We start from the raw sequence: 57,671 nt of genomic DNA, 5'->3' as shown, positions 1-57,671 counted from the left end.
GTCCATCACCGGAGAGAACGCTTCGCTGGCGCTCAATGGGGCGATCGTCCCGATCTCCGATTATTCCCAGTGGACGCCGAACTTCAACGCCCGGGTCAAGGAATTCGGACTTGAGGATACGGTGGCTAAGCTGGCCCTCTCCGATGGCAAGCGGTACAATCTGCCTTCGCTGTTTGATGTGCCGTTCTATGATGGAGGCATCATCATCCGTGAAGACCTGTTGAAGAAGTACGGCCTGCAGGCTCCGAAGACGTTTGATGAGTTCTACAACGTCCTGAAGGTGTTCAAGCAGAACAACCCGGATTCCTATCCGCTGACCATTCTGGCTGGTCCTCGTGTCCTGTACCGCTTCACCATGCCGTCGTACGGCATTTCGCTGGGCAAGAACTCCTCGTCTGGTTCCTACGTCCTTTCCTGGGACTACGGAAAGAAGCAGTATTTCGCCGGAGCCATTTCCGACCAGTACAAGCAGTACATCACCTACTTCCACAAGCTGTACGCCGAAGGGTTGCTGGATCCTGAGATGGCAGACCCGATCGACGGGACGAAGTGGTCGCAGAAGATGGCTACGGGAAAGGCGATGGCCACCTGGGCGTACTACGACCAGATCGGCGGCGTGACGGCGGCGAGCAAGATCGACGGCTTCAAACTGCAGATGTATCCGTCGCTTGCCGGTCCTGCCGGTGCCCATAACCAGCCGAAAGCCAAAACCGGCTCGGGAATCATCTTCCCGGCGCAGACGGCGAAGCGCGCTGATTTCGAGCAGATTGTCCGTGCGGTTGACCAGATGTTCTACTCAGAGGACAGCGCTAAGCTGTGGTGTCTGGGCGTGGAAGGGGTGACCTACACGATGGAGAACGGCAAGGTGAAGTTTGTTGACGCCTATGCCAATGATCCCCGTGGCATCTACAAGGCTCTGCAGCAGGATTTCGGCTGCGGCTCGGATGTCACCCAGATGGTGTGGGTAAACAAGCGTGAGATGACCAAATACGACGAGAACTACGCGGCCATCAACGCCGAAGTGGAAGCGATGGGAGACGTCATCCAGGAGCTTCCGCCCCGCCCGAAGTTCAACGACATCGATGCCGAGACGGCCGCTTCGTACCAGACTCCGCTCGCTGACGCGTGGGAGCGCTGGAACGACGCGTTCCTGACCGGCGCCAAGTCGATCGACAAGGATTGGGACTCCTATGTGGCGGAGATGAAGAAGTTGGGCATCGAGAAGATGCTTGACCTGTACAACAAGAACCTGTAGGAGAAGGGCGATATGCGGAAGAGCCAACAGTCCGGCTGGAAGCGGTACCTTGCGCGATACTGGCATCTGTATGCCATGATGGCGCTTCCGCTCGCCTATTTCATTATTTTCAAATACCTGCCCATGTTCGGCAACGTGCTGGCGTTCCGCCGGTACCGGCCGGGCATGGGGCCCTGGGGTACGGAATGGGTTGGAACCCGGTATTTCCAACGGTTCTTCCAGGATCCGGCGTTCTGGTCGGCGTTCCGGAACACCTTGTTGTTGTCCCTGCTCAATCTGGTGATCAATTTCCCCATTCCGGTGATCTTCGCCATTCTGCTCAATGAAGTTCGGAACGTCAGGTACAAAAAAGTGGTGCAGACCGTCTCCTACATGCCGCGGTTCGTCTCCACCGTAGTGGTCATCGCCATCATCAGCGATCTGCTTTCCCCCTCATCCGGCGTGTTGAACCATTTTCTTTCGTCGCTTTCCGGCAAAGAGCCGGTCTACTATATGAATGATCCCCGGTATTTCCGCAGGATCTACGTCCTGCTGGACACCTGGCAGTACACAGGGTGGACGGCCATCATCTACCTGGCTGCCATCACCTCCATCCCGCAGGAACTGTATGAAGCGGCGACGATTGACGGGGCGGGCCACTGGCAGCAGATCTGGTACGTGACCATCCCGTCCATCCTGCCGACCATCATGATCATGTTGATCATGAACGTCGGGCGTCTGCTTTCCCTGGGCTTTGAGAAAGTGTTGCTGATGTACACGCCGGCGAACAGCGGCGTGTCGGATATCCTGGATACCCTGGTGTACCGTACCGGGCTTGCCAACCAGAATTATTCCTACGCGACGGCCATCGGCCTGTTCACCGGGGTGATCGGTGTCATCCTCGTCGCCTCGTCCAACGCGCTGTCCCGCAGACTTACCGGCGACAGCATCTACTGAGGTGCCCATGAAGACGTACAAGACCCCGAAAACCATCGCCTATTACACCTGCATCGATATCGTGATGTTCCTGGTGCTGTTGATCTGCCTGGTGCCATTTTTGTACATCATTGCCGCCTCCCTTTCCTCATCGGAGGCGATCGTCAACGGAGAGGTGTTCATCATCCCACGGGGGGTGAATCTCCAGGCGTACCGCCAGATCTTCTCCTATCCCAACTTTTTCCGGGCCTATGGGAACACGATCTTCTACACGGTGTTCGGCACGTTGATCGCCCTGGCCATGACGATCCTGTTCGCCTATCCCCTGTCCAAAAGTTGGCTTCGGGGGAACAAGTTCGTCATGAAGCTGGTGATCTTCAGCATGTTCTTCTCCGGCGGCATGATCCCCAACTACCTGTTGATCAGCAACCTCCACCTGGCCAACACCCGGTGGGCAATTCTGATCCCGTTCTGCATCAACCAGTTCAATTTGATTTTGTTGATCAACTTCTTCAAATCAATTCCCCAGGACATCGAGGAAGCCGCGGTGATCGACGGCCTGAACTATGGAGGAATCCTGGTCAGGATCGTCCTTCCGCTCTCCGGGGCGGGGATCGCCACCATCGCCCTGTACACCGCCGTCTTTTTCTGGAACGACTGGTTCAATTCGTTGATCTACCTGAAGAGCTCCCAGTTCCCGGTGATGCTGTTCCTCCGGAACATCGTCAACGGGACGACGATGCTCGGCGGAGACGCCGGCTCGGCCGGCGGCGCCGACAAAGGGGCGTTGTCCCTGTCCATCAAGAGCGCCGTCATTCTGGTCTCCACGCTTCCCATCATCATGATCTACCCGTTCGTCCAACGGTTCTTTGTCAAAGGAGTGCTGGTCGGTTCCGTCAAAGGATGATGCGTTTTTTGCATCTGCATGCATTCCGTATTCCTTTTTCACTTGCTCCTGAGGAAAGAACGGCATACCATGACCATATGTATGTACTGGTAACGTATGTGCCCGAATCCCATCTGGAGGCGGTCAAGCAGGCGTTGTTTGACGCAGGATGCGGATGTATGGACGGCTATGACCACTGTTGCTGGACGGTCAAAGGGGAAGGGCAGTTCCGCCCGTTGTTTGGGAGTGATCCGTTTCTCGGCAAGGTCGGAAAGCTGGAAAAGGTCGTGGAGTACCGCATCGAGGTGGTGGTGGACGAACTGCACGCCGCCCAGGCGGTGGAAGCGCTGAAGCGCGCCCATCCGTACGAAGTACCTGCCTATCATTTGATCAACGTGATGACGATCGGAGGAACGGATGGCCAAGACCATTAGGGAAATCAACGAAAAGATCGCGAACGGTTCGGTGGTGGTGATGACCGCCGAGGAATTCACCCGTCTTGCCAAGGAAAAGGACTGCGCCACCTTGGCCAAGGAAGTGGATGTCGTCACAACGGCGACGTTCGGGCCGATGTGCTCATCCGGCGCGGTGATCAACTTCGGTCATTGGAAGCCGGGAATCCGGATGGAAGAGATCGAGATCAACGGGGTGGACTGCTACGAAGGGCTGGCCGCGGTGGACAGCTACATCGGAGCCACGGCGGAGAGCCGGTACGACAACGCCTACGGCGGCGCCAACGTCATCCAGGATCTGGTCGACGGCAAGCAGGTGCATCTCCATGCACGGGGAAAAGGGACGGACTGCTATCCGACCAAGGAGATCGACACCTGGATCACCAAGGATACGGTCAACGAGTTCTACCTGTTCAATCCCCGCAACGCCTACCAGAACTACGCGGCGGCGACCAATGGGTCGGATGCCATCATGTACACCTACATGGGGTGCCTGCTGCCCCATCGGAACAACGTGACCTATTCCACTTCCGGCGAGCTTTCCCCACTGCTCAACGATCCATACCTGCGGACCATTGGCATCGGGACACGGATCTTCCTTGGGGGGGCGACGGGATACGTCGTCTGGAACGGCACCCAGTTCAATACGATGCAGAAGCGGAACGACAAAGGCATTCCCCTTGGAGGAGCGGCCACCTTGGCCGTGGTGGGGAACGCCAAGGAGATGACCACCGAATATCTGCGCGCCGCGTACTTCTACAAGTACGGCGTGTCGATGTTCGTCGGACTGGGGATCCCCATCCCGGTGCTGGACGAGGAAATGGCGACGCGGCTTTCCATCAGCAACCGGGAGATCGAGACGGTGGTGTGTGACTATGCCCAGAGCGGGCATCCCGCCATCGCCCGGACCAACTATGAACAGCTGCGCAGCGGACGCATTCAGCTTGACGGCCGGACGGTCCATACCGCCCCGATGTCCTCCCTGGCAAAAGCCCGGGAGATCGCCGGTATTCTCTCCGGATGGATCAAGGATGGGAAATTCCTGCTTACCGAACCGGTGGCGTCATTTCCCACGGAAAGCTCTGTGCGGCCGTTGGAGCCGCGGCAAAAGGAGGAAGTATGAAACGCAGGTATACGCTTCGGTTCTCTCCACGGATGGTGGACAAGCCGGTGGTGGGAAAACTGGTCAAGTCGTATGATCTGGAGATCAACATCCTCAACGCCGATGTGGCAAGCGGCAAGGGCGGCATGCTGGTGGTGGAGTTTGAGGGAACGGCCTCCCATCTGAAAGATGCCGTGGCATGGCTGGAAAGCTATGGAGTCACCGTCTCTCCGATGGCCTCTGACATCCTGTTTGTGCAGGATAAATGCGTGCACTGCGGTTCCTGTACCGCTGTTTGCCAGAGCGGGGCGCTGTCGCTGGACAAGGATGCCCATCTGGTGTACGACCCATCCCGGTGCGTGGTCTGCGGGCTGTGCGTCCACGCCTGTCCGCTCCGGTTGTTCTCCGTGGCGTAATGTATCAGGAACGCACCTATCGGAACGGAATGTTGGATGGACGGTTTTCCACCGTCACGTTCAGTGTGCAGGAAACCGATCTTTTCATCGGATGGACGCCCTCTGTGGATTCCGGCCGGATCCGGGATGCGGCACGACACCTGGTGGTGTCACTTCGTAGCCAGATCCGTTCCGCCTCTGACCCTCGATTCCTGACAAGCCTGACGCCGCTTGCCGGCGATGGAGAAACACCTCTCTTGGCTGCAATGCTCCAGGCGGGAAGAGCCGCCGGGGTCGGCCCGATGGCCTCGGTGGCCGGAGCCATCGCCCAAGAGGTGGGATCGGCGCTGAAGCGGCGGTTCTCTCTGGATGAAGTGGTGGTGGAGAACGGCGGGGATCTGTTTGTGGATGTCCGGGAATCCATCGTGGTGAAGGTGGTCGCACCGGGAAACCCGCTGGATGGGAGAATCGGGATCCGTGTTCTTCCTTCATCCTGTCCGATCGGAATCGCCACCTCCAGCGGTACGACGGGACCTTCGTTGAGTTTCGGATCTGCCGATGCCGTGATGGTCGCCTGTCAGGACGCGGCCCTGGCCGATGCGTACGCCACGGCGTTCTGCAACCGGGTGCATGGGGAGAATGACCTCCCTTCGGTGGCGCGGCAGGCGAAAATATTGCATACTGTAAAGGGATTTCTGGCGCTGTGCGGTGACAAGCTTGCCGTGGCGGGAGATTTGGAGGTGGTTTCGCTATGAAGGATATCAGAGAGGCGGCAAGGGAACGCGTGCTGGTGCTGGATGGCGCCATGGGCACGATGATCCAGGCGCACCATCTGGATGCTTCGGCGTTCTGGAATGCGCGCACCCAGACCAACGAACCCAGTTGCAATGAACTGCTCAACTTGAACCGGCCGGAGGTGATCGAATCGATCCACCGCGCCTATCTGGACGCAGGAGCGGACATCATTGAGACCAATACGTTCTGCGCCACCCGCTTTTCCTTGGAGGAATACGGCTTGGCTGAAGAGGTGCGGGCCATCAACCTTGCCGCCTGCGAGATCGCCCGGCGGGCCAGGGGCGGGCGGGAGGCGTGGATCGCCGGAGACATTGGGCCGGGGAAAGAATCACTCTCCCTTGCCGGCAACGTGGAGGACCCCACCTATCGGCGGCATACCTTTTCTGAATTCGTCGCCATGTACCGAGAGCAGGCCGAAGCGCTGCTGGATGGTGGTGTCGATCTCTTCTTGATCGAAACGCAGTACGATACGTTGGTGACCAAAAGCGCCATCCATGGGTGCCGGGAAGCGATGCAGGCGAACGGCCGGACCATCCCCCTCATGGTCAGCATGACCTTCAGTGACCAGAGTGGCCGGACGCTTGCCGGCCAGAGCCTTGAGAGCGTCATCGTCTCCCTGAGCGGCTACCCCCTGTTCTCCCTGGGGTTGAACTGTTCCACCGGACCGAAGGAGATGACGGACAAGATCCGCCAATTGGCCGCCACATCCCCGTTTCTCGTCTCCGCCCATCCCAACGCCGGGTTCCCTGACCAGGAAGGGAACTACCAGGTCGGGGCGGATGAGTTCGCCGCTACGCTTGCTTCCGTGGTACCGGACCTGAATATCGTCGGGGGCTGTTGCGGCACCACTCCGGATCATATCCGGGCCATCAAACAGCTGGTAGCAGGGAAGAAGCCGCAGATACCCGAAAAGGATGACCATGCGTTGCGCCTTGCCTCGTTGGACGTCCGTTCCCCCGAGAAGGGGAAGTTGTTCGTCATCGGGGAGCGGACCAACGTGGCGGGCTCGGCGAAGTTCGCCAAGCTTGCCGCGAACGGCGCCTGGGACGAGGCGCTTGCCATCGCCCGGGACGAAGTGGATCGTGGCGCCGATGTGTTGGACATCTGCATGGATGCCCCGCTTCTGGACGCCAAAACCGCGATGGTCACCTTCCTCCGGATGATCCAGAGCGATCCTTCGGTGAACCGCATCCCGGTGATGATCGACTCTTCCGACTTTTCCGTCATCCAGGCGGCGATGGAAGAGATCCAGGGCCGGTGCATCATCAACTCCATCTCCCTGAAGGAAGGGGAGGCGGTGTTCCTGGATCATGCCCGAGAGATCCAGCGCTTCGGGCACGCCATGGTGGTGATGTTGTTTGACGAGCAGGGTCAGGCGGATACGTTGGAGCGGAAGATCGCCTGCGCCCGCAGAAGCTGTGATCTGCTCTTTGGCGCGGGCATCAGGCCGGAAGACATCATCATCGATCCCAACGTGTTGGCCATCGCAACCGGCGTGCCGGAACATGACGGCTACGCCCGGGATTTCATCCAAGCGGTCGCGTGGATCCACCAGCACATCCCCCAGGTCCATGTCAGTGGCGGCGTGAGCAACCTCTCCTTCGCGTTCCGTGGAAACAACGCCATCCGAGGCGCCATGCATTCCGTCTTCCTGGACCTTTCCGGTCTGGATATGGCCATCATCAATCCCGGGATGGACCGGGATGTCTCCCATATCGGAGCGGAGGAACGGGAGATCATCAGCAGGGCGCTTCGCATCGGGGACCACGCCAGTGGCGAGGCTCTCATCGCCCTTGCCGGCGTGATGGTCCCCAGTGGCTCCCCCGTCAAAACGAAAACAGAAGTGGAAGCGTGGAAAACGCTCCCTCCCAAAGAACGACTCACCCAGGCGGTGGTCCATGGGGACGATTCCCTGCTCTCCCAGGACTTGGCCGCATTGGATGGCGAGGATCCGCTTTCCCTGGTGGAAGGTCCGTTGATGGACGGCATGGGAACGGTAGGGACGTTGTTCGGAGAAGGAAAGTTGTTCCTGCCCCAGGTGGTTCGCTCGGCCCGGACGATGCGCAAGGCGGTGGACATCCTCCAACCGAAGATCCAGAAAACCCTTTTGGGGAAACAGGTGGAGGGAGCGGCGAAGAAGAAGGTCGTCCTTGCCACGGTGAAAGGGGATGTGCACGACATCGGCAAGAACATCGTCTCATTGGTCCTCTCCTGCAACAACTTCGAGGTGCATGACCTCGGGGTGATGGTGGACGCCCCACGGATCTGGGAGGAAGCCGCGTCCTGCCATGCCGACCTGGTGGCCCTCTCCGGGTTGATCACCCCATCCCTTGGCGAGATGGCCCGGACGATCCAGTACTTCCAGGAGCGTGGCTCCCAGATCCCGATCTTCGTCGGAGGCGCGACGACCAGTCCGCTGTACACCGCCCTGAAACTCGTTCCGCTGTACGATGCTCCGGTGATCCAGACGACAGACGCCTCGGCGATGGCTTTGGCCGCCATGAAGGCAGTCGGAAAAGACAGGGAATCCTATTTTCAGAGCATCAAGGAAGCGTATCAGACGATGCGGGTCCCCAAAGAGCCTTTGCAGCGTCATTCGCTCGAAGAGGCGCTGACGCTTCAGAGGCAGAATCCCCATGGCTCGCAAAGTCCGGTGCATGGGGTCTTCCAGGTCGACCATTTCCCGGTGGAGGAATTGACGGCAACGATCAACTGGAAGGAGTTCACCCTTGCCTGGAACGTACCGTGGGGAAGTGAGGAAGCGGAGCGTGTGGTGCGGGACGGCAAAGCGCTTCTCTCTGAGCCCGCGTTTCTGGACAGCCTTCGTGCCGGCTGCCGGGCCGTCTATGGGATCTTCCCCGCCTCCAGCGACCGGATGACGGTGCGTATCGGGGACCATGATTTCCATTTTCTCCGCAACGAAGCCACCGGGCTGTGCCTTGCCGATTTCATCGCCCGGGAGAATGATACGGCGGGACTGTTCGTCGTCTCCAGCGAGCTTGCCCGATGGGAGGAACAGGATCCGTACCGCCGCCTGCTTGGGCAGATGCTGTACGACCGGATGGCCGAAGTGCTTGCCGAAGAGACCCAACGGCGGATGATCGTAACGTGGGGCGCGCAGACGGCGGTGATCCGTCCGGCACCGGGGTATCCCACCTGTCCGGACCACAGTGAGAAGCGGACGTTGTTCGACGCGTTGGACGCCACCGCAAGGATCGGGGTACGTCTGACGGAAACCTATGCGATGGATCCTCCCTCGTCGATCTGCGCCGTGGTCATTGCCGCTCCGATGGTCCGGTATTTCTCCGTAGGAAAGATATCCCGTCGGCAATTGGAACACTATGCCCGATGCAAAAGGGTGCCGGCGGACCAGCTGGTCCCGTTCATCCAGGAGGTTGCGGAAGATGAAAGTCACTGAGATTCTTGCCAAGGCGACAAAACCACTGTTCACCTTTGAAGTCGTTCCCCCGTTGAAGGGAGCCAACATCCAGTCATTGCTGCAGACCATCCGGACGCTCAGCGCATACCAACCGGCGTACATCAACATCACCAACCATCAGAGCGAGGTGGTGTATGTCGACCGGCCGGACGGATTGGTGGAACGGAAGGTGGTCCACAAGCGGCCGGGGACGGTTGCCCTCTCCGCGTTGATCCAGTATACGTTCGGCATTCCGGTGGTCAGCCACATCATCTGCGGCGGCCAAAGCGCCGAGGAGATCGAGAACAGCCTGGTGGAGCTGAATTTTCTGGGGATCGACAACGTCCTGGCCCTGCGTGGCGATCCTCCGGCCGGCCAGAAGCGGTTCGTTCCGGTCCCCGGCGGGTGGAGCCACAGCGACCAACTGGTCGGGCAGATCGTCGATCTGAACCATGGGAAATATCTGGAAGAGACGGTGAAAGCGCCGGTCGCCACAGATTTCTGCATCGGGGTGGCGGGCTACCCGGAAAAGCACGCCGAGGCACCCAACGGGGAAGACGACATCGCCAACCTGAAACGGAAGGTGGAGAAGGGGGCGGGGTACGTCGTCACCCAACTGTTCTATGACAACGCCCGCTACTACGCGTTCGTCGACGCCTGCCGCACGGCGGGCATCACCTGTCCGATCATCCCCGGCCTGAAGCCGCTCTCCAGCAGGAAGGATCTGGAGACCATTCCCCAGACGTTCCACGTGGACATTCCCAAGGATCTTGCCGATGCGGTGCAGAAGGCACCCGACCTGAAGGCGATCAAGGCCGTCGGAGTGGAGTGGGCCATCATGCAGACCAAGGATCTGCTTTCCCATCAGGTACCGGGCGTCCACTACTATACGCTGGGCAAACCGGAGGCGGTGGCCGGCGTGGTGGAGGCCTCGTTCTGAGTCTCTAGCCAAGCGGGAATGTTTCGTGTACCATCCAGACAGAGTGTCGGGAACAGCTGTTCCTGTACGAAAACGTTCGGAAAGGAAGGAAGTGTATGGCAGCAAAGAGTGGCAGTCAAAGACCAACAGAGTGTGCTGAAGATCATCATCAGCCTGATGTTCGTCGCCATGGGCGTCGAAGGATTTGTCAAAGGAAAGAGTGGGCAGGCGATCGGTCATCTGTATACGTTTGTCGCTGATCTGTTCGGCAAAGCGGGTGACAGTTTTGTCATTATCGTCGGCGCGGTGATTTTCCTGGCGGGCTTGTGCGTGCTGGCCTCGATGTTCATCAAGCAGATTCCCGGCAAAGTGGTCACCGTCTCCATGATCATTTTGATGGTGATCTGGGCGCTCACCATCATCTTCGCCGATTTTGTCGACGGCTTCGGCGACATCAACGATTTCGTCAGCTTCATGGTGTGGCTTGAGACGTTCCTGGTCCATGTGATCGTTCTGTCCGCCACCGTCTCCGCCTATGGCGGGGCGCTTCGCGGCTGAGGAGCATACAACAATCGGGAAAGGGGCGCTCCGGCGCCCTTTTTCCATGTAGAGGGAGAGGATTGCCATGGTTGAGACGGTTTCCAAAAAGACGTTGTTGCAGGGATCGTTCTGGTCGTTCACCGAAGAAGGGGTTCGGCTTCCTGACGGGACGGTACGGGAATACCATCTGCTCAACCACCCCGGCGGGGTGGCGGTACTGGCCATCAACGGGGAAGGAAAGATCGCGTTGGAGAAGCAGTACCGGTACGCCATGGGAAAGGAGTGTATCGAGATTCCCGCGGGAAAACGGGACAAGGGTCCGGAGTCTCCGGAGGCGGGAGCCCGTCGGGAACTTCAGGAGGAGACGGGGTGCACGGCGAACACGATGCTGCCTCTGGGGGAAGTGTATCCGTCCCCCGGTATGGTGACGGAGAAACTGTTCCTGTTTCTCGCCACCGGTCTTACCCAGGGGGAACGGCATTTGGACGACGATGAGTTCATCCAGGTGATGTGGAAGACGCCCGCCGAGGTGCAGTCGATGATTCTGGACGGTACCGTCAAGGACGCCAAGACGATCTGCGCGTTCTTCCTGGCCAAAGCCAAGGGGTTCATCGCGCTTTCGTAACTCCGATCTTTGGGCAGTGGCCCGCTTCCGGGCAACGGGAGCATTTGGGACTGACCGGGGTGCAGACCAGTTGTCCGAAGGATACCAGCAGTTCGTTCATCGGGATCCAGTGTTTGGGTGGCATGACGCTCTGCAGCGCTTTTTCCGTCTCTTCCGGGCTTTTGGTCTTCACCCAGCCCATCCGGTTGGCGATCTGGTGCACATGGCAGTCGACGCAGAGCGCGTTGATGCCGAAACCCAGGTTCAGCGTCAGGTTGGCCGTCTTGATTCCCACGCCGGGAAGATCCATCAACGCCTTCTGGTCGGCCGGCACGGCTCCGCCGTACCGATCGATCAGCAGGTGGGAGATGGAGAGGATCTGCTGGGCTTTGCGCTGGTAGAAGCCTGCGGGGAAGATCGCCTGTTCGATTTCTTTCTGGCTGAGGCGCACCATCGCCTGAGGGGTGTCCGCCAGGGCGAACAGCCTTCGGGATGCTTCCAGCGTCACCTGGTCTTTGGTCCGGAGCGACAGCAATGTGCTGATCAGCACCCGGTAGGGATCCTGTTTTTCCCGGGCGATCTGGGAGACGGAGGGAAGATCCCCTCCCGCCTGGACGACTGCGTTCCGCATCCGGTCGAACATTGCGTCCCATGCTGCTTCTGTCATGGTTTCAGTATACCCGAACAGGGGATGCCGTTTCATCCCCCGCTTGTTTTTTTCCGCTGAACATTCTAGCATTTTCCGTATGATTGTCGTACTGAACAAAAACATCACCGACCAGCAGAAACATGATTTGAGGAGTTTCCTCTCTTCCAAAGGACTGCAGGTCCATGAGATTGTCGGAGCTGAGGAGACGGTGTTCGGCGCCGTTGGTGTCTGCAGGATCGATCCCCGGGAAGTGGAACTGCTCCCCGGCGTGGAGAAGGTCATCCCCATCTCCAAACCTTACAAGCTTGCCAGCCGGGAACTGAAGAAGGAAGACACCATCGTCTCGGTGGGGAAGGTGAAGATCGGCGGAGGGCGGATCGTCGCCATCGCCGGTCCGTGCGCCGTGGAGAGCCGCGACCAGATCATGCGGATCGCATCCCTGGTCCGGGACGCCGGCGCGGTGATGCTCCGTGGCGGAGCGTTCAAACCGCGGACCAGCCCGTACTCGTTCCAGGGATTGGGCGAGGAAGGGTTGAAATACCTGAAGGAAGCCGGTGAGAAGTACGATATGCCGGTGACCACCGAGATCGTCAGTCCATCCAACGTCGACATGATGAAGGACTACGTGGACATGTTCCAGATCGGCGCGCGGAACATGCAAAACTTCGAGCTTCTCAAAGCGGTGGGGAAGACCGGGATGCCCGTCCTATTGAAACGGGGCATCGCCGCCACCATCGAGGAGTGGTTGATGGCCGCCGAGTATCTGATGAGCAGCGGCACCGACCAGGTGGTGCTGTGCGAGCGGGGTATCCGCACCTATGAGCGCGCCACCCGCAACACGTTGGACTGCTCCGCCATCCCGGTGGTGCAGAAACTGACCCACCTGCCGGTCATCGGGGATCCGTCCCACGCCACCGGCCTGAGGGATCTGGTCAACCCGATGAGCCTTGCCATCATCTCCAGCGGCGCGTCAGGCATCATCGTCGAGGTGCATGACCATCCGGATGTCGCGTTGAGCGACGGCCCCCAGTCACTGTATCCCCAGCAGTTCGAGAAACTGATGCGTGATGTGGAGGCGTTGGCTCCGGTGGTCGGCAAGAGCCTGGAGCGGATCCCCCGCACCTCGTTGATCACCACCACCGAGGTGGATGTCACCCCGCAGATGCAGGATGCCGTGGCGTTCCAGGGAGAGCGTGGCGCCTACAGCGAATTGGCCGTCACCCGCCTGTTCGGCGAAAAAACAGCGGTACGCCCCTGCCCGACGTTCAAGGATGTGTTCGATGCGGTGGACAAAGGGGAAGTGAAGTACGGTGTCGTTCCGGTGGAAAACACCCTGGGCGGCACGATCTATGACACGCTGGATCTTCTGGCGCTCCATCCGGGCATCAAAGTGGTGGGAGAGCAGCAGGTCAGGATCATCCACAGCCTGGTGGTCATCCCCGGTACCAAGATGGAAGATATCCGCGAGGTGTATTCCCATCCCCAGGGGCTGGCCCAGTGCGCCCGGTTCCTGGAGAAGGAACTGCCCCAGGCCAAGCCTGTCTCCTACTACGATACGGCGGGAGCCGTGGCGTTCATCAAGGCGACGGGAGACCGGAGCAAGGCCGCCATCGCCGGAGCTCCGGCGGCGGCGTACCACAAGATGGAGGTGCTGCGTGAAGGCATCGAGACCAACCCCAGCAACTACACCCGTTTCTATGTGATCTGCCGTGAGGAGAACGAGGCGACGTTCATCTCCTCCAACATCCCCAACCGGGCCGTCATGTCGTTCAGCGTGAACGACAAGCCGGGCGCGTTGTTTGACGCGCTGCACGTCTTGTCCGTCCACAAACTCAACATGAAGAAACTGGAAAGCCGGCCGATTCTGGGCAAGCCGTGGGAGTATTCGTTCTTCATCGAAACGGAGATTCCCAATGAAGCGGCCTATCGTGATGTGGTGGAGGAGCTGAAGGGAGCCACCCAGACGCTTCGGCAGCACGGCGTATTCTTCGCCGGGTGAGATCATGGGAGCCATTGTTCCGTTCACGCCGGAGCGGTTGGTCATCGGGGTGCTTTCCACCAACGAGGAACAACACCCCCGGTTGCTTGCAGCGCTTCAGGCCTCATATGGTCCGGTGTTGACGGAAAGCCCCCATACCCCGTTCTCCTACACCGATTACTACGATGGGGAGATGGGGGGGCGGCCCGAGCGGTACTTCCTGGTCTTCCGCGATCTGGTCGACCCGGGACGGCTGGCCGCCATCAAACGGGAGACCAACGATCTTGAGGAACAGTTCATCAAGGATGGAGGGAGGACGATCAACCTGGATCCGGGAATCCTCAGCGCAGGCTCTTTCATCCTTGCCACGACAAAGAACCGCGCCCACCGCATTCCACTGTCCGACGGCATCTACGCCGAGGTGACGTTGATCTACTACGGCCATCGGTTCAACGCCCTTCCCTGGACGTACGCCGATTACCGCAGTGACGCGTTCTGTGATCTCTTCGCCCGGTACCGGGCCGCGTACCTCTCCGATCTCAAAGACCGGAAAGGCACTTCTTGACGATCACCTTGTAGAAATCCACTCCGCCGGGAAGCGTCTCCGCGCTGATGTTCTCATCCACGCCGTGGATGGAGGTGATCTGCTGTTTGGTCACTTCCAACGGAGCGAACCGGTAGATGTTGTCGCAGATCGGGGTGAAGAACCGGGAGTCCGTCCCGCCGGTCATGGCGTACGGGCAGGGAATGACGGATGGGAACACTTCCTTGACCGTCGCTTCCAGCAGGCGGAACTCCGCCGTGGTGACGGCCACCACCGGACACGGTTCGGTGCTGTTGATCACCTGCATCTCCAGGTCATGCTTCTTGGCTTTCTCCGCAAGAATTTTGGTGGTTTCCGCCACTCCCTGGTGGGGGATGAACCGGACGTTCGCCGTCACATACGCTTCCTGGGGCATGACGTTCAGACCGTCAGAACCCTTGGCGGTGGTAAACGCGATGGTGGTGGCCACCATGGCCGCCCCAGAGGGGTTGGTCTTGTACAGCAGCTTGGTCAGAAGCGGAGAGAACCCTTTGGCGTGACGGAACAGGAAGCCCTGCAGGCCCCCCGTCTTCGTTCCCAGTCTTCGGAGCATCTCCATCGTGACGGAGTTCATCTTCGGGGTGAACGGCGGGTGCTTCTCGATGTCATCCATCAACGCGCCCAAGCGGGGAAGCGGCGTGTTCTTGCCCGGTGCGGAGGCGTGGCCGCCTCTGCCGTGGGCGATGAACTTGTAGTTGCCGGTTCCTTTTTCCAGACAGCCGATCATGGCGAACGTACCCTTGGCTCCGGACAGCGGCTCGTGGGTGATCATCCCGCCTTCGTCCATGACGAGCTGCAGACGCACCCCTTGGGATGCGAGCAGGTCGTTGGACTGTTTCGCCCCCGGTCCAAGGACCTCTTCCCCGGCGGAGCTGGAGATGTACAGGTCCCCGTGGTTTTCCCATCCATCGGCGATCAACTCATCCACCGCCTGGAAGATGCAGAACAGCGAACCCTTGGTGTCCACCGTTCCACGGCCCCAGATGTTCCCCGCCTCATCGATGTCTCCGGAGAACGGCGCATGGGTCCAGTCGTTGGCGTTTGCGGCGACGACATCCTGGTGGCTCATCAGCATCATCGGAGCGTCGGTCGGTTGTTTCGCCGCCCATTTGAACAGGAGGGAACCATCCTCGAACTGATGGATCTCACAGGTTTCGAACACATGGGGGAAGTTCTCCTTCAAAACCGTGTGGAACTTCTCGAATTTCTCCAGCTGGACGACATCCTTGATGGACACCGTCTCACACTGGATCATCTTCTGCAGCTTTTCGGCATACGTTTGGGCTCGTTCGTTCATGTTATTTGATCTCCTTGATCATCTGGGGTGTGAAGCGATACATCAGGTAGCAAAGACCGATGGAAATGGCGCCGTTCGGGATGAGCAGCGTCGTGGAGGACGCGATCAGGCTGGGGACCAGACTGCACAGGATCACGATGAACAGCATCGGGAAGATGGAGAGGATCGGATTCTTCTTGAAGTACTGCATGGCCAGTGCGCCGAACAGGCAGGGCAGCAGGTTGTCGAATGCCGGGCGGAGCGTCGGGTTCTGCAGGATCGGGGTAAGCGGGATGAGCAGCAGCACCCCCAGGAAGATCACCAGCATGGTGACCAGCGAGGAAGTGGCGACGGACAGCGTCGTGATGATCTCGTCTTCCGGCGTCCCCACTTCCGTTTTGGCGATGTCCCGGGCGGTGAACGCGCAGGGCAGTTTCATGTTGGAGATGTTGCCGGTGATGAAACTCAGGTAGGATGCCCCCGGTCCGAGCAGCGGGACGTACACCAGGTATTCCACAATGCTTGACGGGACGTAGATCACCAGGACCTGCACGAGAGCCGGCCAGAACCCCTTCATGTTGAAGTGGGCGTGCAGGAAAAACGCGAACAGGAACGGGGCGACGAACAGCAACAGGATGCCGATGGACAGCCCGATGCGGCCCGTCCGGTGAACCTCATTCTCGTATTGGTCAAAATCAAACGCCATCTCTTTCATACGATGCCTCCCAGGGAAAACAGGACGGCGGACGTCATGCCGATCAACATGCTGCCGGCAAGCGAGAAACTGTCCAGCGCCGTCACGTTCTTCCGCTTGGAGAAGTATTCGAACACCCCCATGGCCAAGGCGGAGATCAGGGCGGTGAACAGCGGGATGAACTGACGGAACGCGATGGCGGTGGCCACGTAACTGCCGCAGAATGTGGCGCACATGCCGATGAACATCGCCACCATGGCGTAAGAGCTGAACGATTTCTTGGTTGAGCCGGTCGCCACCGGTTTGCTCTTGATCTTGTTTGCGTACTGCTTCAGCGTGGCGATGGAAAGGATGCAGCCCCAGCAGATGCCGATGGTCATGACAAGGAGGATCGTCACCAGGTCATCCGTGGTAAGGATGGCTGCATCCAGTTGCTTCCCCATGCCGGTTGCCGCGATGGAGGCCACCGTTGTTTCGTACTGCAGGTTGCCGACGACGGACAGACGGAGCCAGGAGGCGGGGAGCCCCAGGCTTCCCGACAAGGCGATGACGCCGAGCAGAATGGAGATGGAAGGAAGGATGGTGAACGTCACCGACGAGGTGATGGCCCTGTTGAGCACTTCCTTGGACATCCCAAGCTTCCGTCCGGCACGATAACTTTTTCGGATGAACACAACGCACAGTCCGACGACAAACAGAAGGATCACTCCTACGATGACGTACAGGACCGGCAGATTTGCTTGTTGCAGATATGCTTCCATGGATGGGGAACCTCTTGCGGCGCAGTATAGCATATTTTGATATATATGCAGAGATGATTGTATAAAAATGTAATTGGGGATACAAAATGTTGGTATTTGGTCAACCAATTCCCCAACTTGCACGGTATTTCTGGCATGAAGACGACCGTTTTCCTGTTGTTTCTCCTGTTTTCTTCCTGCTCGTACCATCCGCTTGCCGTCCGGCCGGTGACGGTACGTATCCCCGCTCATCGCTGGGAAGCATCGGAAAACCTGATGTGGATGAGCCTCGTTACCTCGACGGGTCAGGAAACACGGTTGGATGAAGGAAAGCGGAACGCCACCGTATACGTTCCGTACGGAAGGACGGTGTTCGTCACCGTCACGCCGCTCGGTGAATGCCAACCGTTCGGGGGGTGGTTGGACGCATCCCAAAAAGAAGTGGTGTTGACGCAGGAGCGGGGAAGGCTGGCCGGGTATCTGCTCGATCTCTCCGGTACGTATGGATCCACCCTTTCCCTGCTGGATACGGACCAATTGCAGACCCGTCTTCAGGCGCGGGATGTCTCCCTGTGGGATCTGGATATGGCCAGGCTTGCCGCCGATCTTCTGAACAACCACGTAAAGGAATCCTCCATCCAGGCGCTTTCCCGTGTTCCCGTGGCTGTGCAGGACATCCCCGTCGGGCGTTGGATCGCCGAACGTGAGGATGATGACGACTTCTGGTACGATGGGGTCAGCCCCGTTCAGATGACCTTCTCCGACGGGTATCATCGTTTCCTGTGCAGGGAACGGGGATTGGTGGCCGTCATCTATGTGGACGGGAAAAGCGTCACCTCGTTCACCAGTGTGCGGGAGCGTCCCCGTCTGGTAGTTCCGTCTTGGCTTTTCCCTCGTTTCGGAGTACAGTGCAGGGGCAATGCAGTCACTCCATGAACTCTATCGGATCGGCGTCGGGCCATCCAGCAGCCACACCATGGGACCGCGGTTCGCGGCCCAGCATTTTCTCTCCAAACACCCGGATGCGGCGTCCTACCAAGCCAGTCTGTTCGGATCGCTGGCCGCGACCGGAAAAGGCCATTTGACGGACAAGGCGATCCGCGAGGTGTTCGCCGCAAAGGGCAAGGAGATCGACATCGCCTGGTACCCCGACCAGTTCAAGCCGTTTCATCCCAACGCGCTGACCATCACGGCGTTGGATCCAGAGAAAAAAGAGTTGTGCAGCCAGACGTACTACAGCGTCGGAGGCGGCCGGGTGGTCATTGAAGGGGACTCGTCCAGCGAGCCGCCGGAGGTGTATTCCAAGGAATTCACCCACATGAAGCAGATCCTCGCCTACTGCAACGAGGAAGGGATGCAACTGTGGGAATTCGCCCTGAAGTTCGAGGGTCCGGAAATCCTGGACTACATGGATACCGTCTGGGGGGTGATGCGTCAGGCCATCGAGAACGGCCTGGATACGGAAGGGGTGCTTCCCGGTGGATTGAAACTGCCCCGCAAGGCGATGCAGTACAACGAGAAGGCCAAGGACTTCAAGGGTCCGTTCGGCAATACGGCGTTGGCGCTGAGCTACGCGCTTGCCGTCTCCGAGGAGAACGCCGCCGGCGGCACCATCGTGACGGCGCCGACCTGCGGTTCCTGCGGCGTCCTTCCTGCCGTGCTCCGTTATCTCGCCGAGCAGTACAAATTCCCCAAGATCCGGATCCTCCGGGCGTTGCTTACCGCCGGGATCATCGGGAACGTGGTGAAGACCAACGGGTCGATCAGCGGGGCGGAAGTGGGCTGCCAAGGGGAAGTCGGCGTGGCGTGCGCCATGGCAGCCGGGGCTGCGACCCAGCTGTTGGGTGGCTCGATCTTCCAGGTGGAATACGCCGCGGAGATGGGGCTTGAGCACCATCTCGGGCTGACCTGCGATCCGATGCTTGGGTTAGTGCAGATTCCCTGCATCGAGCGCAACGCCATGGCCGCCATGCGTGCCTTGGACAACAGCACCTACGCGTTGTTGGGAGACGGACGGCACCGGGTGTCGTTCGACGCCATCATCGAAGTAATGATGGAGACCGGACAGGCGTTGCCTTCGTTATACCGGGAGACCAGCCGGGGTGGGCTGGCCAAGGTGATGGAAAACCCCAATCCTTAAGCGTTCAACGCCCGTTTCGCCAGTACCAGCGTCACCAGTGACAGTAGCATCATGATGGCGATGGACAAGATTCCTGCCGCCTGTGAGATTCGTGTGGAGATGGCTCCGACGATCACCGGGAGAACCAGTTTCCCGATGGTCCCGGAGATGGTGTGCATGTTCATCACCTGGTCGACCCGATCCGGCCAGGAGTGGATCTCCACGATCTGGGCCATCGGGTTGAGGGCTCCCAGTCCAAAACCGGCAACCGTCAGGGTGACCAAGGCCATCGGAACGGTGGTCGCGAAGGACATGGCCACAAGGCTTGCCGCCACCAGCGCGGTGAGCGAGCCGATGATCGTCCAGGTGCGCTTTGACTTGATGAAGAAGGGGATGAGGAGCAGGCGGCTGCCCGTCATGCCGACGTGGAACAGCGTCACGGCAAGCCCCACCGCCGCCGCGGTGGATCCCAGACTCTGCTGCAAAAACAACAACGGGTAGATCATCGTCAGTCCCTCCACCGTGGCGGAGATGATCAACGACAGGTAGAACAGCCGGAACGGACGCTCGGCAAGCAGGGAGAATCCATCCTTCAGGTGGTTCTTCTCCGTGCCTTGGTGGACCATCAGGTCGGGAGTCTGTTTCGCTTTCCCCAGCAAAGAGAGGAAGACAAAGCCCAGGACGAGCCAGGCGATCCCATTCTGGTAGTACGCCTGGTACCAGTGGCTTCCCTTCATCCGGGAGATGTACCAGCCGGCAAACATGCTGCTGATGGCGTAGATCAGATGCATGGTGGCGATGTTCCGCTCCCGTTTGGTCCGGTCAACAAACGTGATGACACTGAATTTTGCGCTGGACCACGGATATCCCAGCACGCCTTGCAGGAGGAACGCCACGGCGAAAAACGATGCTGTGCGGGAAGCGCCCAGCAGGAAGAAACCTGCCGCCGCTCCGAATGTCCCGATGATCATGGTACGGTACGGGCCTTCCTTGCGCATCAATGCGGGGTACAGCAGAAAGGCGATGATCAGGCCGGCTTGGGAGAGGGAAAGGATCCATCCCAGTCCTTCCAGCGTGATGCCGCAGGTTTGTTGGATATCGTTGCCCAGGCCTCCGAACAGGTTGGAGGAAAAGGCCATGACGGCCGTCTGAAGCAGCACCATGAAGCGTATCATGATAGGGTACTATAGCGATTTCCCAAGGAAATGCAAATGGTCATCCCTCCACCGTGACGCCCAGCAGATTGGCCAGCGCCGTCGTCTGGGCGAGACTGATCTTCGCCCCCTTCAATTCCCGGAAATCCGGGCTGACGATGATGCCGTCCAGCACCGTGCCGGACAGGTCGATCCCCTGGAGTTTGGTGTCGGTCAGAGAGGCGCCGGTCAGGTCGCAACGGATCAGTGCGGGTGGGGTGGTGAAGGTGAGGGAGGTCAACGCGCCTTCCTGCAGATCGCAGTCCGAAAACGACATGCCCCGCTTCCAGGTCGCCTGATGCCAGTCGGTGTAGGAGAGGTTGGATCCGGTGAATACGCACTGCTCCAGGACGGCGTCACTGAAGTGGGCGCCGAGGAGCTTGCATCCTTCGAACCGGCATTCCCGGAAATGGGATCCACGGAAGTCGGCTTCGGAACAATCGCAGAAACGGAACGTCGTCTGGATGAACGAGCCGTCCTGAAAATTGGTGCCGTCAAACCAGCAATGATCCAGAATGATCCGTCGGAACCAGCTTTCCGAAAGCGTCAGACCGCTTGCCGAAACCCGCTCCAGCTGGCAGTCCTGGTATTCCTTTTCCTCCGAAACGAGGAACGTCGTCTCCTGCATGGCCTATCATACCATGAAAACGGCAAGAGAGGCAGCGAAAAAAAGCTCCGGACCCGCAGGTTGCCGGAGCTCGATCCTCAATTCCAGAGTCTTATTTGACCACCAGGTTGACCAGCCTGCCGGGGATGACGATCTCCTTGATGATCGTCTTGCCTTCCAGCCACTTCTGGATCTTCTCGCTGGATTTCGCCATTTCGAGCAGTTGTTCCTTGGTGGCCGTCTTGTCCGCCGCAACCTTGTCCCTGACCTTTCCGTTGATCTGGAAGACCACTTCCTGCACCGGATCGTGGGTCTTCTCCTCATCATACGTCGGCCATGAATGGTTGGTCACCGATGGCTGGTGCCCCTGAAGCTGCCACAGTTCTTCGGCAAGATGCGGCACGTACGGGGACAGGAGGAGCAGCAACGTCTCGTACACCGTGGTCGGAACGGTGTCCGATTTGTACAGTTCGTTGACCAGCACCATCATCTGGGAGATTGCGGTGTTGAAGTTCAGGGAATCCGTATCCTCCGTCACCTTCTTGATCGTCTTGTTCAGCAGACGGTCCAGATCCTCCGGAATTGGTTGGTCGACGACCTTCTTGTCCTCGTGGATCCTCCACACCCGGTCCAGGAACCGGTAGATGCCGATCAAGCCTTCGGTGGACCAGGGTTTGGAAACCTGCAGCGGTCCCATGAACATCTCGTACATCCGCATGGAATCGGCGCCGTACGTGGCGATGATGTCATCCGGATTGATGACGTTCTTCAGGCTCTTGGACATCTTTGCGGTGACCCGTTCCAGCGTTTCCCCCGTTTCCTTGTCCTTGAACACACCGGGGGTGACTTCCTCGACCATGTCGATGGGTACCAGCGCCTTGTCCTCTTTCTGGTAGGCAAAGCTGGTGATCATCCCCTGGTTGACCAGTCTCTGGAACGGTTCCCGTGTGGAAACCAGACCGAGGTCGTACAGCACTTCGTGCCAGAAACGGGCGTACAGCAGATGGAGCACGGCGTGCTCGGCTCCGCCGACGTACAGGTCTACCGGCATCCAGTACTTCTCTTTCTCCGGATCGACGAATCGCTTGTCGTTGTGCGGATCGATGTAGCGGAGGTAGTACCAGCAGGAACCTGCCCACTGGGGCATCGTGTTGGTTTCCCGTTTGGCCGGTCCGCCGCACTTCGGACAGGTGGTGTTCACCCAGCTGTCGATCTTGGCCAGCGGACTTTCCCCGGTACCACTCGGCTCGTAGGACTGCACATCAGGCAGCCGGAGCGGGAGCTGGTCCTTCGGGAAGCGGCACCACGCCGCACTTCGGGCAGTGGACCAAGGGGATCGGCTCACCCCAGTAGCGCTGGCGGCTGAACACCCAGTCACGAAGCTTGTAGTTCACCGCCTTGTGGCCACAGTGGTGTTCTTCCAACCAGGCGAGCATCTTGTCGATGGCCTGCTGCTTGTTCAAGCCGTTCAGCCACTCGCTGTTCACATGCTCTCCGTCTTCCGTCCACGCTTCTTTCTGGACGTCCACCTTGCTCTTCAGTACTTCGATGATGGGCAGCCCGAACTTCTTGGCGAACTCCCAGTCACGGGTGTCGTGGGCCGGAACGGCCATGATGGCGCCGGTGCCGTAGCTGATCAACACATAATCGGCGATCCAGATGGGGATCTTCTTCCCGTTGACCGGGTTGATGGCGTAACTGCCGGAGAAGACGCCGGTCTTTTCCTTTGCCAGATCAGTCCGTTCCAGATCACTCTTGTGGGCTGACGCGGCGACGTACGCCTCCACCGCTTCTTTCTGTTCCGGGGTGGTCAGCTTGGCGACCATCGGGTGTTCCGGAGAGATGACCATGTAGGTGGCGCCAAACAGCGTGTCACACCGTGTGGTGTACACTTCCAGCTTCTCGTCGAACTTCTCCAGCGGGAAGAAGACAGCCGCTCCAACCGAGCGTCCGATCCAGTTGCGCTGCATCAGCTTGACCGATTCCGGCCAGTCCAGCTTGTCCAGGTCCTTCAGAAGCTCGTCGGCGTACGCGGTGATGCGCAGCACCCACTGGCGGATGTTTTTCCGTTCCACTTTGGTGCCGCACCGTTCGCATCTTCCTTCCTTGACCTCTTCGTTGGCCAGTCCTGTCTTGCAGTTCGGGCACCAGTTGATCGGGCTCTGCGTCTCATAGGCCAGGCCCTTGTTGTACAGCTTGAGGAAGATCCACTGGGTCCACTTGTAGTATTCCGCCTCACAGGTGGAGATTTCACGGCTCCAGTCGTAGCTGAAGCCCAGGCTCTTGATCTGCCGGGTGAACGTGGTGATGTTCTTCTCCGTCGTCGCCTTGGGGTGGGTTCCCGTCTTGATGGCGTAGTTCTCCGCCGGCAGGCCGAATGAATCGAAGCCCATCGGATGGAGCACGTTGTAGCCGTTCATCCTCAGGTACCGGGAGTAGATGTCCGTGGCGGTATACCCTTCCGGATGACCGACGTGCAGGCCAGCGCCGCTGGGGTAGGGGAACATGTCCAGGACGTACTTCCGTTTTTCCTTGGGATAGGAAGGATCTTCCGTTACGTGGTACGTCTTGTGGTCTTCCCAGTACTTCTGCCATTTCACTTCAATTTCATGGAAGGGATAGTTGCTCATTTAAGTAATTGCCTCATAAATAATTACGTTCATCGCCAACGTAAAGGCGATTCTTTCCCAATATACAATAAAGACCGGTTGTTGTACAGGCCACCCCTTATTCGTCTTCCGGTGGTACGGCAGGGGTGAACAGGACGGTGTCGACACGGTTCTTCGTCATGGCCAGGATGCGGAACGTCCCCGCCGGCGTGGTGACGATTTGTCCGATACGGGGGATGTCCCCGATGATATCCAACAGATAGCTCGCGATGGTGCCGCTGCGGAACTCCGGTTCCTCTTCGTTGATGTCCAGTGTCTCGATGAACTGTTGCATCGGCGTGTCCGCCTGGACGATCCACGAGCCGGGGTTGTGGGTGCTGGGGACGACCAGATCGCCTTCCTTCTTCTCATGCTCATCGTAGATTTCTCCGAACAGTTGCTCGACGATGTCTTCCATCGTGACGACGCCGGAGAACCCGCCGTATTCGTCCAGCACGATGGCCATGTTGAGGTTCTGCCGTTTGAAGCGGGTGAACAGGTCGTCGATGTGCATCGATTCCGGCACGAACTGTGGTTTTTTCGCCAACGTGGAGATTTTGACGGCATCCCCGTGGACGATCTGGGCGGAGAGCAGATCCTTCAGCACCAGCACGCCGGTGATGTTCTCCCGGTTCCCGTGGTACAGCGGAACCCGGGAGAAACCGGATTCCACCATCAGGGGGAACGCCTGCCGGATGGTCAGGCAGTCGTCCATGCAGAACACCTCGGTACGGTGGGTCATCACCGTACGGATCTGGGTTTCGGAGAAGTAGATGGCCCGTTGCATCAGGTCACTCTCATACTGGTCGACCACTCCCTGGTCCTCCGCCGCGTCGGCGATGTGCATCAGACTGGTCGGGGTGAGCCGCTTGCTGTCCGAACCACGGAACAGGAAGTTGATGAACCTGCTCAGTTGGCGGAAGCACCAAATGACGGGAAACAGGACGATGGTCAGGATCTTCAATGGGATGGCGGTCGCCAAAGCGATGCCCACGCTGTTGTGCATGGCGATCTGCTTGGGGGAAATCTCCCCGAAGACCAGCAGCACCAGCGTCAGGATTCCCGTCGCCGCTCCGATATAGGCGTTTCCCCAGCGGGAGATGGTCATCGAGGTGACCAGCGCGGAGAGGGAGAGGTTGACCAGGTTGTTGCCGATCAAGACGGTGGTCAGCATCACATCACTTTTGTGGGTGAACGAAAGCGCGATCTTTGCGCTCTTGGAGCGCTTTGACTCAAGCTTTTTCTGGTCGATGATCGACAGGGAGGTATAGGCGGTTTCCGTGGCGGAGAAGGCTGCGGAAAGAAACAACAGAAAGAGAATGGCAGCAATCATAGCGGCCACCTTGGTTCAGGGTCAGGTATCGGAACGTCATCATCCATAGATGGAACTAATGATACTGAAAAGGAATAGGATGGGCAATATCACCACAACATCACGGTGACCATCAGGACGGAGACGGACGGGATGATGAACGAATCGGCCCCGCGTTTCTTCACCCTGCTGGAGTTGAAGCCGGTGAAACGGGTAGAAGAAGAACAACGAGTCGAGGAACATCAGCGTATAGCAGTACCTCAGGGCGATGGATCCTTTCAGCGGCAGGCAGAGGAACGCAAGGGCAAGCTGTCCGGTCCGGGCGATCCTGCACAGCACGGAATCCATGTCACTGTTGCGCCAGTGGGTGCCTGCGATGTAGACATTGCCCGGCACGGGGAAGGGAATTCCCACCAACAGGGGCAGCAGGACGCCGAGGAGCCACGCCGTATCCCAGGAAAGGAACGTCACTTCCGTCTGTTGGATCCGCGCCGAGATCTCCATGGACAACGTACGGACCGTCAGGGCGAAGACGGGAACCAACAGAAGAAACAGGGGACTGCGTTGGTAGAAGGGATCCTGCGTCCAATCGGCGACCGTACCGGGAAACAGCACGTTCAGCAAGTTCCAGCCTTTCAGGCAGGGATACCACAACAGGATGTTGCACAGGACGGTGAAAGCGAACGGCCGTTGGTCCCTGGGCTCTTCCACCATCTCTTCCGGGATGGACAGATGCCAGAGAAAGTAGCCCATGTCAAAGAAGCGGGCAGCCCGTTTGTTGACTTTGAGGAGTCCGATGCCGAAGCGGGAGACCTGCTCTCGGATCGACATGATGGTGAACCCATGGTTGGCGAACTGTTTCAGCGAGGAGCTGTTGTCTCCTTCCACGCAGGCGATGATGTCGGTGCATCCCACATCCTTCAGGTGGGCGATGGCCTGTTCCGTCAACGCGTTGCCGATACCCTGTCCCTGATGATCCTTCTCGACGTACAACCACCCCAGGTATCCCACTTTCCGTTTGTTGGGGAGGGAGAACACATCCATGTTCATGCCGCCAACCACCTGGTTTCCTTCCCTGGCGACCACGGTATGTTCCGGCTTGATGAAAAAGATTCGCCGGTAGCTCTTTGGGAAGCTGGCGGTCATCAAGGCGGAGACCTCTGGTGTTTCGTCTTCCTGCATCAACGCGTACGTATATGCCATACCACCTCAGACTATAGCAGATTTCACCATCGTTTGCATCTCATGCTGCGTGGCGAAGCGAAAAAAACCGCATCGCCCGAGCAGATGGATCATCGGAAGATAGCCGTCGTCCACGTTGATGAACTTCACTTCCGGATTCCGGACAACGGAAGGGAGGGCGGAGAGCGCAGCCTTCGCAAATCCTCTGCCACGGAATTGTGGCTGGATGTACAGCTGCATCAATGATCCGCTCTTTTTGCTGATGGCCAGCGCGCCAACAGGAGAACTCCCCGCCACAATGGCGTAGACGGAAACCTGTCCCAACCGGATGGATTCCGTCTCGTTCTGCCAACTGCTTCGGCACTCCGGAGAAGAAGGCAGGAGGTCATACCCGCCCGGTACCAACTGGACCATGCCAGAAGGGGAGAGGTCAGAAGTGAGGATACGGAAGCACGCCAGATCACGGAGGGAGGTGAACCCATGCTCCTGGTACAGCTTCACCGCCTTGGTGTTGGTGGAGAGTACCTCAAGTTTCCATGTATCTGCACCCGCTTCCGCCAGTGCGGACTTCGCCCTTTCGACCAGCAGATGGGCGTAGCCATGCCCCCGGTATTCCGGGAGGATCGCCGTGCCACAGTCATACGCTTCGTTTCCCCTCCGTCCATTGAGGATGAAACCGCACAGGGATGATCCGTCGTACAACCCCACCGAACAACGAAGGTCAAAACTGTTCTTCTTCAGATTCCACTGCAATTGGGCGGGAGAGAAATGGAATGGGACGGCATACCCGAAGAAGGCCTGATTGAAGACAGAGGCGTCAATGTCCTTCAGCGGGCCAAAGCGCATTTCAGACGGCTCCCTGGGCCATCAAAATACCGACAACGAGGAGGAACTCGGCGAACGTATAGGTCGCCATGATGGAGACGTCGGAAAACTTTTCCGTAACGGTGTTGTACCCCAGCATCGAATCGCTGGTGGCGAAGAAGATCACACCGAACAGGGCGATCCAATTGCCGGCTCCCGCGGCGGCTATCGCCTCAATGACCAGCGCCAGGGCATAGATGAACATCAGAAGAGGGGCGGGACCTTTCCGTACCAGTTTCGCCGCCAACACCAACGGGTAGATGGAAAGAAGCGCGACGACCAACAATGCGGCCGGATGGGTGAAGTGATGGAAGAAATAACTGATATAAAAGATGTGGCCGACGAAGAACGAAAGTCCGCCGATGGAAAACAGGACCAGTTTCTTGGGAAACAGCAGAAACAGATCCCCTGCGGTGTGCAGCGCCAGCGCCACGATGATCAGGACGGGAAGAATGCCGGTCTCCGTCTGGAGGGAGAGATAATACCAAAGGAGGGATGGCATCAACAGCACCTTGGTGATCCTGCTGGGGATTTCCCGGTGCATGTCCCGCATACAGATGTGGATGACACAGAGCATGGCGAACAGAAGAAATTGGTAGTTCATGCAGACAGTGTACACTGCCAACCGCAAACGAGGAAGATACAACTGTGGGCGAAGCGTACCATAATTCACGATACTAAATCGGTTTACGAACAACAAGAAACAAGCGTATCCAGTGACGGAAGTCAAAGGTGTGAGAGAAAAAACGAAAGTGTAGGAAACCTCATCACTGAAAATTCTCACCTATTCCAATTGTTGGTGTCATGAGTTTATTATTTACTATATAATGAAATACATATATTTCTTAAAAAATCTTACATCTTTTGATCAAAACTTGTTGACACAAGTCATGAAGTTGGCTATATTGCAGATGTCACTCAGAAAGAGTGGTTGAAAGGAAAACGAAAGGCAGTTGCACCTGCCGAAGGAAGAAAAGGAAATGAAAAAGTTTGTTGGTGTTGTGATGGCTCTGTTGATGGTTGGTTCACTGGTGTTTGCGGCTTCGAAAGAATGTTGAGATTTCTACGACGATCGGAGAGACGCTGGCTCTTGAAACAACAGACAATGCATCATTTGGAACGGGTAGTGCCGTGACGGAAAGCCCTCTTGGTGGTAGTTTCTATGTAAACACCCAAAGCAACGTGTGGAAGGGCTTTACGTTGAAGTACAGTTTGGAACCGCTGAAGGGTGCTAATAGTTCAGATACGATTCCGGTAAAGGTTTCTGCTGTCGTTGATACTACAACGCTTGATGATGTAGCTGTTGGTGATTCAACGGTGAGTGATCAGGTATTGCTGACAGTTGTAGTGGCGTCACGACTGAGACCACAACACATTCCGCCCAAATTACGGTAAGCGCTTCCGAAGAAAACTGGGCGACATTGCATCCTGCAGATACCTATTCTGCAACAATGACTTTCACCGTCACCGCCAATACGTGATTGGTTTCGTAAACAACAAACAAGTTTCTTCATAGATTCTCTTGGCCACCGTAGTGCATACGGTGGCTCTTTTTTGTCTGGGGGTGTGGTTGGTTTTTTCCTCTTGTGGGGGTACCCTCAACGTTTCGGGAAATCTGTGGTACTATGCTTGCGAGAGGTAAGCAATGCGTATTGGAATACTTGGAGCGGGAAACATCGCCAGGACGATGGCCAAGACGATCAATTTGATGCAGAACCAGGAACTGTACGCCGTGGCGTCCAGAACAAGGAGAAGGCTGACGCGTTCGCCCGGGAGATGGGAGCTTCCCACGCGTATGGAAGCTACGCGGAACTGGCAAACGACCCGAACGTCGATCTTGTCTACATCGCGACGATCCACACGGAGCATTTCAACAACATCATGCTGTGCCTGGAAGCGGGACGGAACGTCCTGTGCGAGAAGGCGTTCACGCTGAACGCCCGGGAAGCCAAGGCGGCATGCAAGCTCGCAGAACAGAAGAAGCTGCTGCTCGCCGAGGCGATGTGGCCGCGCTACATGCCCAGCAGGACCATCATCACCGATTTGATCAAGCAGGGGGCCATCGGGGACATCCGCATGGTGACGGCCAACCTCTGCTACCGCATCAGCGAAGTGCCGCGCATCAAGGAACGATCCATGGGTGGCGGGGCGTTGCTGGACGTCGGCGTCTATCCGCTGAGCTTCTTGTTCACCTACATGGGGACGGACTACGTGAAGATGCAGAGCCTTGCGTCCATCACGGCGCTGGGGGTGGACGAGCAAAACGTCACCTCGTTCATCTATTCCGATGGACGGATCGGCGTGGTGGAGAGCGGGACGAAAGTCCGTTCCGACCGCCGCGGGATGATCTATGGGACCAACGGTTCCATTGAAGTGGAGAACATCAACAATCCCGAACGGATCTGGTTGTTCGACAAGGACGCCAAGCTGGTCAAGGAGATTACACCACCGGCGCAGCTGACCGGTTACGAGTATGAGGTCGAGGCCTGTGAGAGGGCCATCAAGGATGGCAAGTACGAGTGTTCGGAGATGCCCCATCGGCATACCATCAAGAAGATGGAGATTCTGGACGCCATCCGCAAGAGCTGGGGAATTCGGTTCCCCTCGGAGCAATGATCAGATAGGGAAGAGGATACGATGCAGAAAATCAAAATGAAGACCCCCGTCGTCGAGATGGACGGGGATGAGATGACCCGCGTGTTGTGGAAGATGATCAAGGATACGTTGATCACCCCGTACGTCGATCTGAAGAGTGAATACTACGACCTGGGGCTGCCCAACCGGGACAAGACGGACGACCAGGTGACCAAGGACGCCGCGGAGGCGACGCTCCGTCTGGGAGTGGCCGTCAAATGCGCCACCATCACGCCCAACGCCCAGCGGATGGACGAATACCACCTGAAGAAGATGTACAAGAGCCCCAACGGGACGATCCGGGCAATGATGGACGGGACGGTGTTCCGCACCCCGATCATCGCCGACTGCATCCATCCGGTGGTCCGCAACTGGAAGAAGCCCATCACCATCGCCCGTCACGCCTACGGCGACGTGTACAAGGCAACGGAGTACCGCGTCCCCTCATCGGGAAAGGCGGAGTTGCTGTTCACCGGTGATGACGGCTCGACGTTCCGGCAGACGGTCTTCGACTTCCACGGCCCCGGGGTGATCCAAGGCCAGTACAACAAGGACGACTCCATCGAGAGTTTCGCCAAGAGTTGTTTCGAGTATGCCCTGGCCACCGGAGAGGACCTGTGGTTCTCCGCCAAGGACACCATCAGCAAGCAGTATGACGGCACGTTCCGTGACATCTTCCAGCGGTTGTACGACTCCACCTACAAGACGCGGTTCGAGAAGGCCGGCCTTACCTACTTCTACACGTTGATCGACGACGCCGTTGCTCGGGTGATCCGCAGCGAAGGCGGGTTCATCTGGGCGTGCAAGAATTATGACGGGGACGTGATGAGCGACATGGTCTCCACGGCGTTCGGCTCGCTTGCCATGATGACCAGCGTGCTGGTCAGCCCCACCGGCGCCTTTGAGTACGAAGCCGCCCACGGGACAGTGACCCGGCACTACTACCGGTACCTGAAAGGGGAAGAGACGTCGACCAATCCGATGGCCACCATCTACGCCTGGACCGGGGCGCTTCGCAAGCGAGGAGAGCTTGACGGCACTCCGGAACTCATCGATTTCGCCAACCGGTTGGAGAAGGCTTGCATCGACACCATCCACAGCGGCGTGATGACCAAGGATCTTGCCATCCTTGCCGAAGGTGTGGAGGTGAAACAGGTCAATACGGCCGGGTTCCTGGATGCCATCCGATCCCACGTGGAAGAAGGGCGGTAACCACCGGTTTTTGCACGACACACGGCGCCGTTTTCGTGTATACTGCTATGGAACATGGAATACGATGAATCAAAGATACAATCACTGAGCCCACTGGAGCACATACGGCTCCGGCCGGGCATGTACATAGGGCGGCTGGGCAACGGCACCCATGAGGACGATGGAATCTACATCCTGCTGAAGGAGATCATCGACAACAGCGTCGATGAGTTCATCATGCACGCCGGCAACAGGATCCTCATCACCCGGACGGAGAATACCTGTACGGTGCGGGACTTCGGCCGCGGCATTCCGCTTGGGAAGGTGGCGGACTGCGTCTCCATCATCAACACCGGCGCCAAGTACAACGATGACGTGTTCCAGTTTTCCGTCGGTCTGAACGGCGTGGGCACCAAGGCGGTCAACGCCCTCTCCTCGCTGTTCACCGTCACCTCGTACCGGGAAGGAAAGTTCGTCTCCATCACGTTCGCCCAGGGCCAGATGAAGAGCAGGAACGAAGGGAAAACTTCCGAGCCGGACGGAACGTTCGTCTCGTTCACCCCGGACCCCCAACTGTTCGGCAACTACGCGTTCAACGACGATTTCATCATCAAGCGGATCCAGGGGTACGCCTACCTGAACAGTGGCCTGACGCTGGAGTACAACGGGATGACGTACCGTTCCAAGGACGGGCTCCTCGACCTGCTTCGCGAAGAGGTGGGGGACTCCAACCTGTACGACATCATCCACTACCGCGGGGACAAGCTGGAGTTCGCCTTCACCCATGTGCCGGGGGATTTCGGGGAGAACTACTTCTCCTACGTCAATGGACAGCACACCAGTGACGGCGGCACCCACCAGGCGGCCTTCAAGGAAGGCATCGTCAAGGGCATCAACGAATACTTCAAGAAATCCTGGGAGGCCCAGGACGTCCGGGACGGGATGATCGGCGCCATCGCGGTGAAGGTCAAGGACCCGGTGTTTGAGAGCCAGACGAAGAACAAGCTGTCCAACACGGAGATCCGCTCCTGGATCGTCGCAGAGGTGAAGGACGCCGTCGTCGACTACCTCCTCAAGCACGCCGATCAGGCGCAGAAACTCAACGAGAAGATCCAGAACAACGAACGGCTTCGCAAGGAGCTGAACGATGTGCGCAAGGGTGCCCGGGAAGCGGCCAAGAAGGTGTCCATCAACATCCCCAAGCTGAAGGACTGCAAATACCATCTCGGACAGTCCACCGTCCATGCCGAGGAGTGCGAGGCGTCGATGATCTTCCTCACTGAGGGGGATTCGGCCTCCGGCACCATCACCAAGACGCGGGACGTGAAGACCCAGGCGGTCTTCTCCCTCAGGGGGAAGATCCAGAACGTCGAGGGGATGAAGCGGACGATCATCTACAAGAACGAGGAGCTGTACAACATGATGGTCGCCCTGGGGATCGAGAACGGCATCGAAGGGCTGCGGTACGGCAAGGTGGTCATCGCCACCGATGCGGATAATGACGGCTTTCACATCCGCAACCTGTTGATGACCTACTTCCTGACGTTCTTCGAGGATCTGGTGACCAGCGGCAGGCTGTACATCCTGGAGACGCCGCTGTTCCGGGTGCGCAACAAGTCGACGGTCCGGTACTGCTACAGCGAGGCGGAACGCGACCAGGCGACGAAGGATATCCGGGGCAGTGAGGTGACCCGGTTCAAAGGGTTGGGGGAGATCGACCCGAAGGAGTTCGGCGCGTTCATCGGGCCGGAGATCAAACTGGTGCCGGTGACGGTGCCTGCCATGAACACCATGGCCAAGACGATGCGGTTCTACATGGGGAGCAACACCCCGGAACGCAGGGATTTCATCATGCAGTACTTGTTGCCGGAGGATATCTGAGATGGCCCAAGCCCCGCAACTCTATCAACGGTACTTCCTTGAATACGCCTCGTACGTGATCCGTGACCGCGCCATCCCTGATCTTGTCGATGGCCTGAAGCCGGTGCAGCGGCGCATTCTGCACTCGCTGTTCGAAATGGACGACGGCAAGTTCCACAAGGTGGCCAACGTCGTCGGTTGGGCGATGCGCTACCATCCCCATGGGGACGCCGCCATCTATGAGGCGTTGGTCAACCTGGCCAACCATGACCTGTTCATCGAGCGGCAGGGGAACTTCGGCAACGAGATGACCGGTGACCACGCCGCCGCGGCGCGGTACATCGAGTGCCGTCTGCTCCCGTTCGCAAAACTGGTGCTGTACAACCCGGAGCTGACCACCTACGTGGACAGCTACGATGGACGGAACAAGGAGCCGGTGACGTTCCCGGCCAAAATCCCCGTCGTGTTGATCCAAGGCGTGCAGGGCATCGCCGTCGGCATGTCCACCATGATCCTCCCGCACAATGCCATCGAGGTGTTGGACGCGATGAAGGCGGCCATCAACAACCAGCCGTTCACCCTGTATCCCGATTTCCCCGGCGGGGGCATCGTCGACGTGAAGGAGTACGATGACGGCAAGGGAAAGGTGGCCGTCCGTGCAAAGCTGAACATCTCCGATCCCAAGCGGATCGTCATCGAGGAACTGCCGTACGGCGTGACCAGCGAAATGATGATCGACTCGGTGCAGAAGGCCTGCCAAGGACGGCAAGCTCAAGGTGGCGTCCATCACCGACTTCACCACCGACAAGGTGAACATCGAGATCGACCTGCAGCGCAACACGTTCTCCAAGGATATCGTAAAGAGCCTGTACGCCTACACGTTGTGCGAGACGAAGATCAGCGTCAATCCGCTGGTCATCAAGGACAACATGCCGGTGGTGATGAGCGTCAGCGAGATCATCCGCTATCACGCCTCCCATCTGATGGACGTCCTCCGCCAGGAACTGGAACTGAAGAAACGGCACCTTTTGGAAGACCTGCAGGCCCGCACCCTGGAGCGGATCTTCGTCGAGGAGCGGATCTACAAGCGGATCGAGACGAAGAAGACGGCAGAGGATGTGGAGAAGGCGGTGGTCACCGGCTTCAAGCCGTTTGAGGAGCAACTGCTCCATCCCATCACCCACGATGACGTGGAGCGGCTGTTGAAGATCCCCATCCGCAGGATCTCGCTGTTCGACATCTCCAAGAACCATGAGGAGATCGACGCCATCAACAACGGACTGAAGGACGTTGAGGCGAAGCTCGCCGACCTGAAAGGCTACTCGCTGGGCTACATCGATATGCTGAAATCTTCCCTGGGCATCGCGTCCCATCGGCGAAAGACGACGGTGAAGAGCTTTGAGACGGTGGACGTGAAGGAAGTGGCCCAGCGGAACCTCAGCCTGACCTATGATCCGGTCAACGGATACCTGGGAACGGCGGTGAAGGATGGCTCGACGATGCTCTCCGTCAGCGAGTTCGACCGGGTGCTGGTCATCCGCAAGGATGGATCGTACATGGTCATCGACGCGCCGGAGAAGGAGTTCGTCGGAAAGGGGATGCTGTACTGCGGGTTCGCCGACAAGGATGAGCTGGAGAAGATCGTCTTCACCATCCTGTATCGGGAGAAGAAGACCAAGTTCCTGTTCCTCAAGCGGTGCAGGATCACGTCGTTCCAGCTGAAGAAACTGTACCTGTTGCTGCCGGATGACACCCACTACCAGCTGCTCAAGCTTTCCACGCTTCCCAACGCCGAGCTCAAGGTGGTGTACAAACCCAAGCCGGGCATGCGGATCAAAGAGGAGACATTCTACTTCGGCGACTACGCGGTGCGTGGCTCCAAGGCGGGCGGCTACCGGCTGACCGTCAAGGAGATCGAATCATTGAAGCTCCGCGCGGTGAAGGAAGTGGTCACCACGGAAAGCCAGACACCGACACTGTTTGATGACGCGGACGGAGGGGAGGAGACGGATGGCTGACATTGGATCCCGGATTCTGTATGAGGACAATCATCTGATCATCCTCAACAAGAAGTGCGGAGAACTGGTCCAGGGAGACGAGACGGGGGATCGCACGCTTGCCGATGACGTGAGATCGTATCTGAAGGATGCGTACCACAAGGAAGGGAACGTCTACCTGGGCATCCCCCACCGGCTTGACCGGCCGACCAGCGGGATCGTCATCTATACCAAGACGGAGAAGGCGCTGGTCCGGATGAACGAGGAGTTCAAGGGCGGCGGGGTGAAAAAGACCTACTGGGCGGTGGTGGACCGGCTTCCGGAGAAACCGGAAGGGACGCTGGTCCACTACATCATCCGCGATCCCCGGACCAACAAGAGCATCGCGCTCCCGGTGGAGAAGCAGGGATCGAAGATCGCCAAGCTGGATTACCGGGTGCTGGCCCAGGGAGAGCGGTACTTCCTGCTGGAAGTGCACCTGCACACCGGACGGCATCATCAGATCCGCGCACAGTTCGCCGCCATCGGAATCCACATCAAAGGAGACCTGAAGTACGGGGCTGCGCGCAGCAACCCGGACGGCGGCATCTGCCTGCATGCCCGAAGCGTCACGTTCCTCCACCCGGTGCGCAAGGAAGAGATCACCGTCACCGCCGATCCTCCCCATGACAACCTGTGGGACGCCCTGATGGCGGCCCGGACCTGAACTGCCAGGCGTTTCCTTCCTTTTTGTGGTATTCCTTCTGATCCATCTTCCCCCCAAAGATATGGTAAAGGGGTATGAAAGGGGGTAAGCAAAAGAGGTCTCCCTGTCCCCTCCGGTGTCTGTTGCGGATGTCATCAACCAACGGGTGGTGGAAAACGCCCGCGTTGCATACAAGAAAAATTGGAATCCGGAACCAATCCTTCATGCCATCTGCGCCTTTGCCAACGATAGCGATCATTGGGGTGGAGGATACCTCATCATCGGAGTGGAGGAAGCGCGTGGCATGCCCCGGTTTTCGGTGACGGGAGTGGATTCCCCGTCCATCCGGCGTTCCTTCCGGGAAAACGAAGCCGACAGGCGTTGCCGTTGCCACCGCGGAGAAGGAGCCAGCAGCAGATTAAGCGGATGATCGTATCAACCCTTGCCGAATCCGGAGCGCTTCCCACCTCTGCTCTGGCGACCCGGCTGGGATACGCCAAGGTGAGTGACTCGTCCGACCCTGTCATCAAGCAGATGGTCGCCGAACACACCAAACCGGAAAAACGGAGATCCCCCAAGCAGAAGCTAAGGCTGGTTCAGGACTGAGCCTTCTCTTGGATGCAGACCACCCCTTCACCGTCATGTCCGTTGACTTTGATGGACAGCGGGGCGGGGGTGTGGTAGTGGCGGAAGTGGGCGGTCTCCGCTTCCAGGGAACAGGGGGAGAGACGCTCAAGGTGGAGCGTCCCTTCTCCGAAGGCTGGATTGACCGTCATGTACACGCATCCCAGGCTGGTCATGTTCTGGAAGAAATGGGTTCCTTGGCTGGGCTCCACCTGGAAATCCTTCAAGCCGGTCTCCACGATGACCCTGCTGCCGGAGATCTGGCTCCAGGAGACGGGGATGCCCAGCCAGGGGTCACAGGAGCCCAGGCGCCCGACGACGATCAAAAGATACTCCCTGCCCTTTGCCGCCAGGACGGCGTTCAGGCCATCCAGCTCGTCGGCCATGGCAGGCATTTCGTTCTGCCGGAACGCCTCTGGTTTGATGGTGATGACGTCCTGGATTCCCTGGATGTTTCCGTTGCCCATCACCATGGGGGACCAGACGACGCTCTCTTCCCGCTCCTCTGGGGTGATGGTGATGTCGCTCTGCTCATTCCCTTCGGCGATCGGCCGGATCTGCAGCAGGCTGAACTCGGGAAGTTTGGGGCTCTTCCGGTTCAGGTTCACGGCGAATTCAATCTCCACCGGGGTGCTCATCGCACGGGTTCCCAGCTCCAGTACATCCCGCACGATGGAAGCCAGCGGGAACGCGTCGTACTTCAGGATTCCGTTGAACGTGATGATCTTCTGTCCTTCGGCGCGGATGCTTTCGGTGAGCGTCCCGGATGCCTGGTCGTACGTGCTGGCGATGTATTTCAGGCTTTCCGGAAACTGTTCGGCGTGGCTGATGTCCAGAAGCTCCAGATTCTCCGCATTATGCTCCAGCGGACGATACGGCCGGTCCGGCAAGGCGTAGAACGTCGACTGGGTACTGGTGTTGGTGCCTCCCAGAAACTGTGCGGGCCGTTTGGGATGGACCGGGGAGAAGCGGAAGGCCGATCCATTGTCCACGATGGCCTTGCCGAAGCCGAAGGAGATCATCCCCACGCCGTCGGTGGTCTTCTCTCCGTTCAATGGATAGTAGTTCAAACTCCTGGCCACGCCGCTGATGTTGGGGTACCAGTACGCACCATGACGGGAACCGATCACCTGCTGGATGATGACGGCCATCTTCTCCTCTTCCACCATGTGCTCGGTGGCCTGCATGTATGCTTTGGCCCTGCGGGTGTAGGTGGAGGCCCAGACGCACCGTACGGCATCGGCAAGCTCCTCCAGCCGTTGGGCGTCATCGCCGTTGTTGGGAAGCATGCAGGTTTCGTACACCCCGGCGAACGGTTGGAAATGGGAGTCTTCCAGCAGGGAGGAGGAACGGACGGAGATTGGGTTGTGGATCACGCTGAGGATGGCTCCGAGGTCCCGCAACAGGTCATCCTGGACGGGATAGGAGAGGAACAGATGGAGGAGTTCGTCGTCGGAGAGGTCCTGGGAGACGACCTCTTCCAGATGGTTGGTCTGGATGAACCGGGCGAACTGGTCGGTGCTGATCACCACCGTCCGGGGGATGGACAGGTAGACGTCGGGATATTTTGCCATCAGGCCGCTGGCCCTGAGCTCCTTGTCGATGAACGCCAATCCTCTGCCTTTTCCTCCCAAGGATCCACTTCCGATGCGGGAGAAGAACAGCGTCTCGTCGTACGTATCCCGGGAGAAGAGGGAGATGACCCCTTTGGCCCGTTCGGTACGGTAACTGCGGATCGTCTCGGTGATCCGCTTCTGCGTCGCCTGGGCGTCGTTGTGCGTGTCGATGTTGATCTCTTTCACCCGGGACGCCAGCTGGAACAGACCTTGGGCGCGAAGCCAACGGGAGAAGTCGTTCCTCCTGCTGTGGTAGGCGAACGAGTCGGGAGGAATGGTGGGAAGAATCTTCTGGAGCTCACGCATCGTCGAGGCGCGGGCGATCTCCATGCCGCTTTCCGGCTCCCGGAAGATGAACGGGCCGAAGCCGTAATGGCGGTTCATGTAGGTGTTCAGGTCGGCCAACAGCGTCGGGGACTGTTTCCAGATGAACGCGGCTCCCAGATCATCCGCCTCCTGTTCCCGCTGGGCGTCGGCGCTCTGCAACAGCACGGGGGTTTCCGGCATTTTTTTGTGGATCTCCCGGGTGAGCTCAAGCCCGGCGTTCTGGTCCTGGACGCCGCCCCGTGAGAAGGCGATGTCGCTGATCACGCCGAGGATGTTGCGGAGGTAGCGGTTGAACAGGCTGGAAGCTTCCTCATAGGTGCGCGCCAAGAGGATTTTCGGCCGTCCGCGCATCCTGAGGTGCTTGCCCCAGGTGTTCAGCGCCTCCAGGATCGTCGAACTGTTCTCCTGGATCAGGCAGGTGTACATCAACGGGAGATAGGAACTGTAGAACCGGACGGAATCCTCCACCAGAATGATCACCTGGACATCGGCGACGCTGGTGTCGTGCTCCAGGTTCATCCGGTCCTCCACCAGCTTGACCATGGCCAGGAAGATGGAAGGGTTTCCCTGCCAGTAGAAAAACGAGTCGATGTTGTCCGTCCCCAGACTCTTCACGTACTTGTTCCGACGGTGGGTCGGAGAGGGGGAGAGGACGACCACCGGCATGGCGGGGTCGATCGCCTTGATGTCGGCGCAGAGCCGCTCCACCGGCTCGTCCAGCAGGTCGATCATCGTGATGACCAGCTCGAACTTCCGCTCCTTCAGCAGGGAGAGCGCTTCGGCGGGATCGGAGGTGTGGGTGATCTTCGGGGGATTTGACAGTCCCAGCTGGGTGTATTCCAGGTACAGTTCTTCCTCCACCCTGCCGTCTTCTTCCAGGAGAAACCGGTCGTAATCACTGCAGATCAACAGCACGTTGTAGATGTGCTGGAGCATCAGGTTGGAGAAGGGAAGCCAGGTGGGATCGAGTTGGTACATACCCGTATCGTACCATACAATACAGGTTCTGCATATTCTTTCATATATTATGCGAAACATGTAATATTTCAAAAAATACTCATGGAATTTTCAGAATTCAGAGATGAAATCAACGGATTCCACACTTTTGTTTGACAGAATGAAGGGGCGGGTTTAGGCTGGGTTTGAGGAGTACCAGATGTATCAATTGGAACCGTTCATGGCGGAATTGGAGCGGAAGAACCCGGCGCAGCCGGAGTTCATCCAGGCGGTGCGGGAGGTGGTGGAGAGCGTCATCGACATGGTGAACGACAATCCCGTCTATCAAGAGGAGAAGATCCTGGAGCGGATCACCGAACCGGACCGGGTGATCATGTTCCGGGTGGATTGGGAGGATGACCAGGGACGTATCCAGACCAACCGGGGATACCGGGTGCAGTTCAACAACGCCATTGGTCCGTACAAGGGAGGACTGCGGTTCCATTCCTCCGTCACGCTGGGGTCGTTGAAGTTCCTTGGCTTCGAGCAGACGTTCAAGAACAGTCTGACCACCCTGCCGATGGGCGGTGGCAAAGGGGGAAGCGACTTCAACCCCCGCGGCAAGAGTGACGCGGAGATCCAGCGGTTCTGCCGCTCGTTCATGACGGAACTGCAGAAGTACATCGGACCGGACACCGACGTTCCTGCCGGGGACATCGGCGTCGGGGCCCGGGAGATCGGGTACCTGTACGGCCAGTACAAGCGGATCCGTGGGGAGAACACCGGGGTGTTGACCGGCAAAGGGCTGGGCTACGGAGGTTCGTTGATCAGGCCGGAGGCCACCGGATTCGGCACGATGTATTTCGCCGACGAGCTTTTGAAGGAGCACCACGACGAGTTCACCGGAAAACGGGTCTCCCTCAGCGGCTTCGGCAACGTCGCCTGGGGTGCGGCGATGAAGGCAAGCCAGCTGGGGGCCAAGGTGGTGACGATCAGCGGGCCGGACGGGTATGTGCTGGATGAAAAGGGGGTGGGCTCTCCGGAGAAATGGGAGTACATGCAACGGCTCCGCGCCTCCAACCAGGATGTCGTCGCTCCATACGCCCGTCAGTTCGGCGCAAAGTTCGTTCCGGGAAAGAAACCGTGGGAGGTGCCGGTGGACATGGCTTTCACCTGCGCCATCCAGAACGAGCTTTCCCTGGAGGATGCCAAGCAGTTGGTCGCCAATGGGGTGAAGTACGTCGTCGAAACGAGCAACATGGGTTGCCAGGCGGACGCGGTGAAGTATTTCATCGACCATCGCATTCCGTTCGCACCGGGAAAAGCGGCCAATGCCGGCGGGGTGGCTGTCTCCGGGTTGGAGATGAGCCAGAACGCCATGCACCTGTCCTGGTCCGCCGAGGAAGTGGACGAAAAACTCCATGGCATCATGCGTTCCATCCACGATTCCTGCGTCCGTGAGGGGCGACAGGAGGACGGGTACATCAACTACGTCAAAGGAGCGAACATCGCCGGTTTCCGCAAGGTGGCCGACGCCATGGTCCAATTGGGCTATTAGGACCGATTCCCAAAGACACTATTTCATCTTTTTTTCCCGTCTGGAGCGTGGACTCCGGACGGTTTTTCTTTGTTCGGTGCGCACAGTGTGCGAATGGCGCGATTTTTTTGCCTGTAAGGAGTTGGCGGGAGGCGCAACAGCGCCTTGGAAATGAAAATTGTTACAGATTACTATCAAACCGATATAACTGATACTACACCATATCTAGTGGTATCATGAAAACATGACCATGAATGTTGTGTGTTTAGGACTTGCAAAACGCATTTTCGCATGGTACTGTAAGGGACAGGTTTTCAACTATAATTCGGAGTTTCTCATGGAAAAAAACAGGTTGTCCCCGCTGGGGAGAAAAATATTTCTGGATCGGTATGCCCTGAAGGACGTACAGAAAAAGACCCTGAAGATAGGGGATTTGGTCGTCGCGGTGAGCAACCCGAAGACCGGACAGCGGGAGATCGGCACGTTGACCGCCCGGGATGACAATGATGTGACGGTCAAGCTGAACGATGGCAACGTCATCACGGTAAAGCTGGATGACATCGACAAACCGCTTGAGGTGCGTCCCGAACAGATGCTGGACCGGGTGGCCCGTGGCATCGCTTCCCAGGAAAAACAGGAAAACCGCGGGGCGTGGGAGAAGGAGTTCCGCTGGTTGTTGGATGACTGGAAATTCGTGCCCGGCGGACGGATTCTTACTGGTGCGGGAACGGACCAGAACCTGACTTATTTCAACTGCTACGTCATTCCTTCCCCGAAGGACAGCAGGGGCGGGATCATCAACAGTCTGGGGCAGATGACGGAGATCATGAGCCGGGGTGGCGGCGTGGGGATGAACCTCAGTTCGCTCCGCCCCCGCCACAGCTATGTGAAGGGCGTCAACGGACGGTCCAGTGGATCGGTCAGCTGGGGCGCGCTGTTCAGCTTCGTCACCGGCCTGATCGAGCAGGGTGGCAGCCGCCGCGGCGCGTTGATGTTGATCCTCAACGTCTGGCATCCGGACATCGTCGACTTCATCAACTCCAAGCGGGAGATGGGGAAGATCACCAACGCCAACATCTCGGTGGGCATCACCGATGACTTCATGGACGCCGTCAAGGCGGACAAGGATTGGGATCTGGTGTTCCCTGATACCTCCGACCCCCAGTACAACGAGCTTGTGGGATGGAGATCTGACCACGTGGAAAGCCCATGGGAAGAAGGTCATCACCTATCGGACGGTGAAGGCGCGGGACATCTGGCAGAACATCATCGAAAGCGCCTGGGCGTCCGCCGAGCCGGGCGTGTTCTTCATCGACCGGTACAACAAGATGTCCAACTCCTGGTACTACTGCCGGATCCAGAGCACCAACCCGTGCGGCGAGCAGGGGCTTCCCCCGTGGGGCGTCTGCAATCTGGGTTCGATCAATCTGTCCAAGTTCGTCGAGAACAAACAGGTGCTGTGGGATGACCTGAAGCGGACGGTGCGGGATGCCGTGCGGTTCCTGGATGACGTCATCGACGACACGCCGTACTTCTTCGAGGAGAACCGCAAGCGGCAGCAGAGCGAGCGCCGTATCGGCCTGGGGACGATGGGCCTTGCCGACCTGTTGATCAAGCTGGAGCTGGCCTACGGTTCGGAAGAATCACTGAAGTTCATCGACAAGCTGTACCGCTTCATCTGTGAAGAGGCGTATCTGGAGAGCGCCGATCTTGCCCAGGAGAAGGGCTCGTTCTCCTACTTTGACGCGGACAAGCTGTTGGAGAGTGGCTTCATGCAGGGCATGGATCCCGCCATCAAGGATGTGATCCGCAAGAAAGGACTAAGGAACGTCACGCTTCTCACCCAGGCGCCAACCGGCACCACCGGGACGATGGTGGGCACGTCCACCGGCATCGAGCCGTACTATTTCTGGGAATGGGAGCGGACCGGACGGATGGGGACGAACATCGAGCGGGTGCAGGTGTACGACGATTGGGTAAAGGCCAATCCGGGCAAGCCTCGTCCGGCGTTCTTTGTCAGCGCGATGGATCTCTCCCCGGAGGGGCACGTGCGGGTGCAGGCGGCCATCCAGCGCTGGGTGGATTCCTCCATTTCCAAGACCTGCAATACGCCGGCCACCTACACGGTGGAGCAGACGGCCAAGCTGTACGAGCTGTTGTATGAGCTGGGGTGCAAAGGCGGCACCACCTACCGCGACGGTTCGCGGGACACCCAGGTGCTGACGGTGAAGAAGGAAGACGAGGAGAAGAAGCCGGAGGCAAAGCCGGTGGTCATCGCCGAGCCCAAGGCCCGGGTGCGTTCCTCCTGTGTCAGCGGCATCACCTACCGGCGTTCCACGCCGATCGGAACGGCGTACATCACCGTCAACAGTGACGGCATCCACAGCAACAATCCGTTCGAGGTGTTCATCAACGTCGGCAAGGCGGGCAGCGATGTCGCCGCGGACGCCGAGGGTCTGGGCCGGTTGATCAGCCTGGTGCTGCGCATGCCAAGCCCGTTGACGCCCAAACAGCGGACGGACGCCATCATCGCCCAGCTGAACGGCATTGGCAGCGGCCGGCCGATGGGTTTCGGCAAGAACCGGGTGATGAGCCTGCCGGATGCCGTGGCCAAGGTGCTGCAGGAACACATGGGCATGGAGCAGGGCGGAACGGACAATCCCGAGGCGCACCTGCCTGACGAGGATGATGAGCCGGAGGCCAAAGGCCAGCTGGATCTGGGCCTGGATACGTCGAAGAGCAGCATCACGGCGGATATCTGCCCGGTGTGCGGCAACGCCACGTTCGTCAACATCGAAGGATGCAAGAAGTGCTTCTCCTGCGGGCACAGCGAGTGCTGATGACATCGGTTTGAATCGGTGGATTCCCCCGGGTTTCCGGGGGACTTTTTTCATTACCTTGCCAAGAACTTCCTGCTTTCTGTTGCAAACCAAACCGAGGTGAAGTATTATTATTGGTGATCGGGGAAAAACTTCCCCGACCTTTGGCATGTGTAAGGGATGGTTTGAAAGAACCATTATCGAATGTTTTACGATATGGAGTGTGAAAATGGGTAACAAGAAATTGGTTACTATCGATGGCAATACCGCTGCCGCGCAGATTGCATACGCCTTCAGCGAAGTTGCCGCGATCTACCCGATCACCCCGAGTTCCCCGATGGGGGAATATGCGGATTCTTGGGCCGCTGCCGGTCGCAAGAACCTGTGGGGTAAGAAGGTGGAGATCATGGAGATGCAGTCCGAGGCTGGTGCCGCTGGTGCGGTGCATGGTTCTCTCGCTGCTGGTGCACTGACCACCACGTTTACCGCCAGCCAGGGATTGTTGCTGATGATTCCGAATATGTACAAGATCGCCGGTGAAATGATTCCGACCGTCTTCCACGTGTCCGCTCGTTCATTGGCCGCGCAGTCCCTTTCCATCTTCGGTGACCATAGTGATGTCATGGCGTGCCGGAGCACCGGATTCGCGATGACGGTCGGCGGCAGTATCCAGGAAACCATGGATATGGCGCTTGTCGCTCATCTTTCCACGTTGGAAGCGCAGGTTCCGTTCCTCAACTTCTTTGATGGGTTCCGCACCTCCCACGAGTACGAGACCGTCGAGGATATTTCGTATGAGGACATCAAGCCGCTGGTCAACGAGGAATACATCGAGCGGTTCCGCGCTCGCGCCCAGCGCCCGGAGCATCCGATGCTCAAGGTCGCTTCGCAGAACGAGGATGTCTATTTCCAGGGCCGTGAAACGGTGAACAAGTACTATGACGCCGTTCCTGGCATCGTACAGAAATACATGGACGAAGTCGCCAAGGTCACCGGCCGGCAGTATCATCTGTTCGACTATGTCGGAGATCCGGACGCGACGGATATGGTCATCGTCATGGGCAGTGGAGCCAGCACGATGACATGGGCAAGCAAGTACCTCAACGAGCATGGTCGGAAGACCGGTGTGATGAAGGTCAGGCTGTATCGCCCGTTCAAGGCGGATGCGTTCGTCAACGCCATCCCCAAGAGCGTCAAGCGGATCGCTGTCCTGGATCGCACCAAGGAACCGGGCAGCCTCGGCGAGCCGTTGTACCTGGATGTCGTCACCGCTCTGGAGCAGATGGGCCGCAAGGACATTCTGGTCATCGGCGGACGCTTCGGTCTGTCCAGCAAGGACTTCCCGCCCAGCCACGCCGTGGCGGTGTATGACCACCTGGCCAGCAATGATCCGTTCGGCAACTTCACCGTCGGCATCAACGACGATGTGACGCATCATTCCATCCCCGTCGGGGATCCGATTGATGTCGCTCCGAAGGGCGTCGTTGCCTGTATGTTCTGGGGCCTTGGCTCCGACGGAACGGTCGGCGCGAACAAGAACTCGGTAAAGATCATCGGCGACAACACCAAGATGAACGCCCAGGCGTACTTCGCCTACGACTCGAAGAAGTCCGGCGGTATCACCGTCAGCCATCTTCGCTTCGGTGAGGGCAACCTGGACATGCCGTGGTTGATCGACCGCGCCGATTTCGTCGCGTGCCACAACCCCGCCTATGTCGGCCGCTATGATATGCTCGCCCCGTTGAAGGACGGTGGTGTGTTCCTGCTGAACAGCCAGGTGCCTTCGGACAAGGTGTTCGAGACGCTGACCAAAGAGATGCAGGAGCAGATCATCAAGAAGCACATCCACTTCTACAGCATCGACGCGCTCGCCATCAGCGAGAAGGTCGGCCTTGGTTCGAGGATCAACACCGTCATGCAGGCGGCGTTCTTCGCCATCTCCAAGGTGATTCCCGACCAGAAGGAAGCCATCGACCTGATCAAGCATTACATCGAGAAGACCTTCTCCAAGAAAGGAGAGTCGATCGTCAAGATGAACTGGGCCGCGGTTGACGCCGCCAGCGATGCGTTGAAGGAAATCCCCGTTCCGGCCAAGCCGACCAAGTGGTATGAGCCCGCGCCGTTGATCGGAAAGGATGCCTCCACCTACGCCAAGGACGTCATGCTGCCGATCATGCACATGAAGGGTAACGATATCCCCGTTTCCGCGATGAGCTTCGATGGTGCCGTTCCGACGGCCACCGCAAAGCTGGAGAAGCGTGGTGTCGCGCCGTTCGTACCTGAGTGGATCAGCTCCAACTGTATCCAGTGCAACCAGTGCGTACAGGCTTGTCCGCACGCGGCGATCCGTGTCAAGCAGATCACCCCGGAGGATCTGGCCAAGGCGCCGAAGAACTTCGATACGCTGGTCTCTTCGTTCAAGAACGACAAGAACCTTCGCTTCCGCATTCAGGTGTATCCTGAGGATTGCCAGGGATGCGGCGTTTGTGTCGAGACCTGCTTGGGCTTCAACAAGGCCACCAAGACCAAGGAGAAGGCCCTGAAGTTCGTCCCGCTCGCTCAGGCCCGTGCTGACGGTCAGGATGAGGCGAGCCAGTTCTTTGACAGCCTGCCGTACCTGACGGACGGTTCTGATGTGAAGACCATCAAGGGTCTGCAGCTCAGACAGCCGTTGTTCGAGTTCAGCGGTGCGTGCGCTGGATGCGGAGAGACGCCGTACATCAAGATGGCGACCCAGATCTGCGGAGAGCGGATGATCGTCGCCAACGCGACCGGTTGTTCCTCCATCTACAGCGGCACCTTCCCGGTAACCGCCTATGCCAAGCGCCCGGATGGCCGTGGTCCCGCATGGGGCAACAGCTTGTTCGAGGATAACGCCGAGTACGGTCTGGGTATGCGCCTTGCCGTGGACAGCAACCGCCACCAGCTGAAGATCTACATCGACCAGTTCAAGGCGATGCCGGATGCTGACAAAGACCTGCTGGCTGCCATCGCCAAGAACGAGGAGCTGTGGGACGATACGACGGAGGCTTCCATCGACGCTCAGGAAGCGACCCAGAAGGTTCTCGCCGAAGCGGTGAAGAAGGCCAAGACGCCGGAGATGAAGTACATCCTCTCCAAGCTCACCGAGCTGCAGGATTACTTCTCCGACAAGACGGTGTTCATCATCGGTGGTGATGGATGGGCATACGATATCGGATACGGCGGCGTCGACCACGTCGTGGCCAGCGGCCGGAACGTGAAGATTCTGGTACTGGACACCGAGGTGTACTCCAACACCGGCGGGCAGGCTTCCAAGTCCACGCCGCTTGCGGCAGTCGCGAAGTTCGCGGCCAGCGGCAAGAAGCTGGGCAAGAAGAACATGGGCTTCATGTGCATGAGCTACGGCTATGTGTACGTGGCGTCCATCGCTCTGGGTGCCAACCGCAACCAGGCCCAGCAGGTGATGCAGGAAGCGATCGCCTACAATGGCCCGGCCATCATCTTCTGCTATGCTCCGTGCAAGGAACAGGGCGTGAAGGATATGCGCTACAGCCAGGAAGAAGAGAAGAAGGCTGTGGAGTGCGGATACTGGCCGTTGTACCGCTACAACCCGGACAAGCCCGAAGGGGAGAAGTTCAAGTGGGAGACCGCTCCTGCAACCAAACCCTATCAGGACTTCCTGGATGGAGAGGTACGGTACGCTTCGCTTCGCAAGGTCAACCCCGCGCAGGCGGACGAACTCTTCGCAAAGGCAGCCGAGGATGCAAAGCATCGCTTGAGCTTCTACGAGAAAGTCGGACCGCTGATGTAAGGCGTTGCCTGAATCAGGATTTTGGGGACTCTCCCTTCGGGGAGGGTCCTTTTTTGATTCCTCTGGCAACATCAGGTTCTTTCTCGTACACTGGAGCCATGGGTACCGTATTTCTTCTGGGAGACTCCACCTGCGCGACGAAGATGCCAAATGCGTGGCCGGAGGCCGGCTGGGGGATGTGTTTCGCTCCATTCCTCGCCTGGGGCTGGCGGTTGGACAACCGCGCCGTCAATGGGCTGAGCAGCCGTCTGGCGCTCTCTGGCGGAGTGTTTGAACGTCTTGCTTCTTCTCTTTCCTCCGGGGATTGGGTGGTCATCCAGTTCGGCCACAATGAGGACAAACCGGATGAGGCACGCCACACCTGGCCATGGACCACCTATGGGGAGAATCTGGCGTATATGATCACCCGGATCCGGATGAAGGGTGCGTTTCCCGTCCTGCTTTCCTCCATCGAACGAAGAAGATTTCGGGAGGGGAAAGCGTACGATACCCTGGGGGAATACCCCTGGGCGATGGCCGCCGTCGCGGTTCGTCTGGGCGTCCCGTTCTTCGATCTCACCACCCCGACGCTCCACCTGCTGGATGCGCTTGGGGAAGAGGCAAGCCGAAGGTTGTTCAACCAGGGGATCTGGCCCAACTATCCCGATGGCGTGGAGGACAACACCCACCTTTCCCTGTATGGGGCGGAGTGCATCGCCGGGATGGCGGCGCGTCTGCTTTCTTCCCTTCCATTCATCAACAGCGACATGAGATGACACACTTCCGTGCTACCCTGGAAACTGGAGGGTGCAAGATGGTGTGTGGGTATTACCACGACGGGTTGTGCGGGGATACGGGAAGATACTGTCCCCATGGGGATTCCCTGCGGGGGACGGTGGACATGTTGCCGGATGTGTTCTTCCTGCCGTGGGTGGGACCAAATTATGGCAAGCGGATGCACCGGTGGGGCAAGGTGATGGTCCTGGGCAACACCAACATCTGTCTGTATGGCAGTCGTGTCTGTGGTATGGACGGAAAGTGCCCGCAGACACGGACGCCTGCCTGTTGCTGGCGTACCGTGACGGAATGCCGGAAGATGGACCACCCGCTCCTCACCTTTGTGACGCGGATGCTGCTTGGCCTGCATGTGGAGACGGAGATTCCTCTGCCATTCCAACAGAGTGGTTGGAACGAAATCGTCTTCGCCAACTATCTGTCCGTGGCGCTGAGTAGCGCGCGGGCGTGTGGATCGATGCAGCAGTATCGTCGGTCCGACGCGGCGTTCCAACAGCTTCTGCAACGCTACCGTCCCAGTCTCGTCCTGTACGTGGGGGGGGGCGATTTGTACAACCGGATCTCGTGGGATCGTTTTGACGTGGATGAGGATTTCACCTGCCAAGACGTCTCGCTGTACTGCCATGCATATCTCATGCCGGAGATCGGCTACCACGTCCTGACGGTGTGGCTTCCCTATCCCGCGTTGTTTGGAAAGGTGGTGACGCCCGACCGGTGGTATATGGCGATCACCCGGATGATGGAAACGAGGGGTCACCATGATTCTTATTCCGAGACAGGTAATGTCACGGTTTGGGAATAACCTGGAGGTCAGGAGTGGCCCATGATGCGGATGATGCGAAGGGATTTTGGGGAAGATGACACGGGAATGCGGAATTTCCGGGTGGATGCCGGGCTCCAAGGATTAAGCCTGCGTATGCGGAGGCAGTACGCCAGCCGTCTGGCGGACCACCATCGATGGAACGCCCCGTTCCTCTCGTTCCTGGGCAAGGTGCTCGGGATGGAAACGTTCCGCCCGATGCTCTCCCGTCTGCTCGCGCCGTACGGGACGCTCTTTCTTCCAGAGAGCGGGAGAAATGGGAAGAACTGGAAGCGGGAACGGATGGGGATGAGGTCGACTATGGACGCCTGAGGACGGTGTTGGGACGGTGGACGCCTCGCCGGAGCGGGATGCGCAGACCAAGGAGATACGATCGGCCCTGGCCATTGATGGCGTGGTGCGGGCATCCGACGACCCACGGATGTAGCCGTTGATCAAGACCTTCTCCCTGAGTGATCTGGAAGCGGAGGTATTGCTGCTCCTGTCCCTGTTGGAACGCAACCCGACGCTGAAGACATGGAGCGCGTCCCTTGCGGAGAAGATCCGCAGTTTCGGCGCGTTTTCCGGGACGTTCCTCGCCACGGGGGGGAAGCGGCGTGATGATCAGCGGGGACCATGTTCCCAAACTTACCCGTCCGGAGGACGCCTCCCATCTTGCCGTGTTGCTTGGGGCCATCAAGGAACAGAAGAGCTGTACCGTCACCTACGTCTCTCCTGGACAGGGCAAGGAAAAGCGGTATCAGATCTTCCCGTTGTGCTGTTTCTTCACCACGGACGGAACGTACGTCTATGACGTGACGGTGCCGGAAGAGCACCTGGTGATCCACGCCATCGAACGGTTTCGGGACATCGTGGTGGACGGGAAGACAAAGCGACCGGTCCTCCAGTATGATCCCGCATCCCTCCTTGCCGATCCTTTCGGCATCGCCTTGGAGGACGCGTATCTGGATGTGGAGGTGGTGCTGGATTCCCGTCAAGGGTGGTTTGAGGCGCAGCGCGCCTGGCCAAAGGAGTTCGTCACGCTCCAGAAGCAACCGGATGGAACGTGGAAATTCTCCATCCACACCCGTGGCAGGTATGGACATCTCTCTTGGCTCCGGGCACAGACGGGAACCATCCTGTCCATCAGTGATAGGGGCCTTGCGGAGGAATACACCCGTTCGCTGGATACGCAACTCACCCTGCTGGGCACGTCCTGATGGTTTGACAGAACAATGGGGTTTTGGTGATTGCTACAATTGTCAGAACTGCTGGTTTGACATAGTTGGAAAACAGGGGAAATCGGCGAATGGATGCGTGGTTTCCTGTTTTCTGGTGTAAGAAGTTGGGATTTACCTGATACATTTTGGGAGAAGAGGTATGTTCGATGTGAGAAGTTGCACGCTTTGACATCCCCACATCTGACAGGTTCAAGTCATTGTAAATCAACAAATTATCAGAAAGCGCATGGTCAGCATCCCGTAAATGGGGTAAGGTATGGGTGTAAGGAGATGGAAGAAGTCATCTTCTGACCCCCGCCTTTGCACGGCGGATGTTTTGGACGAAGGAGTTCAGCACAGGGGGAGCGTGAGAAGCCCGGCGTTGGGAAAGCGTCGGGTTTTTCTTTGTCTACAGGGGATGGGAGAACAGCCTGAGATCTTCCCAGGTGCCGTCATCGTGCAGGTATCCGTCCTTCAGGATGCCGATGCTGCGGAAGCCCAGTTTTGCGTACAGGTGCAGTGCCGGCGCATTGGACGCCAGCACGGCATTGAACTGCAGATTATGAAAGCCCAGCGCTTTCGCCTGGAGGAGCGAATCGGTGACCAGCGCCTCCCCGATGTGCGTTCCCCGTTTGTCCGCCCGGACGGCGTAACTTGCGTTGGCGTTTTTGCCCAAGTGTCCGATGCCGTTGGGGTGGAGGATGTACAGGCCGACGATCTCGCCCTGGTCCTCCGCCACGGCGGTGAGGCTTTGGCTGTGGAAGAACGCGTTCGCTTCCCTTGGGCCCATCGGATCGGTCTGGGGGAAGGCGTTGTCCGCCTTGACCACATCGTTCCAGATGGCGGTCATCGCAGGGACATCGGCGCCGGTGAACGGCCGTATGGTCATGAGAGCGCTTCTTTCCAGCGGTCGAACCACCAGGCGACGGAACGGTTCATCTCTTCCATGAAGGGGGAGATGTACTTCCTGCCGTAGTAGTAGTCGGCGATGGTTCCGGTGTTCCCGAAGGGGAGCCGGTTTGCGGCACGGTCCTGATCTTCCTGCTGGGCGTAGGCGTGTTCCAACCCCTCTTTGTCCCGTCTCCGGTAGCGGTCCGTCATGAACATGTCTTCCTCCGGGCAACGGGCCTTGAGCTTGGCGTTGGGCGCGGGATGCTTGTAGCCCATGATGACCATGCAGGAGGGCATGGTGAAACGGGGAAGGTCCAGCAGCTTCTGTAGTTCCTCGCCGTTTTCCATCACATCCCCGATGTAACAGGAGCCGATGCCCAGGCTCTCTGCCATCACCACGCCGCTCTGGCAGGCAATGATGGAGTCCTGGATGGCCAGATGCAGATCCCCATAGCCGGGATCCCTCCACTGTTTGCCGCTCTTCTGCGGGCTGGATTCGGCATGGAAGTAGTCCACCCACTTCTGGTAATCGGCGACGAACACCAGGCAAAGCGGCGCGTGTGCGATCATCTCCTGATGGTCGCAGATGGCGGAAAGTTTCTGTTTGGTTTCCTGATCCTGCACATCAATGACGGAGTACAAGGCCATGTTTCCCGCCGTGGGGGCGCGGAGAATCGCCTGGAAAATGGAGGCTTTGTCCTCCGGTGAGATCGGTTTGTCCAGGTATGCCCGGACACTTCTGCGTTGGAGCAATGTTTGTCTGATATCTTCTGTCATGGTTTCATGATATACAAATCGGTTGCTTTTGACTATGATGGTAAGATATGAGAAGCGTCCGCGCGTATCGGTATCGATGGCTGATCCTTCTTGCCTTGATTCTGCTGGTGTTTGCCGTGGAGATCCAATGGATGGCGCTTTCGCCCATCGGAAGAGTCGCCAACCGGTTCTATGACGCCTCCTGGCAACGGGGCAGGTACTCCATCGTCGACCTGATGTCCATCATCTACATGGGTGGGTTCATCGTCTTCGCCATTCCCGCTTCCCTATTGATCCACAAGGCAGGCATCACCATATCGCTTCGCATCAGCTCGATTCTCGTTGTGCTGGGAAGCGCGATGAAGGTGCTGGAAGTCCAGTCCCCCACGTTCCTTTTGGTCAGCCAGGCGGTGTTGTCCATGGCCCAGGCCATCATCCTCAGCATGGCGACGGTCACCGTCGCCCGATGGTTCCCCATCCGGGAGCGGGGGATGGCCGTCGGTCTGGTCTCCGCCTGCCAGTACATCGCCATCGCGTTCAACGTCGTCTTCTCCCCGTATCTGATGCGGGATGGTTCGTTCCCCCGCCTGGTCGCCATCTACAGCATGATCTCCTCAGGGTTCGCCGTTGTCGGCGCGTTGTTGATCCGGGAAAACCCGCCCACGCCTTCGTCGTTGGTCGAGCCTGCCGATGAGTCGTATCTCAAGGCGTTCCTCACCATCGGGAGAATCGGTACGGTACGTGGGATGATCACCGTATTCGCCATCTCCTGGGGCGTGATCATGGCGATGCTGGTGAAGATCGATTTCATCGCCGCCGAACTGAATCTGGGTTCTACGGCGCGCTTTGGGTTGGTGATGATCCTCTCTGGCGCCGTCGGAGCGTTCATCCTGCCTGCCGTATCCGACGCGGTACGCAAACGGAAAGTGCTGTTCGCCGGCTGTCTGGGATTGAGCCTGCCCGGCATGTTGCTGCTCTATTTCTCCCGGAATGCCGCCATGTCCTACGCCGGTGCGGTGATCTTCGGGTTCTTCGCCTTCAGCGCCATCCCCATTGGCCTGCAGTACGCGGCTGAGATGGGATATCCCAATTCGGAGGAGATCGTGCAGAGCCACATGGTGTTCTTCTCCCAGGGTGTGGGAGCGTTGATCCTGGTGTTCACCATGAGCGAGACGATCCTGGAGTTCCGCCACATGATCTCGTTCTTCCTGGCGTTGATGCTTGGCTGTTTCCTTGGCTCGACGTTCTTCGACGAGAGCAAGGTGATCATCACGGAGGATGAGCGGCTGGACAAGGAGATCAACCGGGAGATCGTGCAGAACGAATAAAAAAAAGTCCTGCGGGAAAATCCACAGGACATGTCATGTCTCGTTCAAGTATGATCAGTCGGCTCTGACGACGAAATCCGACTTGGAAGCTCCACACAGGGGGCAGATCCAATCATCGGGGAGATCCTCAAAGGCCGTTCCCGGTTTGATGCCGTTATCCGGATCGCCCATCGCGGGATCATACACGTAACCGCACATGCTGCATTCGTACTTCTTCATGGTAGTACCTCCTCCCACAAGATAAACTGAACGGGGGAAAGAGACAAGAGCGCAGTCACGATTTTGGCTCGTAGACGGCAAGAATGTCCTTGAGAAGGCAACAGAATTTCTTCCGATAGCTCTGAGGCTCCAGGATTTCCACGCTGGGACCGCACTGGATGATCTTCAGCGTCAGCATGAAGGAATTCTCCACAGAGAACGAGACGATCTGGTAACCATCATGTTTTTCGATCTGCTCCGGGCTGTGGTCCAGGTCCCGGAACACGTTCAGCGCGCTGGATTCGTTGATCTTCAGCTTCAGCGAGATGGTGTCGGCGCTGGAGTAGTCCGTCTGCTTGGTGGGGATCTTGAACGGCTTGAGGTTGTCCGGAATGGTGTACGTCTCATCCAGAATCGTCGCGCCGGCGATGGTGGTGATGTCGATGGTCACGATCTCCTGGGTGTGGCGCAGGCGTCCGGTGACGGAGATCGGGTTGCGTTTGTTGTTCTCATCTTCCCGAAAGCCGATGAAGTACGGGGCCAGCTCCGTCTCGGTGCCGTCCTTCTGCGTGATCTTCACGATACGACCGGACACCCAGCTGTCGATCAACACCTCGAGGACGGAGTTGAACTGTCCGTTTCCTTTTTTCTGTTGGATCTGTTTGTCGATCTGTTCGGCAAGCAGAATGATGTTGTCACTGACCTTCGGGGCGTAGGCGCGCATGTTCATGGCGATCTTCCTCAGTCCTGAGGCCAGGTGGGGGTTCTGGAACTCGCTGTTCTGCGCCAGCGCTTCGGCGCTCATGTTGAACGCCAGGCTCTCATAGACGGAGAGATCCAGGTTGGAGGAATCGCTCTCGCTTTCCTTGATCTTGATCAAGTTGTTCTCTTCGTAGATGTCCACATGACCTTTCAGCGCGTCCACATACCTGCTGATGGTCGAGCGGTGTACTCCGAGTCTTCGGGCGATCTCCGCACGACGCAACCCTTCCGGGTGGCTGTGCAGAAGCAATTCCAACTGCGCGACACGTTCCCCTTTCATCATTCGTTCCTTTTTTTCTTGCAATTAATTGCAACATATCGTATACCATGATTGTTGCTGATGCAAGAAAAAAGCAACAAGGGGTGCAATATGGACGACAAACGTTTGGAACAGATCGAAACGAAGCTCGCCTATATGGAGCGTGCCGTGGCGGAGCTCAACGAGGTGGTGGCGGACCAGGCCAAAGAACTGGGGGTCCTGCAGAACCAAGTGGACAAGCTGAAAGGCCGGTTTGACGCCCTGATGGAAGAGGAGACGGAAGACATCCCGTCCCGACGGCCTCCCCACTATTGAGACTCGATGGAGATGTAGCCTTTGTTCTTCCGCTTGATCTCCTTCTTCTCCCGCTTGAGATTCTGCTCGTAGGTCTTGAAGCTCTGCAGCGTCACCTGTCCGACCGGTCTGCCGGAAACGAACTGGGAGATGGCGCACATCGCTTCGTCCGTCCCGGAAGCCTGGGGGTAGCGGATGAAACCATGAACGGCTCCGGAGACCTCCAGGTAGTTCACCGGGGTGTCCGCCGCTTTCAAGGCACCGGCGTACAGCTTGCCGTCATCCTTCAAGGGATCGTACTCGGCGGAGATGATCAACGTCTCCGGAAGGCGTGACTGGTCAAGCCCCAAGAGGGGGGAGAAGTTGGGATTCAGTGTGTCTTTCGGTTCCCTGGCGTACTTGGAGATGTAGAAAGCCATCTGCCGGTCGGTCAGCGTTGGGGAATCCTTGTACTGCTCGTAGCTTTCCGTCCGCATCCGTCCGTCGGTGATGGGGCACAGGAGGATCTGACCGGCAAGGGACGGCCCTTTGCGGTCCCGTGCCAGTCGGGAGACCACGGCTGCCAGGTTGCCGCCAGCGCAGTCTCCGAACAGGTAGATCCGGTCAGGGTCGATCTTCCAGTACCGGCATCCTGATGCGGCCCACAGCAGGGTGGAATAGCAATCCTCCACTGCGGTGGGGAACTTGTATTTGGGGGCGAGACGGTAATCGACGGAGAGTACGGGGGCGTGAAGCGTGTCGGAAAGCCGCGCGCAGAAGTTGTTGTACAGGGCCATGTTGCCGAACACCCAGCCGCCGCCATGGAAGAACAGGATCAACGGGGTGGCGTCGCTCATGTCGCGGACCCCACGCTTTCGGAAGTAGTATCCGGTCACCACGCCGTCCTGGACGGGGATGATGAACGTCTCGTTCTCGATGTTGCTGGGGTACTTGCCCAGAATCCTCAGGTATCCCCTGCTGATGGATGAACTGGAGTTCATCTCATCAATACGATCCTGGGTGAGCGTCGCGGGATCGAACGAGGATTCCTTGTTGATGTGGTAGACAAGCCTCCTCATTGCCGAGGACAGCACATACTTCGTCATGATACTCCATGGTATTCCAACATCGGACGGCACGCAAGGGTCCCCCTCTTTTTCAAGTGTACAGGCTTTCCTTGGGGATCAACACGCCCTGGTGGGATTTGACGATATGTTCCAGAAGCCGCTCCAGGCGGGGGCGGTTGAACCGCTGGATGATGACGAACGGGACGTTGACCAGCGTGATGTACAGCAGGAGGAAGAACAGGCCGGGGACGGTGGGGTTGTTCATCAGTACCAGAATGCCGAAGATGAAGGCCAGTCCATGGCACATCTCCGCCCGGACCGTCTCCAGGATGAAGATGTACAGGTACATCGGGTCGGTGGTGTTCATCCGTGTCTTGCGGAACTGGTTGGGGGAGTTGTCCCCCATTTCCGGCAGACGGTCCTTCCACTTCTTCACATCGAAGAACTGTTGGTAGACATCTCCGTTCTTCTCCCAGTTGTGGCTGTGCAAAATCTGACGCCATCGCTCAAGGCTCTTTTCGTCCATATGGTCGACGACCAGGGAGGCGGCGAACTGGGTGAGCACGATGAAACAGAACACCTGCAGTGATGGTTTGATGAGCAACAGGATATCCTTCACGTCAGGCATCAGGGGCCTCCTTCCAAAACTATACGAGAAACCGTCCGAATTGGCAACTTGCCGTTGGTTTTCCCTTTTCGTATCTTGATGGTATGCGACAACCTACTATTGCGGAACAAGTGCATGATGCCTATTACGTCCACGATTGGAATTGCGCCCGCACCGCGCTGTGGGTGCTGTCCAATCTGTACGGCGTGGAGCTTCAGCCGCAACTGTGGGAAGCCGCGGTGGGGATGCATGGCGCCGGTGGACACCGCGACCAGTGTGGTCTGGTGGAAGGTTCCCTGCTGTTCCTCGGGGTCTATTTCACCGAGAAAGGCTGGTCGGAGGAGGCGGTCGTTTCCGTTTGCAACCAGTTTGCCGAGGCGTTCACCCAGACGTTCGGCTCGCTTCGGTGCAGGGAACTTCGTCCCGGTGGGTTTACTGACAACGATCCCCCGCATCTGTGCGAGGAACTCTCCGTCAAAGCCATCACGTTCACCTCGGAATTCATTCAGCACCAAACCCCTTGAAATTATGGGCGTTTCCCTGTATATGTAGTTACGTTGGTTTTCTACGGGGCTGTAGCTCAGTTGGTAGAGCGTCAGGTTCGCAATCTGATTGTCATCGGTTCGATTCCGACCAGCTCCATAATCCACCCACATCTCAGAAGAGTGATCACTGGCATATCCAAGCGATATGCCAGTGTTCGTTTATGCCAGGAAACCCCACAGGTTGGGGAAGAGCAGGTGGACGAGCACCAGAAGGATGGCGACCAAGGCGGCCGTCCGGTGCGCCTTCAGGAGCTTTGGTTTCTTCTCCAGGAAGAACAGCAGGCCGAGGATCGCCGTGACGAAGAATCCCAGCCAGGCGAACGGGCCGGTGTGGAGACGGAGCGCGCCGAGAGCCACGTATCCATGGAATGCGGCGATCACAAGCAGCGCCAACGCAGCCGGCTTGTGGATGGCCTTGAGCACCTTCAGCGTTTTCAGATACCCGGTCCCTTTCACATGGAACACCTTGGTGCAGAGCATCCGGACCCAGTAGGGAGAAGTGATAAGGATGATCAGGAACGCGGAAATGAGGCCGAGGATGGCGTACAGGTTGCCGGTTGGCCGCTGTGGGGGTTCTTCGGTGACGATGGATTCAGTGAGCGTGCCGACGACCGGCAAGCGGCCGAGGACGATCTTCCCATGGGGGGATCGTCCGACAATCTCTTCCGTCAGGTCGTTTCCCGCCTGAAACCCATTGTGACGTCCACGCCTTCCACCGGGAGCTGTTGCTGACGTCATACACGACGCCTTCCACGGCGATGTAGGCGGGTTGTCCGTTCTGTCCGTTGTACGTCGCCAGCTCTTCCAACGTGAACGCCTCTTCCGCGGCAAAGAGCGGGATGGCGGCCAACAGCAGCAGAAGCAGGGCAAGGATGGGCAATAAGCGGTGTTTCATGATGGTATCTCCTCGTATGTCCGCCGTGGCGGGGATGCAAAAAATATACCAGCCGGATGTACCAGAGGCAAGCGGAGGACCTGAGATTCGTGATGGGCGTTCAGAATATGGTGTTTTTATTCGGATAAAACCGACTCGGATGAATCCGAATA

51 protein-coding genes, 1 tRNA gene and 2 pseudogenes (1 of these 54 running past the window's edge) are annotated in these 57,671 nt (G+C 58.2%); 34 read left to right on the top strand and 20 right to left on the bottom strand.

Annotation, left to right across the window (positions count from 1 at the left end; translation table 11 throughout):
• The 11 genes from LKE28_02925 to LKE28_02875 form a co-directional block, all read left to right on the top strand.
• Nucleotides 1–1,255, top strand: partial view of an extracellular solute-binding protein gene (locus tag LKE28_02925; protein MCH3907214.1) — the 3' portion only. Its footprint begins 293 nt before the window's first position; 1,255 of the gene's 1,548 nt are visible here — the last part of the coding sequence; the start codon falls outside the window, past its left edge; the stop codon is at nucleotides 1,253–1,255.
• 12 nt (nucleotides 1,256–1,267) lie between these two features.
• Nucleotides 1,268–2,191, top strand: coding sequence for an ABC transporter permease subunit (locus tag LKE28_02920; GenBank protein MCH3907213.1), 924 nt, complete (start codon nucleotides 1,268–1,270; stop codon nucleotides 2,189–2,191).
• Between the two features lie 7 nt (nucleotides 2,192–2,198).
• On the top strand, nucleotides 2,199–3,077 hold the full coding sequence (locus LKE28_02915; protein MCH3907212.1) for a carbohydrate ABC transporter permease: 879 nt from the start codon (nucleotides 2,199–2,201) through the stop codon (nucleotides 3,075–3,077).
• A gap of 77 nt (nucleotides 3,078–3,154) precedes the next feature.
• Nucleotides 3,155–3,490 carry an NGG1p interacting factor NIF3 gene (locus LKE28_02910; protein ID MCH3907211.1) on the top strand — a complete coding sequence of 112 codons (336 nt, stop codon included), beginning with the start codon at nucleotides 3,155–3,157 and terminating at the stop codon, nucleotides 3,488–3,490.
• Nucleotides 3,474–4,631, top strand: a complete 1,158-nt coding sequence (locus tag LKE28_02905; protein MCH3907210.1) for a homocysteine biosynthesis protein — start codon at nucleotides 3,474–3,476, stop codon at nucleotides 4,629–4,631. The genes LKE28_02910 and LKE28_02905 overlap by 17 nt, the downstream gene beginning before the upstream one ends.
• Entirely contained in the window at nucleotides 4,628–5,026 is a 399-nt protein-coding gene (locus tag LKE28_02900) for a 4Fe-4S binding protein (protein ID MCH3907209.1), read from the top strand. Before LKE28_02905 ends, LKE28_02900 begins: the two co-directional genes overlap by 4 nt.
• Entirely contained in the window at nucleotides 4,966–5,760 is a 795-nt protein-coding gene (locus LKE28_02895) for a UPF0280 family protein (protein ID MCH3907208.1), read from the top strand. The genes LKE28_02900 and LKE28_02895 overlap by 61 nt, the downstream gene beginning before the upstream one ends.
• The gene (gene metH / locus LKE28_02890; GenBank protein ID MCH3907207.1) at nucleotides 5,757–9,218 is read left to right on the top strand and encodes a methionine synthase; all 3,462 of its coding nucleotides are present in this window, start codon (nucleotides 5,757–5,759) and stop codon (nucleotides 9,216–9,218) included. The genes LKE28_02895 and metH overlap by 4 nt, the downstream gene beginning before the upstream one ends.
• Nucleotides 9,205–10,158, top strand: coding sequence for a methylenetetrahydrofolate reductase (locus LKE28_02885; protein ID MCH3907206.1), 954 nt, complete (start codon nucleotides 9,205–9,207; stop codon nucleotides 10,156–10,158). The genes metH and LKE28_02885 overlap by 14 nt, the downstream gene beginning before the upstream one ends.
• A gap of 108 nt (nucleotides 10,159–10,266) precedes the next feature.
• The gene (locus LKE28_02880; protein ID MCH3907205.1) at nucleotides 10,267–10,695 is read left to right on the top strand and encodes a hypothetical protein; all 429 of its coding nucleotides are present in this window, start codon (nucleotides 10,267–10,269) and stop codon (nucleotides 10,693–10,695) included.
• A 67-nt stretch (nucleotides 10,696–10,762) separates the two neighbouring features.
• On the top strand, nucleotides 10,763–11,302 hold the full coding sequence (locus tag LKE28_02875; GenBank protein ID MCH3907204.1) for an NUDIX hydrolase: 540 nt from the start codon (nucleotides 10,763–10,765) through the stop codon (nucleotides 11,300–11,302).
• Here LKE28_02875 and LKE28_02870 read toward each other — a convergent pair.
• On the bottom strand, nucleotides 11,286–11,948 hold the full coding sequence (locus LKE28_02870) for an endonuclease III (protein MCH3907203.1): 663 nt from the start codon (nucleotides 11,946–11,948) through the stop codon (nucleotides 11,286–11,288). The genes LKE28_02875 and LKE28_02870 overlap by 17 nt on opposite strands.
• 79 nt (nucleotides 11,949–12,027) lie before the next feature.
• Here LKE28_02870 and aroF point away from each other — a divergent pair, with 79 nt between their 5' ends.
• Nucleotides 12,028–13,929, top strand: a complete 1,902-nt coding sequence (gene aroF / locus LKE28_02865; GenBank protein MCH3907202.1) for a 3-deoxy-7-phosphoheptulonate synthase — start codon at nucleotides 12,028–12,030, stop codon at nucleotides 13,927–13,929.
• A 4-nt stretch (nucleotides 13,930–13,933) separates the two neighbouring features.
• Nucleotides 13,934–14,473, top strand: coding sequence for a DUF4416 family protein (locus LKE28_02860; protein MCH3907201.1), 540 nt, complete (start codon nucleotides 13,934–13,936; stop codon nucleotides 14,471–14,473).
• Here LKE28_02860 and LKE28_02855 read toward each other — a convergent pair.
• Genes LKE28_02855 through LKE28_02845 form a run of 3 tightly spaced genes read right to left on the bottom strand, consistent with a single transcriptional unit; the run spans nucleotide 14,448 to nucleotide 17,222 of the window.
• On the bottom strand, nucleotides 14,448–15,788 hold the full coding sequence (locus tag LKE28_02855) for a M20/M25/M40 family metallo-hydrolase (GenBank protein MCH3907200.1): 1,341 nt from the start codon (nucleotides 15,786–15,788) through the stop codon (nucleotides 14,448–14,450). The two genes, LKE28_02860 and LKE28_02855, sit on opposite strands and share 26 nt — an antisense overlap.
• Before the next feature lies 1 nt (nucleotide 15,789).
• A complete protein-coding gene (locus tag LKE28_02850; GenBank protein ID MCH3907199.1) occupies nucleotides 15,790–16,482 on the bottom strand; it encodes a hypothetical protein in 693 nt (230 codons plus the stop codon).
• The gene (locus tag LKE28_02845) at nucleotides 16,479–17,222 is read right to left on the bottom strand and encodes a DUF5058 family protein (protein MCH3907198.1); all 744 of its coding nucleotides are present in this window, start codon (nucleotides 17,220–17,222) and stop codon (nucleotides 16,479–16,481) included. Before LKE28_02845 ends, LKE28_02850 begins: the two co-directional genes overlap by 4 nt.
• A gap of 135 nt (nucleotides 17,223–17,357) precedes the next feature.
• Here LKE28_02845 and LKE28_02840 point away from each other — a divergent pair, with 135 nt between their 5' ends.
• Entirely contained in the window at nucleotides 17,358–18,137 is a 780-nt protein-coding gene (locus tag LKE28_02840) for a hypothetical protein (GenBank protein ID MCH3907197.1), read from the top strand.
• A complete protein-coding gene (locus LKE28_02835; protein ID MCH3907196.1) occupies nucleotides 18,121–19,341 on the top strand; it encodes an L-serine ammonia-lyase in 1,221 nt (406 codons plus the stop codon). The genes LKE28_02840 and LKE28_02835 overlap by 17 nt, the downstream gene beginning before the upstream one ends.
• Here the strand turns inward: LKE28_02835 and LKE28_02830 are convergent.
• The 7 genes and pseudogenes from LKE28_02830 to LKE28_02800 form a co-directional block, all read right to left on the bottom strand.
• Nucleotides 19,338–20,495 (bottom strand): MFS transporter, encoded by a 1,158-nt coding sequence (locus LKE28_02830; GenBank protein ID MCH3907195.1) that lies wholly within the window; start codon nucleotides 20,493–20,495, stop codon nucleotides 19,338–19,340. The two genes, LKE28_02835 and LKE28_02830, sit on opposite strands and share 4 nt — an antisense overlap.
• 40 nt (nucleotides 20,496–20,535) lie before the next feature.
• Nucleotides 20,536–21,141, bottom strand: a complete 606-nt coding sequence (locus LKE28_02825) for a pentapeptide repeat-containing protein (GenBank protein ID MCH3907194.1) — start codon at nucleotides 21,139–21,141, stop codon at nucleotides 20,536–20,538.
• Between the two features lie 91 nt (nucleotides 21,142–21,232).
• A pseudogene (leuS, locus tag LKE28_02820) lies at nucleotides 21,233–23,750 on the bottom strand (leucine--tRNA ligase).
• Nucleotides 23,751–23,847: 97 nt separating this feature from the next.
• Nucleotides 23,848–25,101 carry a hemolysin family protein gene (locus LKE28_02815; GenBank protein MCH3907193.1) on the bottom strand — a complete coding sequence of 418 codons (1,254 nt, stop codon included), beginning with the start codon at nucleotides 25,099–25,101 and terminating at the stop codon, nucleotides 23,848–23,850.
• A gap of 39 nt (nucleotides 25,102–25,140) precedes the next feature.
• Nucleotides 25,141–26,283: a GNAT family N-acetyltransferase gene (locus LKE28_02810; protein ID MCH3907192.1), complete on the bottom strand. Its 1,143-nt coding sequence runs from the start codon at nucleotides 26,281–26,283 to the stop codon at nucleotides 25,141–25,143.
• 6 nt (nucleotides 26,284–26,289) lie between these two features.
• Complete coding sequence (locus LKE28_02805) at nucleotides 26,290–27,108, bottom strand: GNAT family N-acetyltransferase (GenBank protein MCH3907191.1); 819 nt, start codon at nucleotides 27,106–27,108, stop codon at nucleotides 26,290–26,292.
• A 1-nt stretch (nucleotide 27,109) separates the two neighbouring features.
• Nucleotides 27,110–27,730, bottom strand: coding sequence for a lysoplasmalogenase (locus LKE28_02800; protein ID MCH3907190.1), 621 nt, complete (start codon nucleotides 27,728–27,730; stop codon nucleotides 27,110–27,112).
• A gap of 431 nt (nucleotides 27,731–28,161) precedes the next feature.
• On the opposite strand from LKE28_02800, the gene LKE28_02795 reads away from it, so the two are divergent.
• From LKE28_02795 to LKE28_02760, 8 genes and pseudogenes are all read left to right on the top strand, one after another.
• A complete protein-coding gene (locus tag LKE28_02795; protein MCH3907189.1) occupies nucleotides 28,162–28,521 on the top strand; it encodes a hypothetical protein in 360 nt (119 codons plus the stop codon).
• A 234-nt stretch (nucleotides 28,522–28,755) separates the two neighbouring features.
• The gene (locus LKE28_02790) at nucleotides 28,756–29,742 is read left to right on the top strand and encodes a Gfo/Idh/MocA family oxidoreductase (protein ID MCH3907188.1); all 987 of its coding nucleotides are present in this window, start codon (nucleotides 28,756–28,758) and stop codon (nucleotides 29,740–29,742) included.
• 21 nt (nucleotides 29,743–29,763) lie between these two features.
• Nucleotides 29,764–30,972 carry an NADP-dependent isocitrate dehydrogenase gene (locus tag LKE28_02785; protein ID MCH3907187.1) on the top strand — a complete coding sequence of 403 codons (1,209 nt, stop codon included), beginning with the start codon at nucleotides 29,764–29,766 and terminating at the stop codon, nucleotides 30,970–30,972.
• 54 nt (nucleotides 30,973–31,026) lie between these two features.
• Nucleotides 31,027–32,832, top strand: a complete 1,806-nt coding sequence (locus tag LKE28_02780; GenBank protein ID MCH3907186.1) for a type IIA DNA topoisomerase subunit B — start codon at nucleotides 31,027–31,029, stop codon at nucleotides 32,830–32,832.
• A 1-nt stretch (nucleotide 32,833) separates the two neighbouring features.
• A pseudogene (locus LKE28_02775) lies at nucleotides 32,834–34,829 on the top strand (DNA topoisomerase IV subunit A).
• Nucleotides 34,822–35,514 carry an RNA pseudouridine synthase gene (locus LKE28_02770; protein MCH3907185.1) on the top strand — a complete coding sequence of 231 codons (693 nt, stop codon included), beginning with the start codon at nucleotides 34,822–34,824 and terminating at the stop codon, nucleotides 35,512–35,514. Before LKE28_02775 ends, LKE28_02770 begins: the two are co-directional and overlap by 8 nt.
• A gap of 115 nt (nucleotides 35,515–35,629) precedes the next feature.
• The gene (locus tag LKE28_02765) at nucleotides 35,630–35,923 is read left to right on the top strand and encodes an ATP-binding protein (protein ID MCH3907184.1); all 294 of its coding nucleotides are present in this window, start codon (nucleotides 35,630–35,632) and stop codon (nucleotides 35,921–35,923) included.
• Nucleotides 35,920–36,099, top strand: a complete 180-nt coding sequence (locus LKE28_02760) for a hypothetical protein (protein MCH3907183.1) — start codon at nucleotides 35,920–35,922, stop codon at nucleotides 36,097–36,099. The genes LKE28_02765 and LKE28_02760 overlap by 4 nt, the downstream gene beginning before the upstream one ends.
• On the opposite strand, the gene LKE28_02755 is transcribed toward LKE28_02760, so the two are convergent.
• Nucleotides 36,090–39,038, bottom strand: coding sequence for a pyruvate, phosphate dikinase (locus LKE28_02755; protein MCH3907182.1), 2,949 nt, complete (start codon nucleotides 39,036–39,038; stop codon nucleotides 36,090–36,092). The two genes, LKE28_02760 and LKE28_02755, sit on opposite strands and share 10 nt — an antisense overlap.
• A gap of 178 nt (nucleotides 39,039–39,216) precedes the next feature.
• On the opposite strand from LKE28_02755, the gene gdhA reads away from it, so the two are divergent.
• The 7 genes from gdhA to LKE28_02720 all read left to right on the top strand — a co-directional run bounded on the left by gdhA (nucleotide 39,217) and on the right by LKE28_02720 (nucleotide 49,938).
• Nucleotides 39,217–40,554 (top strand): NADP-specific glutamate dehydrogenase, encoded by a 1,338-nt coding sequence (gene gdhA, locus LKE28_02750; protein ID MCH3907181.1) that lies wholly within the window; start codon nucleotides 39,217–39,219, stop codon nucleotides 40,552–40,554.
• Between the two features lie 316 nt (nucleotides 40,555–40,870).
• Complete coding sequence (locus tag LKE28_02745; GenBank protein MCH3907180.1) at nucleotides 40,871–42,001, top strand: hypothetical protein; 1,131 nt, start codon at nucleotides 40,871–40,873, stop codon at nucleotides 41,999–42,001.
• Nucleotides 42,002–43,581: 1,580 nt separating this feature from the next.
• Nucleotides 43,582–47,145: a pyruvate:ferredoxin (flavodoxin) oxidoreductase gene (gene nifJ / locus LKE28_02740; GenBank protein ID MCH3907179.1), complete on the top strand. Its 3,564-nt coding sequence runs from the start codon at nucleotides 43,582–43,584 to the stop codon at nucleotides 47,143–47,145.
• 98 nt (nucleotides 47,146–47,243) lie between these two features.
• Nucleotides 47,244–47,900 carry a rhamnogalacturonan acetylesterase gene (locus tag LKE28_02735; GenBank protein MCH3907178.1) on the top strand — a complete coding sequence of 219 codons (657 nt, stop codon included), beginning with the start codon at nucleotides 47,244–47,246 and terminating at the stop codon, nucleotides 47,898–47,900.
• 38 nt (nucleotides 47,901–47,938) lie between these two features.
• Entirely contained in the window at nucleotides 47,939–48,721 is a 783-nt protein-coding gene (locus tag LKE28_02730; GenBank protein ID MCH3907177.1) for a hypothetical protein, read from the top strand.
• 21 nt (nucleotides 48,722–48,742) lie between these two features.
• Nucleotides 48,743–49,051 (top strand): hypothetical protein, encoded by a 309-nt coding sequence (locus tag LKE28_02725; GenBank protein MCH3907176.1) that lies wholly within the window; start codon nucleotides 48,743–48,745, stop codon nucleotides 49,049–49,051.
• A 218-nt stretch (nucleotides 49,052–49,269) separates the two neighbouring features.
• On the top strand, nucleotides 49,270–49,938 hold the full coding sequence (locus tag LKE28_02720; protein MCH3907175.1) for a WYL domain-containing protein: 669 nt from the start codon (nucleotides 49,270–49,272) through the stop codon (nucleotides 49,936–49,938).
• 409 nt (nucleotides 49,939–50,347) lie between these two features.
• On the opposite strand, the gene LKE28_02715 is transcribed toward LKE28_02720, so the two are convergent.
• Nucleotides 50,348–50,827 carry a GNAT family N-acetyltransferase gene (locus LKE28_02715; protein MCH3907174.1) on the bottom strand — a complete coding sequence of 160 codons (480 nt, stop codon included), beginning with the start codon at nucleotides 50,825–50,827 and terminating at the stop codon, nucleotides 50,348–50,350.
• On the bottom strand, nucleotides 50,824–51,606 hold the full coding sequence (locus LKE28_02710; protein ID MCH3907173.1) for a nitroreductase family protein: 783 nt from the start codon (nucleotides 51,604–51,606) through the stop codon (nucleotides 50,824–50,826). The genes LKE28_02715 and LKE28_02710 overlap by 4 nt, the downstream gene beginning before the upstream one ends.
• A 47-nt stretch (nucleotides 51,607–51,653) precedes the next feature.
• On the opposite strand from LKE28_02710, the gene LKE28_02705 reads away from it, so the two are divergent.
• Nucleotides 51,654–52,913, top strand: coding sequence for an MFS transporter (locus LKE28_02705; protein ID MCH3907172.1), 1,260 nt, complete (start codon nucleotides 51,654–51,656; stop codon nucleotides 52,911–52,913).
• Between the two features lie 54 nt (nucleotides 52,914–52,967).
• Here the strand turns inward: LKE28_02705 and LKE28_02700 are convergent, their stop codons facing one another.
• Nucleotides 52,968–53,132 carry a rubredoxin gene (locus LKE28_02700; protein MCH3907171.1) on the bottom strand — a complete coding sequence of 55 codons (165 nt, stop codon included), beginning with the start codon at nucleotides 53,130–53,132 and terminating at the stop codon, nucleotides 52,968–52,970.
• 55 nt (nucleotides 53,133–53,187) lie between these two features.
• Entirely contained in the window at nucleotides 53,188–54,153 is a 966-nt protein-coding gene (locus tag LKE28_02695) for a WYL domain-containing transcriptional regulator (protein ID MCH3907170.1), read from the bottom strand.
• A 90-nt stretch (nucleotides 54,154–54,243) separates the two neighbouring features.
• Here LKE28_02695 and LKE28_02690 point away from each other — a divergent pair, with 90 nt between their 5' ends.
• On the top strand, nucleotides 54,244–54,447 hold the full coding sequence (locus LKE28_02690; GenBank protein MCH3907169.1) for a SlyX family protein: 204 nt from the start codon (nucleotides 54,244–54,246) through the stop codon (nucleotides 54,445–54,447).
• Here the strand turns inward: LKE28_02690 and LKE28_02685 are convergent.
• The gene (locus LKE28_02685; GenBank protein ID MCH3907168.1) at nucleotides 54,441–55,511 is read right to left on the bottom strand and encodes an alpha/beta hydrolase; all 1,071 of its coding nucleotides are present in this window, start codon (nucleotides 55,509–55,511) and stop codon (nucleotides 54,441–54,443) included. The genes LKE28_02690 and LKE28_02685 overlap by 7 nt on opposite strands.
• Before the next feature lie 52 nt (nucleotides 55,512–55,563).
• Nucleotides 55,564–56,100 carry a hypothetical protein gene (locus LKE28_02680; protein ID MCH3907167.1) on the bottom strand — a complete coding sequence of 179 codons (537 nt, stop codon included), beginning with the start codon at nucleotides 56,098–56,100 and terminating at the stop codon, nucleotides 55,564–55,566.
• A gap of 83 nt (nucleotides 56,101–56,183) precedes the next feature.
• Here LKE28_02680 and LKE28_02675 point away from each other — a divergent pair, with 83 nt between their 5' ends.
• Nucleotides 56,184–56,603: a C-GCAxxG-C-C family protein gene (locus LKE28_02675; protein ID MCH3907166.1), complete on the top strand. Its 420-nt coding sequence runs from the start codon at nucleotides 56,184–56,186 to the stop codon at nucleotides 56,601–56,603.
• Between the two features lie 45 nt (nucleotides 56,604–56,648).
• Nucleotides 56,649–56,721: transfer RNA gene (locus LKE28_02670), tRNA-Ala, on the top strand.
• Nucleotides 56,722–56,783: 62 nt separating this feature from the next.
• Here LKE28_02670 and LKE28_02665 read toward each other — a convergent pair.
• Together LKE28_02665 and LKE28_02660 are read right to left on the bottom strand one after the other, a co-directional pair.
• A complete protein-coding gene (locus LKE28_02665; protein ID MCH3907165.1) occupies nucleotides 56,784–57,242 on the bottom strand; it encodes a hypothetical protein in 459 nt (152 codons plus the stop codon).
• On the bottom strand, nucleotides 57,217–57,519 hold the full coding sequence (locus LKE28_02660; protein MCH3907164.1) for a hypothetical protein: 303 nt from the start codon (nucleotides 57,517–57,519) through the stop codon (nucleotides 57,217–57,219). Before LKE28_02660 ends, LKE28_02665 begins: the two co-directional genes overlap by 26 nt.
• Nucleotides 57,520–57,671 lie beyond the last annotated feature (152 nt).

It is taken from the genome of Sphaerochaeta sp., from assembly GCA_022482495.1.
Classification (GTDB): Bacteria; Spirochaetota; Spirochaetia; order Sphaerochaetales; family Sphaerochaetaceae; genus RUG023.
This window is presented reverse-complemented; position numbering and strand designations above follow the sequence as displayed.

Bases quoted from the DNA above. Each gene is read 5' to 3' on its own strand.
- LKE28_02770 (MCH3907185.1), top strand. From the start codon at position 34,822: ATGGCTGACATTGGATCCCGGATTCTGTATGAGGACAATCATCTGATC.
- LKE28_02725 (MCH3907176.1), top strand. From the start codon at position 48,743: ATGATGCGGATGATGCGAAGGGATTTTGGGGAAGATGACACGGGAATG.
- aroF (MCH3907202.1), top strand. From the start codon at position 12,028: ATGATTGTCGTACTGAACAAAAACATCACCGACCAGCAGAAACATGAT.
- LKE28_02885 (MCH3907206.1), top strand. From the start codon at position 9,205: ATGAAAGTCACTGAGATTCTTGCCAAGGCGACAAAACCACTGTTCACC.
- LKE28_02660 (MCH3907164.1), bottom strand. From the start codon at position 57,519: ATGAAACACCGCTTATTGCCCATCCTTGCCCTGCTTCTGCTGCTGTTG.
- LKE28_02835 (MCH3907196.1), top strand. From the start codon at position 18,121: ATGCAGTCACTCCATGAACTCTATCGGATCGGCGTCGGGCCATCCAGC.
- LKE28_02760 (MCH3907183.1), top strand. From the start codon at position 35,920: ATGATCGTATCAACCCTTGCCGAATCCGGAGCGCTTCCCACCTCTGCT.
- LKE28_02685 (MCH3907168.1), bottom strand. From the start codon at position 55,511: ATGACGAAGTATGTGCTGTCCTCGGCAATGAGGAGGCTTGTCTACCAC.
- LKE28_02825 (MCH3907194.1), bottom strand. From the start codon at position 21,141: ATGCAGGAGACGACGTTCCTCGTTTCGGAGGAAAAGGAATACCAGGAC.
- LKE28_02875 (MCH3907204.1), top strand. From the start codon at position 10,763: ATGGTTGAGACGGTTTCCAAAAAGACGTTGTTGCAGGGATCGTTCTGG.
- LKE28_02780 (MCH3907186.1), top strand. From the start codon at position 31,027: ATGGAATACGATGAATCAAAGATACAATCACTGAGCCCACTGGAGCAC.
- LKE28_02905 (MCH3907210.1), top strand. From the start codon at position 3,474: ATGGCCAAGACCATTAGGGAAATCAACGAAAAGATCGCGAACGGTTCG.
- LKE28_02715 (MCH3907174.1), bottom strand. From the start codon at position 50,827: ATGACCATACGGCCGTTCACCGGCGCCGATGTCCCTGCGATGACCGCC.
- LKE28_02710 (MCH3907173.1), bottom strand. From the start codon at position 51,606: ATGACAGAAGATATCAGACAAACATTGCTCCAACGCAGAAGTGTCCGG.
- LKE28_02910 (MCH3907211.1), top strand. From the start codon at position 3,155: ATGTATGTACTGGTAACGTATGTGCCCGAATCCCATCTGGAGGCGGTC.
- LKE28_02830 (MCH3907195.1), bottom strand. From the start codon at position 20,495: ATGATACGCTTCATGGTGCTGCTTCAGACGGCCGTCATGGCCTTTTCC.
- LKE28_02785 (MCH3907187.1), top strand. From the start codon at position 29,764: ATGCAGAAAATCAAAATGAAGACCCCCGTCGTCGAGATGGACGGGGAT.
- metH (MCH3907207.1), top strand. From the start codon at position 5,757: ATGAAGGATATCAGAGAGGCGGCAAGGGAACGCGTGCTGGTGCTGGAT.
- LKE28_02915 (MCH3907212.1), top strand. From the start codon at position 2,199: ATGAAGACGTACAAGACCCCGAAAACCATCGCCTATTACACCTGCATC.
- LKE28_02690 (MCH3907169.1), top strand. From the start codon at position 54,244: ATGGACGACAAACGTTTGGAACAGATCGAAACGAAGCTCGCCTATATG.
- gdhA (MCH3907181.1), top strand. From the start codon at position 39,217: ATGTATCAATTGGAACCGTTCATGGCGGAATTGGAGCGGAAGAACCCG.
- LKE28_02900 (MCH3907209.1), top strand. From the start codon at position 4,628: ATGAAACGCAGGTATACGCTTCGGTTCTCTCCACGGATGGTGGACAAG.
- LKE28_02735 (MCH3907178.1), top strand. From the start codon at position 47,244: ATGGGTACCGTATTTCTTCTGGGAGACTCCACCTGCGCGACGAAGATG.
- LKE28_02745 (MCH3907180.1), top strand. From the start codon at position 40,871: ATGGAAAAAAACAGGTTGTCCCCGCTGGGGAGAAAAATATTTCTGGAT.
- LKE28_02855 (MCH3907200.1), bottom strand. From the start codon at position 15,788: ATGAACGAACGAGCCCAAACGTATGCCGAAAAGCTGCAGAAGATGATC.
- LKE28_02845 (MCH3907198.1), bottom strand. From the start codon at position 17,222: ATGGAAGCATATCTGCAACAAGCAAATCTGCCGGTCCTGTACGTCATC.
- LKE28_02730 (MCH3907177.1), top strand. From the start codon at position 47,939: ATGGTGTGTGGGTATTACCACGACGGGTTGTGCGGGGATACGGGAAGA.
- LKE28_02700 (MCH3907171.1), bottom strand. From the start codon at position 53,132: ATGAAGAAGTACGAATGCAGCATGTGCGGTTACGTGTATGATCCCGCG.
- LKE28_02675 (MCH3907166.1), top strand. From the start codon at position 56,184: ATGCGACAACCTACTATTGCGGAACAAGTGCATGATGCCTATTACGTC.
- LKE28_02870 (MCH3907203.1), bottom strand. From the start codon at position 11,948: ATGACAGAAGCAGCATGGGACGCAATGTTCGACCGGATGCGGAACGCA.
- LKE28_02695 (MCH3907170.1), bottom strand. From the start codon at position 54,153: ATGAAAGGGGAACGTGTCGCGCAGTTGGAATTGCTTCTGCACAGCCAC.
- LKE28_02920 (MCH3907213.1), top strand. From the start codon at position 1,268: ATGCGGAAGAGCCAACAGTCCGGCTGGAAGCGGTACCTTGCGCGATAC.
- LKE28_02850 (MCH3907199.1), bottom strand. From the start codon at position 16,482: ATGAAAGAGATGGCGTTTGATTTTGACCAATACGAGAATGAGGTTCAC.
- LKE28_02705 (MCH3907172.1), top strand. From the start codon at position 51,654: ATGAGAAGCGTCCGCGCGTATCGGTATCGATGGCTGATCCTTCTTGCC.
- LKE28_02755 (MCH3907182.1), bottom strand. From the start codon at position 39,038: ATGTACCAACTCGATCCCACCTGGCTTCCCTTCTCCAACCTGATGCTC.
- LKE28_02805 (MCH3907191.1), bottom strand. From the start codon at position 27,108: ATGCGCTTTGGCCCGCTGAAGGACATTGACGCCTCTGTCTTCAATCAG.
- LKE28_02840 (MCH3907197.1), top strand. From the start codon at position 17,358: ATGAAGACGACCGTTTTCCTGTTGTTTCTCCTGTTTTCTTCCTGCTCG.
- LKE28_02810 (MCH3907192.1), bottom strand. From the start codon at position 26,283: ATGGCATATACGTACGCGTTGATGCAGGAAGACGAAACACCAGAGGTC.
- LKE28_02680 (MCH3907167.1), bottom strand. From the start codon at position 56,100: ATGCCTGACGTGAAGGATATCCTGTTGCTCATCAAACCATCACTGCAG.
- LKE28_02815 (MCH3907193.1), bottom strand. From the start codon at position 25,101: ATGATTGCTGCCATTCTCTTTCTGTTGTTTCTTTCCGCAGCCTTCTCC.
- nifJ (MCH3907179.1), top strand. From the start codon at position 43,582: ATGGGTAACAAGAAATTGGTTACTATCGATGGCAATACCGCTGCCGCG.
- LKE28_02800 (MCH3907190.1), bottom strand. From the start codon at position 27,730: ATGAACTACCAATTTCTTCTGTTCGCCATGCTCTGTGTCATCCACATC.
- LKE28_02860 (MCH3907201.1), top strand. From the start codon at position 13,934: ATGGGAGCCATTGTTCCGTTCACGCCGGAGCGGTTGGTCATCGGGGTG.